This is a genomic window from Streptomyces niveus (genome assembly GCF_001723055.1).
GTDB lineage: Bacteria > Actinomycetota > Actinomycetes > Streptomycetales > Streptomycetaceae > Streptomyces > Streptomyces niveus.
The window spans coordinates 1-56865 of record NZ_MDCR01000036.1 but is presented as its reverse complement, the minus strand read 5'-3'; the positions used below and the strand labels follow the sequence as shown (position 1 = coordinate 56865).

54 protein-coding genes (1 of these 54 only partly in view) are annotated in these 56865 nt (G+C 69.2%); 26 read left to right on the top strand and 28 right to left on the bottom strand.

Going from position 1 to position 56865, the window contains the following annotated elements; translation table 11 throughout:
- The 6 genes from gyrB to dnaA all read right to left on the bottom strand — a co-directional run.
- Positions 1-139: the beginning of a DNA topoisomerase (ATP-hydrolyzing) subunit B gene (gene gyrB / locus BHU15_RS05225; protein WP_023540248.1), read on the bottom strand. 1940 nt of this gene lie to the left of the window's left edge; 139 of the gene's 2079 nt are visible here — the first part of the coding sequence; the start codon lies at positions 137-139; its stop codon lies beyond the left edge, outside the window.
- 613 nt (positions 140-752) lie between these two features.
- Positions 753-1334: a DciA family protein gene (locus BHU15_RS05220; RefSeq protein ID WP_069626074.1), complete on the bottom strand. Its 582-nt coding sequence runs from the start codon at positions 1332-1334 to the stop codon at positions 753-755.
- On the bottom strand, positions 1331-2473 hold the full coding sequence (recF, locus tag BHU15_RS05215; RefSeq protein ID WP_069626073.1) for a DNA replication/repair protein RecF: 1143 nt from the start codon (positions 2471-2473) through the stop codon (positions 1331-1333). The genes BHU15_RS05220 and recF overlap by 4 nt, the downstream gene beginning before the upstream one ends.
- 51 nt (positions 2474-2524) lie before the next feature.
- Positions 2525-3463 (bottom strand): phosphogluconate dehydrogenase (NAD(+)-dependent, decarboxylating), encoded by a 939-nt coding sequence (gene gnd, locus BHU15_RS05210; protein WP_069626072.1) that lies wholly within the window; start codon positions 3461-3463, stop codon positions 2525-2527.
- Positions 3464-3596: 133 nt separating this feature from the next.
- A complete protein-coding gene (gene dnaN / locus BHU15_RS05205) occupies positions 3597-4727 on the bottom strand; it encodes a DNA polymerase III subunit beta (protein WP_031230663.1) in 1131 nt (376 codons plus the stop codon).
- Between the two features lie 931 nt (positions 4728-5658).
- A complete protein-coding gene (gene dnaA / locus BHU15_RS05200) occupies positions 5659-7503 on the bottom strand; it encodes a chromosomal replication initiator protein DnaA (RefSeq protein WP_079127909.1) in 1845 nt (614 codons plus the stop codon).
- Positions 7504-7863: 360 nt separating this feature from the next.
- Between dnaA and rpmH the strand changes: the two genes are divergently transcribed.
- The 9 genes from rpmH to BHU15_RS05155 all read left to right on the top strand — a co-directional run bounded on the left by rpmH (position 7864) and on the right by BHU15_RS05155 (position 14816).
- The gene (gene rpmH, locus BHU15_RS05195) at positions 7864-8001 is read left to right on the top strand and encodes a 50S ribosomal protein L34 (protein WP_014047156.1); all 138 of its coding nucleotides are present in this window, start codon (positions 7864-7866) and stop codon (positions 7999-8001) included.
- Between the two features lie 18 nt (positions 8002-8019).
- Positions 8020-8391, top strand: coding sequence for a ribonuclease P protein component (gene rnpA / locus BHU15_RS38035; protein WP_037783899.1), 372 nt, complete (start codon positions 8020-8022; stop codon positions 8389-8391).
- The gene (gene yidD / locus BHU15_RS05185; RefSeq protein WP_069626069.1) at positions 8388-8753 is read left to right on the top strand and encodes a membrane protein insertion efficiency factor YidD; all 366 of its coding nucleotides are present in this window, start codon (positions 8388-8390) and stop codon (positions 8751-8753) included. The genes rnpA and yidD overlap by 4 nt, the downstream gene beginning before the upstream one ends.
- A 3-nt stretch (positions 8754-8756) precedes the next feature.
- On the top strand, positions 8757-10043 hold the full coding sequence (yidC, locus tag BHU15_RS05180) for a membrane protein insertase YidC (RefSeq protein WP_069626068.1): 1287 nt from the start codon (positions 8757-8759) through the stop codon (positions 10041-10043).
- Positions 10044-10103: 60 nt separating this feature from the next.
- On the top strand, positions 10104-10616 hold the full coding sequence (locus BHU15_RS05175; protein WP_023540257.1) for a Jag family protein: 513 nt from the start codon (positions 10104-10106) through the stop codon (positions 10614-10616).
- Between the two features lie 110 nt (positions 10617-10726).
- Positions 10727-11443 (top strand): 16S rRNA (guanine(527)-N(7))-methyltransferase RsmG, encoded by a 717-nt coding sequence (gene rsmG / locus BHU15_RS05170; protein WP_069626067.1) that lies wholly within the window; start codon positions 10727-10729, stop codon positions 11441-11443.
- Between the two features lie 236 nt (positions 11444-11679).
- Positions 11680-12756, top strand: a complete 1077-nt coding sequence (locus BHU15_RS05165; RefSeq protein ID WP_079127908.1) for a ParA family protein — start codon at positions 11680-11682, stop codon at positions 12754-12756.
- Positions 12753-13895, top strand: a complete 1143-nt coding sequence (locus BHU15_RS05160; RefSeq protein WP_079127907.1) for a ParB/RepB/Spo0J family partition protein — start codon at positions 12753-12755, stop codon at positions 13893-13895. The genes BHU15_RS05165 and BHU15_RS05160 overlap by 4 nt, the downstream gene beginning before the upstream one ends.
- Before the next feature lie 303 nt (positions 13896-14198).
- Positions 14199-14816, top strand: coding sequence for a GNAT family N-acetyltransferase (locus tag BHU15_RS05155; protein ID WP_069626065.1), 618 nt, complete (start codon positions 14199-14201; stop codon positions 14814-14816).
- 48 nt (positions 14817-14864) lie between these two features.
- On the opposite strand, the gene trxA is transcribed toward BHU15_RS05155, so the two are convergent.
- The 7 genes from trxA to BHU15_RS05120 form a co-directional block, all read right to left on the bottom strand.
- Positions 14865-15227 carry a thioredoxin gene (gene trxA, locus BHU15_RS05150; RefSeq protein WP_023540262.1) on the bottom strand — a complete coding sequence of 121 codons (363 nt, stop codon included), beginning with the start codon at positions 15225-15227 and terminating at the stop codon, positions 14865-14867.
- A gap of 42 nt (positions 15228-15269) precedes the next feature.
- Complete coding sequence (trxB, locus tag BHU15_RS05145; protein WP_023540263.1) at positions 15270-16262, bottom strand: thioredoxin-disulfide reductase; 993 nt, start codon at positions 16260-16262, stop codon at positions 15270-15272.
- A 126-nt stretch (positions 16263-16388) separates the two neighbouring features.
- Positions 16389-17318, bottom strand: coding sequence for an anti-sigma factor family protein (locus tag BHU15_RS05140; protein WP_069626064.1), 930 nt, complete (start codon positions 17316-17318; stop codon positions 16389-16391).
- Positions 17315-18064 carry an RNA polymerase sigma factor SigM gene (gene sigM / locus BHU15_RS05135; protein WP_069626063.1) on the bottom strand — a complete coding sequence of 250 codons (750 nt, stop codon included), beginning with the start codon at positions 18062-18064 and terminating at the stop codon, positions 17315-17317. Before sigM ends, BHU15_RS05140 begins: the two co-directional genes overlap by 4 nt.
- Positions 18065-18093: 29 nt before the next feature.
- Positions 18094-19887: a protein kinase family protein gene (locus BHU15_RS05130; protein WP_069626062.1), complete on the bottom strand. Its 1794-nt coding sequence runs from the start codon at positions 19885-19887 to the stop codon at positions 18094-18096.
- 119 nt (positions 19888-20006) lie between these two features.
- The gene (gene murJ / locus BHU15_RS05125) at positions 20007-22325 is read right to left on the bottom strand and encodes a murein biosynthesis integral membrane protein MurJ (RefSeq protein WP_069626061.1); all 2319 of its coding nucleotides are present in this window, start codon (positions 22323-22325) and stop codon (positions 20007-20009) included.
- 45 nt (positions 22326-22370) lie between these two features.
- Entirely contained in the window at positions 22371-24887 is a 2517-nt protein-coding gene (locus BHU15_RS05120) for a DUF6049 family protein (RefSeq protein ID WP_069626060.1), read from the bottom strand.
- Positions 24888-25076: 189 nt separating this feature from the next.
- Between BHU15_RS05120 and BHU15_RS05110 the strand changes: the two genes are divergently transcribed.
- The gene (locus tag BHU15_RS05110) at positions 25077-26546 is read left to right on the top strand and encodes a CCA tRNA nucleotidyltransferase (protein ID WP_079127906.1); all 1470 of its coding nucleotides are present in this window, start codon (positions 25077-25079) and stop codon (positions 26544-26546) included.
- A gap of 122 nt (positions 26547-26668) precedes the next feature.
- Here the strand turns inward: BHU15_RS05110 and BHU15_RS05105 are convergent, their stop codons facing one another.
- The 3 genes from BHU15_RS05105 to BHU15_RS05095 all read right to left on the bottom strand — a co-directional run bounded on the left by BHU15_RS05105 (position 26669) and on the right by BHU15_RS05095 (position 29915).
- On the bottom strand, positions 26669-27934 hold the full coding sequence (locus BHU15_RS05105) for an MFS transporter (RefSeq protein ID WP_069626089.1): 1266 nt from the start codon (positions 27932-27934) through the stop codon (positions 26669-26671).
- Between the two features lie 113 nt (positions 27935-28047).
- Positions 28048-29130, bottom strand: coding sequence for an inositol-3-phosphate synthase (locus tag BHU15_RS05100; protein WP_031230674.1), 1083 nt, complete (start codon positions 29128-29130; stop codon positions 28048-28050).
- Positions 29112-29915: a PadR family transcriptional regulator gene (locus tag BHU15_RS05095; RefSeq protein WP_255293026.1), complete on the bottom strand. Its 804-nt coding sequence runs from the start codon at positions 29913-29915 to the stop codon at positions 29112-29114. The genes BHU15_RS05100 and BHU15_RS05095 overlap by 19 nt, the downstream gene beginning before the upstream one ends.
- A gap of 361 nt (positions 29916-30276) precedes the next feature.
- On the opposite strand from BHU15_RS05095, the gene BHU15_RS05090 reads away from it, so the two are divergent.
- Both BHU15_RS05090 and BHU15_RS05085 read left to right on the top strand, forming a co-directional pair.
- Positions 30277-32955, top strand: a complete 2679-nt coding sequence (locus BHU15_RS05090; RefSeq protein WP_069626057.1) for a transglycosylase domain-containing protein — start codon at positions 30277-30279, stop codon at positions 32953-32955.
- A 168-nt stretch (positions 32956-33123) separates the two neighbouring features.
- Positions 33124-34620 (top strand): glycosyltransferase family 87 protein, encoded by a 1497-nt coding sequence (locus tag BHU15_RS05085; RefSeq protein ID WP_069626056.1) that lies wholly within the window; start codon positions 33124-33126, stop codon positions 34618-34620.
- A gap of 100 nt (positions 34621-34720) precedes the next feature.
- On the opposite strand, the gene BHU15_RS05080 is transcribed toward BHU15_RS05085, so the two are convergent.
- The 3 genes from BHU15_RS05080 to BHU15_RS05070 all read right to left on the bottom strand — a co-directional run bounded on the left by BHU15_RS05080 (position 34721) and on the right by BHU15_RS05070 (position 37508).
- A complete protein-coding gene (locus BHU15_RS05080) occupies positions 34721-35752 on the bottom strand; it encodes an alanine racemase (RefSeq protein WP_069626055.1) in 1032 nt (343 codons plus the stop codon).
- A gap of 177 nt (positions 35753-35929) precedes the next feature.
- Positions 35930-37048, bottom strand: coding sequence for a lipid II:glycine glycyltransferase FemX (locus BHU15_RS05075; protein WP_023540276.1), 1119 nt, complete (start codon positions 37046-37048; stop codon positions 35930-35932).
- A gap of 136 nt (positions 37049-37184) precedes the next feature.
- The gene (locus BHU15_RS05070; protein ID WP_031230680.1) at positions 37185-37508 is read right to left on the bottom strand and encodes a hypothetical protein; all 324 of its coding nucleotides are present in this window, start codon (positions 37506-37508) and stop codon (positions 37185-37187) included.
- A gap of 272 nt (positions 37509-37780) precedes the next feature.
- Between BHU15_RS05070 and rpsF the strand changes: the two genes are divergently transcribed.
- The 4 genes from rpsF (at position 37781) to rplI (ending at position 39500) form a co-directional block, all read left to right on the top strand.
- A complete protein-coding gene (gene rpsF, locus BHU15_RS05065; protein WP_069626054.1) occupies positions 37781-38071 on the top strand; it encodes a 30S ribosomal protein S6 in 291 nt (96 codons plus the stop codon).
- A gap of 73 nt (positions 38072-38144) precedes the next feature.
- The gene (locus BHU15_RS05060) at positions 38145-38756 is read left to right on the top strand and encodes a single-stranded DNA-binding protein (protein WP_069626053.1); all 612 of its coding nucleotides are present in this window, start codon (positions 38145-38147) and stop codon (positions 38754-38756) included.
- A 42-nt stretch (positions 38757-38798) separates the two neighbouring features.
- The gene (gene rpsR, locus BHU15_RS05055; RefSeq protein ID WP_003967857.1) at positions 38799-39035 is read left to right on the top strand and encodes a 30S ribosomal protein S18; all 237 of its coding nucleotides are present in this window, start codon (positions 38799-38801) and stop codon (positions 39033-39035) included.
- Positions 39036-39053: 18 nt separating this feature from the next.
- The gene (rplI, locus tag BHU15_RS05050) at positions 39054-39500 is read left to right on the top strand and encodes a 50S ribosomal protein L9 (RefSeq protein WP_023540280.1); all 447 of its coding nucleotides are present in this window, start codon (positions 39054-39056) and stop codon (positions 39498-39500) included.
- A 100-nt stretch (positions 39501-39600) separates the two neighbouring features.
- On the opposite strand, the gene BHU15_RS05045 is transcribed toward rplI, so the two are convergent.
- Positions 39601-40962 (bottom strand): MATE family efflux transporter, encoded by a 1362-nt coding sequence (locus tag BHU15_RS05045; protein WP_069626052.1) that lies wholly within the window; start codon positions 40960-40962, stop codon positions 39601-39603.
- Between the two features lie 360 nt (positions 40963-41322).
- Here BHU15_RS05045 and dnaB point away from each other — a divergent pair, with 360 nt between their 5' ends.
- Together dnaB and BHU15_RS05035 are read left to right on the top strand one after the other, a co-directional pair.
- Entirely contained in the window at positions 41323-43704 is a 2382-nt protein-coding gene (gene dnaB, locus BHU15_RS05040; RefSeq protein ID WP_368483188.1) for a replicative DNA helicase, read from the top strand.
- Positions 43705-43783: 79 nt separating this feature from the next.
- The gene (locus BHU15_RS05035; protein ID WP_247748424.1) at positions 43784-44416 is read left to right on the top strand and encodes a DUF2461 family protein; all 633 of its coding nucleotides are present in this window, start codon (positions 43784-43786) and stop codon (positions 44414-44416) included.
- Positions 44417-44443: 27 nt separating this feature from the next.
- On the opposite strand, the gene BHU15_RS05030 is transcribed toward BHU15_RS05035, so the two are convergent.
- Positions 44444-45007, bottom strand: coding sequence for a dihydrofolate reductase family protein (locus tag BHU15_RS05030; RefSeq protein ID WP_069626051.1), 564 nt, complete (start codon positions 45005-45007; stop codon positions 44444-44446).
- A 139-nt stretch (positions 45008-45146) separates the two neighbouring features.
- On the opposite strand from BHU15_RS05030, the gene BHU15_RS05025 reads away from it, so the two are divergent.
- The gene (locus tag BHU15_RS05025) at positions 45147-45977 is read left to right on the top strand and encodes a helix-turn-helix transcriptional regulator (RefSeq protein WP_069626050.1); all 831 of its coding nucleotides are present in this window, start codon (positions 45147-45149) and stop codon (positions 45975-45977) included.
- Between the two features lie 143 nt (positions 45978-46120).
- Entirely contained in the window at positions 46121-47497 is a 1377-nt protein-coding gene (locus BHU15_RS05020; RefSeq protein ID WP_069626049.1) for a serine hydrolase domain-containing protein, read from the top strand.
- Between the two features lie 72 nt (positions 47498-47569).
- Here BHU15_RS05020 and BHU15_RS05015 read toward each other — a convergent pair whose 3' ends face one another.
- Together BHU15_RS05015 and BHU15_RS05010 are read right to left on the bottom strand one after the other, a co-directional pair.
- Positions 47570-48034 carry a GNAT family N-acetyltransferase gene (locus tag BHU15_RS05015; protein WP_031230687.1) on the bottom strand — a complete coding sequence of 155 codons (465 nt, stop codon included), beginning with the start codon at positions 48032-48034 and terminating at the stop codon, positions 47570-47572.
- Positions 48035-48044: 10 nt separating this feature from the next.
- Positions 48045-48518, bottom strand: coding sequence for a MarR family winged helix-turn-helix transcriptional regulator (locus tag BHU15_RS05010; RefSeq protein ID WP_069626048.1), 474 nt, complete (start codon positions 48516-48518; stop codon positions 48045-48047).
- A gap of 199 nt (positions 48519-48717) precedes the next feature.
- On the opposite strand from BHU15_RS05010, the gene BHU15_RS05005 reads away from it, so the two are divergent.
- Positions 48718-49932, top strand: a complete 1215-nt coding sequence (locus BHU15_RS05005) for an MFS transporter (RefSeq protein ID WP_069626047.1) — start codon at positions 48718-48720, stop codon at positions 49930-49932.
- 1 nt (position 49933) lies between these two features.
- On the opposite strand, the gene BHU15_RS05000 is transcribed toward BHU15_RS05005, so the two are convergent.
- Positions 49934-50470: a DUF2269 domain-containing protein gene (locus BHU15_RS05000; protein WP_069626046.1), complete on the bottom strand. Its 537-nt coding sequence runs from the start codon at positions 50468-50470 to the stop codon at positions 49934-49936.
- A gap of 76 nt (positions 50471-50546) precedes the next feature.
- On the opposite strand from BHU15_RS05000, the gene BHU15_RS04995 reads away from it, so the two are divergent.
- Positions 50547-51179 (top strand): HAD family hydrolase, encoded by a 633-nt coding sequence (locus BHU15_RS04995; protein WP_069626045.1) that lies wholly within the window; start codon positions 50547-50549, stop codon positions 51177-51179.
- 83 nt (positions 51180-51262) lie between these two features.
- Here the strand turns inward: BHU15_RS04995 and BHU15_RS04990 are convergent, their stop codons facing one another.
- From BHU15_RS04990 to BHU15_RS04975, 4 genes are all read right to left on the bottom strand, one after another.
- On the bottom strand, positions 51263-51742 hold the full coding sequence (locus BHU15_RS04990) for an NUDIX domain-containing protein (protein ID WP_023540292.1): 480 nt from the start codon (positions 51740-51742) through the stop codon (positions 51263-51265).
- Positions 51743-51794: 52 nt separating this feature from the next.
- A complete protein-coding gene (locus BHU15_RS04985; protein ID WP_069626044.1) occupies positions 51795-52688 on the bottom strand; it encodes a LysR family transcriptional regulator in 894 nt (297 codons plus the stop codon).
- A gap of 235 nt (positions 52689-52923) precedes the next feature.
- On the bottom strand, positions 52924-54075 hold the full coding sequence (locus BHU15_RS04980; protein WP_069626043.1) for a cystathionine gamma-lyase: 1152 nt from the start codon (positions 54073-54075) through the stop codon (positions 52924-52926).
- Positions 54076-54081: 6 nt separating this feature from the next.
- On the bottom strand, positions 54082-54462 hold the full coding sequence (locus BHU15_RS04975; protein WP_023540295.1) for a phage holin family protein: 381 nt from the start codon (positions 54460-54462) through the stop codon (positions 54082-54084).
- Positions 54463-54476: 14 nt separating this feature from the next.
- Between BHU15_RS04975 and BHU15_RS04970 the strand changes: the two genes are divergently transcribed.
- From BHU15_RS04970 to BHU15_RS04955, 4 genes are all read left to right on the top strand, one after another.
- Positions 54477-54794 carry a cupin domain-containing protein gene (locus BHU15_RS04970; protein ID WP_031230692.1) on the top strand — a complete coding sequence of 106 codons (318 nt, stop codon included), beginning with the start codon at positions 54477-54479 and terminating at the stop codon, positions 54792-54794.
- Between the two features lie 168 nt (positions 54795-54962).
- The gene (locus BHU15_RS04965; RefSeq protein ID WP_023540297.1) at positions 54963-55181 is read left to right on the top strand and encodes a DUF5326 family protein; all 219 of its coding nucleotides are present in this window, start codon (positions 54963-54965) and stop codon (positions 55179-55181) included.
- 281 nt (positions 55182-55462) lie between these two features.
- Entirely contained in the window at positions 55463-56239 is a 777-nt protein-coding gene (locus BHU15_RS04960) for an IclR family transcriptional regulator (RefSeq protein WP_079127903.1), read from the top strand.
- A gap of 153 nt (positions 56240-56392) precedes the next feature.
- Positions 56393-56827 carry an SsgA family sporulation/cell division regulator gene (locus tag BHU15_RS04955; protein WP_031230696.1) on the top strand — a complete coding sequence of 145 codons (435 nt, stop codon included), beginning with the start codon at positions 56393-56395 and terminating at the stop codon, positions 56825-56827.
- The last annotated feature ends 38 nt before the right edge of the window (positions 56828-56865 follow it).

Below are 56865 nucleotides of genomic sequence, written 5' to 3'. Positions count from 1 at the left end.
CGTCCAGGCCTTCCAGCACCGTGATGGCACTGGCGTTGTACGAGCCCGTTACCTCGCCGTTCTCACCGGTGGCTACGGACGGAGTGTTCTCGTTGGGGTTGCCGGAATCGGCCACGAAGCGCCCTTTCTGGCACAGCACAGACCGATCTCCGGGCAGGCGGGAGCGGCTGCGTCGTTCGGCTTGCGACAGTGTTTGACAGTCTTGGAAGGCGAGTCCCGCCGACGAGGCGGGATTCTTCATCAGTCTACCGGTAGCGGCGACCCGAATGGGGGTTTGCCGGTACCTGAGTCCGCATGTGCCGCCCTGAACCGGCGGCTGCCGACTCCCCATATTCGGGCAGGGGCTCCAAGAGGCTCACACGGGCTTTGAGCGCTTCGTGCTGTCAACCTCCGGCTACCGTGCGGGACACCTCACTCTCCGCAGCCGTACGGCGAGGTCACAGGGGTCCCCGGAAAGGCTCGCGGGGGCGCCGGGAGACGCGTGTGAAGTGGGTCTCGCAGAGGGGCTGTTGGGGCCTGCGCGGCGCTCCGCGGGGCCCGTCGGTGCGGCTGAACGCGGCTCGGCGCGGCTCGTGGCGGCGCGGAAGTCAACGCCGAGGCAGGGCGGTCAGCCGTACGGGAAGACCCGGGGAAAGCGCTTCGGGAACCCGGCGGACGCTGACGGAGGCGCGGAGGCTGTCGTGCCCCGGCGTACGCGTCCGGGAGCCGTACGTGACAACGAGCCCCGCGCGCGCGGGGCCGTACCGCCGGCCTCAGCCGTACGTGTCCCCCGGGCCCTTGCTGCCGGGGGCCCGCAGCCCGCCGAAGCGCCGCGGCGGCCCGGCCGGGCCACGTACCTTGATCACCTTCACCGTGCCGTGCCCCAGGTCCTCGTTCAGCCGGGCCACCAGCCGGGGGGCCAGCAGCCGCAGCTGCGTCGCCCAGGCCGTCGAGTCGCAGATCACCGTCAGGATCCGCTCGTCCTCCTCGTACCGCTCGGGCACACAGTGCCTGGCCAGGTCGTCCCCCACGATCTGCGGCCAGCGGCCCATCACACCGCCGACGGCGGCAGGCGTCTCCCAGCCCCGCTCGGTGATCAGCCGGTTGATCGCGGCGCCCAGCGCCAGCGGATCACGGCCGTCGGCCCCCGAGCCCGACCGGAGGCTTCCACCCCGTCTGACCTGCTTCTTCTGCTGGGCGGCTGCGCCACGGGCCCGTGCCTGCTCCTTCGCGGCCCGCAGCGCGACCCGCGCCAGGTCGACGCCCGAGGACTCGGCGGGCGCCGGCGCTCCCGACTGCGGCGCGGACGCTCCGGCGGGTTCGGTCCGCTCGGCCGGGCGCTCGGGGCCGCTCATGCCCGCTCCACCGTGCCGTCGGCCACGGTGAACCGCACCCCGGCCAGAATGTCCGGCACGTCGTCGTCCACCGCCGCCGTGACCAGCACCTGCTCGCCCGGCGCCACCAGCTCCGCCAGCCGCTCCCGGCGCCGCGCGTCCAGCTCGGCGAAGACGTCGTCGAGGACCAGCACCGGCTCGTTGCCCTCGGCGCGCAGAAGTTCGTACGAGGCCAGCCGCAGCGCCAGCGCGTACGACCAGGACTCGCCGTGGCTCGCGTACCCCTTGGCCGGCAACTGGCCGAGCTTCAGCAGCAGTTCGTCCCGGTGCGGACCCACCAGCGTGACTCCCCGCTCGATCTCCTGCTTGCGTGTCCCCGCCAGCGCGGCCATCAGCCGCGCGTACAGCTCATCGCGCGAGCGCGCCGCCTGCGGGCCCGCCCCTTCCGGGTCGGCGGAGGAGGAACGGTACTCCAGCGCCACCGGGCCGCCACCGGGCGCCAGTTGCTCGTACGCCTTGTCCGTCAGCGGCTGGAGCGTCTCGATCAGATCCAGGCGCCGCATCAGCAACTCCGCGCCCACCTGTGCCAGATGCTGGTCCCATACGTCGAGCGTGGAGAGATCCATCCCGCGCCCGCCGTGCCGCCGCGCCATCGCCGCCGACTTCAGCAGGGTGTTGCGCTGCTTGAGCACCCGGTCGTAGTCCGAGCGCACGCCCGCCATGCGCGGGGAGCGGGCCGTGATCAGCTCGTCGAGGAAGCGCCGGCGCTCACCGGGATCGCCCTTCACCAGCGCCAGATCCTCCGGCGCGAACAGCACCGTCCGCACTATCCCCAGCACATCACGCGGCCTGACCTGCGAAGACCGGTTGATCCTGGCCCTGTTCGCACGGCCCGGATTGAGTTCGAGCTCGACCAGTTGTGAGCGCTCGCCCTGGGTGACGGCGGCCCGGATCACCGCCCGCTCGGCGCCCATCCGCACCAGCGGCGTGTCCGAGGAGACCCGGTGGCTGCCGAGCGAGGCGAGATAGCCGACCGCCTCGACCAGATTGGTCTTCCCCTGCCCGTTGGCCCCCACGAACGCGGTGACGCCCGGATCGAGCGGCACCTCGATCCGGGCGTACGAACGGAAGTCGGCCAGCGAGAGATGCGTGACGTGCATGGACCTGCCCCGACCTCCCCTGATCCCGCGCCCCTCCGCGACTGCGAAGGGCTACTTCTTGTTCTTGGGCCCGCCCGGCTTGACGGGCTTACCGGGCTTGCCCGGCGTGCTCTCGTCCGCCTGCTCGACCGCGTGGCCACCGAACTGGTTGCGCAGCGCGGCGACCATCTTCATCTGCGGCGAGTCGTCCTGCCGGGACGCGAACCGGGCGAACAGCGACGCGGTGATCGCGGGCAGCGGCACCGCGTGGTCGATGGCCGCCTCGACCGTCCACCGGCCCTCGCCGGAGTCCTCGGCGTAACCACGCAGGCCGGCCAGGTGCTCGTCACCGTCCAGCGCGTTGACCGCCAGGTCCAGCAGCCAGGAACGGATGACCGTGCCGTCCTGCCAGGAGCGGAACACCTCGCGGACGTCGGTGACCGAGTCGACCTTCTCCAGCAGCTCCCAGCCCTCGGCGTAGGCCTGCATCATGGCGTACTCGATGCCGTTGTGGACCATCTTCGCGAAGTGGCCGGCGCCGACCTTGCCCGCGTGGACCGAGCCCTTGTCGCCCTCCGGCTTGAGCGCGTCGAAGATCGGCTGGACCTTCGCGACATGGTCGGCGTCGCCGCCGTACATCAGCGCGTAGCCGTTCTTCAGGCCCCAGACGCCGCCGGAGACACCGCAGTCGACGAAGCCGACGCCCTTGATGCCGAGCTGCACCGCGTGCTTCTCGTCGTCCGTCCAGCGGGAGTTGCCGCCGTCCACGACCACGTCACCGGGGGACAGCAGCCCCGCCAGCTCGTCGATCGTCGACTGCGTCGCCGCACCCGAGGGGACCATCACCCAGACGACCCGGGGGCCCTTGAGCTTGCCCACCAGCTCTTCGAGGCTGTGGACGTCAGCGACGTCCGCGTTCCGGTCGTATCCGATGACGGTGTGGCCTGCGCGGCGGATGCGCTCGCGCATGTTGCCGCCCATCTTGCCGAGGCCGACGAGACCGAGCTCCATCAGTGGTTCCTTAAGCGTTGAGCCGACAGTCGTTCAGGCACGGGGCGGGCGGCGACAGTGCCGCGCGGCCCCGCCCGAGCCTACGCCGGGCCCGATGGGACGGTCGGAACGACCCAGCCCGGCGGGGACGCGATCAGCCCGACAGCCGCACGGGCATGATCAGGTACTTGTACGCGTCGTCGGCCTCGGCATCCAGCGCCGGCTTCCCACTGAGGAGCGCGGGCTTGGTGGAGGTCGTGAAGGAGAGCTGCGCGACGGGCGAGTCGATGGCGCTCAGACCGTCGAGCAGGAACGTCGGGTTGAAGGCGATCGAGATGTCGTCGCCGTCGAGCTTCGCGTCGACCCGCTCCACAGCCTGTGCGTCGTCACTGGAACCGGCTTCGAGGATGAGCACGCCCTGCTCGAAGCTGAGCCGCACCGGGGTGTTGCGCTCGGCGACCAGCGCCACGCGCTTGACGGCCTCGACGAACGGCGCGGTCTCGATCACCGCGACCGAGTTGAACTCCGTCGGGAACAGCGTCCGGTACTTCGGGAGGTCGCCCTCCAGGAGCCGCGTGGTCGTCCGGCGCCCGGCGCCCTCGAAACCGATCAGCCCCTCGCCCGCACCGGAGCCCGAGAGCGCCAGGGTGACCGTGTCACCGCTCGTGAGGGCCTTGGCGGTGTCCAGCAGCGTCTTGGCGGGCACCAGGGCGACCGCGGAGATGTCCGAGACCTCCGGCTTCCACAGGAAGTCACGGACGGCGAAGCGGTAGCGGTCGGTCGAGGCCAGGGTGACCGTGTCGCCCTCGATCTCGATCCGTACGCCGGTGAGCACCGGGAGCGTGTCGTCACGGCCCGCGGCGATGGCCACCTGGGCGGCGGCGGAGGCGAAGACCTCACCGGGCACCGTGCCGGTGGCGGTCGGCATCTGCGGCAGTGCCGGGTACTCGTCCACAGGCAGTGTGTGCAGCGTGAACCGCGAGGAGCCGCAGACCACCGTCGCCCGTACACCGTCTGTGGAAATCTCCACCGGCCGGTTGGGGAGGGCGCGGCAGATGTCGGCGAGGAGCCGGCCGGAGACGAGGACGGTGCCGTCCTCCTCGACCTCGGCGTCCACCGAGACCTTGGCCGAGACCTCGTAGTCGAAGCTGGAGAAGCTGAGCGCGCCTTCCTCGGCCTTCAGCAGAAGGCCCGCAAGAACGGGCGCCGGCGGACGGGCCGGGAGGCTACGGGCCACCCAGGCCACCGCCTCCGCCAGTACATCGCGCTCCACCCGGATCTTCACCGGAACCGCCTCCTGCTGTTGCTGACTCGCCCTGCCGGCCTTCTTCGTCGTCGGCATGAGCTCACTCCGCCATGGGCAGGGTGAGGTTGCCGGGGACCAGTCTGACGTACGGCACCGACACTCGGTGCTGCTCGGGGTCAAGTCGCGACAAGCGGCCGGGGCCGGTCCGGCGCCGAGTTGTGCACAGCACCCACTTCGAAGCAGATTCCCAGGTAACTCCAGGTGTTAGTAGTAGTAGGGCCTGTGGATTCCGTGGATAACGTTGTTTTCGCAGGTCAAGCCCACTTTTTTGTCCACCGGCCCTGTGGGCGCCGACAGTGGACAACCCCGTCGCTCTGTGGACAGCCGAAAGTTCTGCACAGGCGGTGCACAGGGCACCCCTACTTCTCCCCAGGCTCGTCCCCAGCTTTTCCGCTGTTCCCCACAGGGTCCTGGGCAACCTCGATGTGACGCCTTTCACTCGACACGGTGAACAGCCGTGTTTCGTTGCCGAACAGTGGACAGCGATGTGGAGAAGCGGACCGAAGCTGTGGGCAACGGGCCGTCTCCTGTGGGCCGCCGGTGGACAACCCGAGCGCGTGCCTGTGGGCAAGAAAACTGTCCACAGGCTGTGGAGGAAAGTTGGCCACAAATCCCCAGGGGTCTGACCTGGCATGATCCACATCCGGTCGGCCCGCCTGTGGACGCAGTCTGGACAACTTATCGATCCCCAGGGTGTGGACGGGAGATCGGACCGCTTTCTGTGGAGAAGCGGCCCTCGACACCCCGTATTCGAACAGCGGTTGAGGGTGCGTCACGCGCCGCGCCATGCCCGATGACCCGCCCGACGTGAGCCGGACATGAGCCGGGCATGACGAAGGGCGCCCCGGGACGGTGTCCCGAAGCGCCCTGAGGCGTCCTGAAGCCGGTCGCGGACGGGTCCGCGAACCGGTCAGCCGTTCTTGATGCGGTTGGTGAGTTCGGTGACCTGGTTGTAGATCGAGCGCCGCTCGGCCATCAGCGCGCGGATCTTCCGGTCCGCGTGCATCACCGTCGTATGGTCCCGGTTGCCGAACTGGGCACCGATCTTGGGCAGCGACAGATCCGTCAGCTCACGGCAGAGGTACATCGCGATCTGGCGCGCCGTCACCAGCACCCGGCTGCGCGACGAACCGCACAGATCCTCCACGGTCAGCCCGAAGTAGTCCGCCGTCGCCGCCATGATGGCGCCGGCGGTGATCTCGGGGGCCGAGTCCTCGCCGCCGGGGATGAGGTCCTTGAGCACGATCTCGGTCAGCCCGAGGTCCACCGGCTGCCGGTTGAGCGAGGCGAACGCCGTGACCCGGATCAGCGCGCCCTCCAGCTCACGGATGTTGCGCGAGATCCGCGAGGCGATGAACTCCAGCACCTCGGGCGGCGCGTTCAGCTGCTCCTGCACGGCCTTCTTACGGAGGATCGCGATTCGCGTCTCCAGCTCCGGCGGCTGTACGTCGGTGGTCAGGCCCCACTCGAAGCGGTTGCGCAGCCGGTCCTCCAGGGTGATCAGCTGCTTGGGCGGCCGGTCCGAGGACAGCACGATCTGCTTGTTCGCGTTGTGCAGCGTGTTGAAGGTGTGGAAGAACTCCTCCTGCGTCGACTCCTTGCTCGCCAGGAACTGGATGTCGTCGACCAGCAGGATGTCGACGTCCCGGTAGCGCTTGCGGAAGGTGTCGCCCTTGCCGTCGCGGATCGAGTTGATGAACTCGTTCGTGAACTCCTCCGAGCTCACGTACCGCACCCGGGTGCCGGGATAGAGGCTGCGCGCGTAATGGCCGATGGCGTGCAGCAGGTGCGTCTTGCCGAGCCCGGACTCGCCGTAGATGAAGAGCGGGTTGTACGCCTTGGCCGGCGCCTCCGCGACGGCGACGGCCGCCGCGTGCGCGAACCGGTTGGACGCCCCGATGACGAAGGTGTCGAAGAGGTACTTGGGGTTGAGCCGCGCGTGGTGCTCACCGGGTCCCGGCGGCGGCGATGCCTGCGCGCCGAGCGGTCCGGTCGCCCCGCCCCGGCCGCCGTGCCGCGACTGCTGCGGGTCCAGGTCGTGCCGCTCGGGGCGCTGCTGCTGATCGTAGGGCCGGCTCTCCTGCGGCTGCGGCGGCCGGTAGTCGTGCTGCGGCTGCTGCGGTCGCGCGGTCGCGTACGGGTCACGGTCCTGGAAGCCGCCGAGCCGCTGCTGCTGCCAGGACAGGTCCTCCTGCGTCCGGGGCCAGGCGCCCGGGTCGGGGCGCTGCTGCTGGTAGTCCGGGTAGGCGGGGCGGGCCGTCGGCATGGAGTCGTCGTCGGAGGGGCGGCGGCCGTAGGGGTGGTAGCCGCCGTCGGGGCGCATGTCGTCGTGCCGGGAGTCGTCCGGCCGCGGGTCGTCGTGACGGGAATCACGGCTGTCACGGAGATCACGTGAGTCGCGTCCGTCACGACCGTCACGTCCGTCGTCGTGCTGGGAGTTCTGGTAGCGGCTCTGCTGGGGCAGCGGCGGTACGGGTTCACCGGCCGAGTCGTCGACCGTGATGGCGATACGGATCGGGCGCCCGCACTCGTGGCTCAGGGTCTCGCTGATGAGCGGGGCGAGGCGGCCCTCGAGCACCCGCTTGCCCCACTCGTTGGGCACGGCCAGCAGCGCGGTGTCAGCCACCAGCGCGAGTGGCTGGCAGCGCTCGATCCACTGTTTGTCCTTGGGCTCGACGCCCTGCTGGCCCTCCCTGAGGAGCTGCTCCAGCACTCGCGGCCACACTGCGGCAAGATCGGCAGGTACGTCAGCCACAGGGCACGCTCTCTCGCTGGTCCCACGAATATGTGGTTCTCGGGACGGGGTGGGAAGACCGGCGGAAAAGAATCCGGAGTTCGGCCACGGTAGTCAGGGCACCCACGTGGTTCAAGTTGTTGTCCACAGGCTGTGCATAATGGAACGTGGCAGCCAGCTGGTTTGACCGTATGGCGTAGCCGCGCGTACCGTGACCAGGTCGAGTTGTCGATGGCTGCTGCCGCCTGCCTCCGATGGGCAAGGATCACGATCTGTGGTCGTGAAGCGGTGCACTCGGGCGTAATCGCGAGCTTCTCGTGGGCGCACGGTGACAGCCAGGCGATGTCCCGCCTTCCCAATCATCATCTCTGGAGCCCCCGAGTGAGCAAGCGCACCTTCCAGCCGAACAACCGTCGTCGTGCCAAGACCCACGGCTTCCGGCTCCGTATGCGCACCCGCGCCGGCCGCGCGATTCTCGCGAACCGCCGTGGCAAGGGTCGCGCCAACCTGTCCGCCTGATCGCCAACAGGTTATGACGTGCTGCCTACCGAGAATCGGCTGAGGCGGCGCGAGGATTTCGCGACCGCGGTACGCCGGGGACGCAGGGCCGGACGCCCGCTTCTTGTCGTACATCTACGTAGCGGTACTACGGGCCCGCACGCGTCAGGGGAGAGCGAACCCCCGACGCGGGCGGGTTTCGTCGTAAGCAAAGCCGTGGGCGGGGCCGTCGTACGGACCCGCGTGAAGCGGAAACTCCGCCACCTCATACGCGATCGGCTGTCCCGGCTGGCCCCCGGTAGCCTGGTTGTCGTACGAGCGCTGCCCGGTGCGGGCGACGCCGACCATGCACAGCTGGCCCGAGACCTGGACGCCGCCCTTGAGCGGCTGCTGGGAGGGGGCGCGCGATGAAGTACCCGCTGCTGGCTCTGATCAAGCTGTACCAGTGGACGATCAGCCCGTTGCTCGGGCCCGTCTGCCGGTACTACCCGTCGTGTTCCCACTACGGCTACACGGCCATCGACCGGCATGGCGCGATCAAGGGCACCGGTCTGACGGCCTGGCGCATCCTGCGGTGCAATCCGTGGTCGCCGGGTGGGGTGGACCATGTCCCACCGCGCAAGCGCCCGCGGTGGCATGAACTGCTGCGCAACGCGTGGCGCGGCACGAAGGGCGGGCAATCCGCCGCCGGCGTGCCTTCCGGGGGTTCGGCATCGGCCGCCGAAACCTCGAGTCCGGCCGCAGAGACCTCGTCCCATGCTCAAGGAGCCTGATTAGTGGACACGATTGCCAGTTTCTTCAGTTTCATCACCACCCCAGTCTCGTGGGTCATCGTCCAGTTCCACACGGTGTACGGGGCGATCTTCGGCCCGGACACGGGCTGGGCCTGGGGACTGTCCATCGTGTCCCTGGTGGTGCTCATCCGGATCTGTCTGATCCCGCTGTTCGTCAAGCAGATCAAGTCGACCCGGAACATGCAGGTCCTTCAGCCCAAGATGAAGGCCATCCAGGAGCGCTACAAGAACGACAAACAGCGCCAGTCCGAAGAGATGATGAAGCTGTACAAGGAGACGGGTACCAACCCGCTCTCCTCGTGCCTTCCCATCCTGGCGCAGTCACCGTTCTTCTTCGCCCTGTACCACGTGCTCTCCAGCATCGCCTCGGGCAAGACGATCGGCGTCATCAACCAGTCGCTGCTCGACAGCGCGCGCCAGGCGCACATCTTCGGCGCTCCGCTGGCCGCCAAGTTCACCGACAGCGCGGACAAGGTCGCGTCCCTGGACGCCACGCAGATCTCAGTCCGTGTTGTCACCGCGATCATGATCGTCCTGATGTCGGCGTCGCAGTTCTACACGCAGCGCCAGCTGATGACGAAGAACGTCGACCTGACGGTCAAGACGCCGTACATGCAGCAGCAGAAGATGCTCATGTACATCTTCCCCGTGATCTTCATGGTCATGGGCATCAACTTCCCCGTCGGTGTCCTCGTCTACTGGCTGACCACCAACGTGTGGACCATGGGCCAGCAGATGTACGTGATCAACCAGAACCCGACTCCGGGCAGCAAGGCCCAGGACCAGTACCTCCAGCGGCTGCTCAAGGGCATCACCACGCACAACGAGGTCCGCTCGAAGCGCAGGCGCAACATCGTCTCGGCGATCGTGGCCAAGGGCCCCGACCGCAACGACAATGAGCGCAAGTTCATCAACAGCCTCTCGAAGAGTGGTCTTGTCGCGCAGGCCGACGGCACCGTGATCAAGGGCGAGGCGCTCCCCGAGGGCGAGTCGCACGCGACGAAGCGCCAGCAGCCCAAGCGCCAGCCCAAGTCGAAGCGGCACACGGGCGGCGGCCAGCAGCCCGCGTCGAAGACCTCGGGAACGAAGCCTTCGACCGACGCCGACGATGCCGCGGATGCCGCGCCCAAGACGTCGCTGCAGAAGAACGACGAGCCGAAGGACAGCCAGCCCAAGCAGCCGCCGCGCAAGAACGGCAGCGGTGGCGCACGGGCCAAGGCCGGGGCGCGCAAGGGTCAGCAGCGGCCCAAGCACCCGACCAAGAAGTAAGCGCAGCTTCCCGTAGCCCGTAGGGCCCGTAGCCAGCCCGTAGTAAGAAGGAGTCCATCCGTGTCGGAAGGCACCATCTCCGCCGCCGCCGAGGGTAGCGACACCCTCACCCGCCTTGAGCAGGAAGGTGAGATCGCGGCCGACTATCTCGAAGGTCTGCTCGACATCGCCGACCTCGACGGTGACATCGACATGGACGTCGAGGCCGACCGGGCCGCGGTTTCGATCATCAGCGATGTGAGCGGCCGTGACCTGCAGAAGCTCGTCGGGCGGGACGGCGAGGTGCTCGAAGCGCTCCAGGAGCTGACCCGCCTCGCGGTGCACCGGGAGACCGGTGACCGCAGCCGGCTGATGCTGGACATCGGGGGCTTCCGGGCCAAGAAGCGTACGGAGCTCGCCGAGCTGGGTGCCAAGACGGCCGACGAGGTGAAGAGCACCGGTGAGCCGGTGAAGCTGAACCCCATGACGCCCTTCGAGCGCAAGGTCGTGCACGACGCCGTCGCGGCGGCCGGACTGCGCAGCGAGTCCGAGGGCGAGGAGCCGCAGCGCTTCGTCGTCGTGCTCCCCGCCTGAGCGATCCCCCGGTTCTCGGCCCCGTCTGTCCACCAGGCGGGGCCGTCGTTTGTCAGCCAACAGTGACTGTGAGCCACACTCGGGTGGTTCTGTACGGAAGGACGGTTCCCGTGACGGAGGCAGCAGAGCTTCCCCCTGCGCCGGACGAGGCGAGGACGGTGTTCGGAGACTCCTTCCCGGCCGCTGTGCGGTACGCGGGGCTCCTCGCTGACGCGGGAGTCACTCGCGGTCTCATCGGGCCGCGTGAGGTGCCCCGGCTCTGGGAGCGGCACCTGATGAACTGCGCGGTGCTCTCCGAGGTCGTGCCCGAGGGCGTGAGTGTCTGTGACGTCGGCTCGGGGGCGGGGCTGCCGGGGATCCCGCTGGCGCTGGTGCGCCCGGATCTGAAGATCACGCTGCTGGAGCCGCTGCTGCGGCGGACGAACTTCCTCCAGGAAGTGGTCGAGCTGCTGGGTCTGGACCATGTGACGGTGGTACGGGGACGCGCCGAGGAAGTGCTCGGGACGCTCCAGCCCGTCCATGTGGTGACGGCGCGCGCCGTGGCCCCGCTGGACCGGCTGGCCGGTTGGGGCGTACCGCTGCTCCGCCCGTACGGAGAGATGCTGGCGCTCAAGGGGGACACGGCCGAGGAGGAGCTGAAGGGCGCCCGGTCGGCGCTGAGCAAGCTCGGTGTGATCGATGCCTCGGTGCTGCGCGTCGGTGAGGGAGTGGTGGATCCGCCGGCCACGGTGGTGCGCGCGGAGGTCGGGGAGAGCCCCGGCGGGGTGCGGTTCGCCACGAAGCGCGCGAAGGCCGCCCGTGCGGACCGGGCGCGACGCCGTCGCTGATGCTCCATAGAAGGAGCCCTGGCCGTCGACTGCGGAGTGTCGTAACGGTCTAGCCCTGCGGCAAGTGCATCGTGTTTCACGTGAAACGTCGCTCACTGCTGCAGGGCATTATCGATCGAGGTCGCGCTGCTTCCGCACCACGGGGCATGAAACCCCTCGTAAGAGGTACCGGGTTGGCCACAGATCGGGATTCATCCACAGAACCACGGGCCTCGCTGGTTCCCGACCCCGAAAGCATGGCAGGCTCTCCTCATTGCGAGCCTGAAGTCGAGGAGAGTGAATCCTTGCGGTCCGACGCCAACATCGCGGGACCGATGACCGATCCGGTCCCCGGCCCCCGTTCCGAGTCGTCGGGCGGCGATGTTTCACGTGAAACATCGCCGCCCCCGATGGACGACACCCCCATCGGCCGTGCTGCCCAGCTGGCCGTGGAGGCCCTGGGCCGTGCCGGTGAGGGCCTGCCACGCCCCGAGCAGACACGGGTCATGGTCGTCGCCAACCAGAAGGGTGGCGTCGGCAAGACCACGACCACGGTCAACCTCGCCGCCTCGCTCGCGCTGCACGGCGCGCGCGTCCTCGTGGTCGACCTCGATCCCCAGGGCAACGCCTCCACGGCGCTCGGGATCGATCACCACGCCGAAGTCCCCTCGATCTACGACGTCCTGGTGGAGAGCAAGCCGCTCTCCGAGGTGGTCCAGCCCGTGGTGGACGTCGAAGGTCTCTTCTGCGCGCCCGCCACCATCGACCTCGCCGGTGCGGAGATCGAGCTGGTGTCGCTGGTCGCGCGGGAGAGCCGGCTTCAGCGGGCGATCGAGGCGTACGAGCAGCCGCTGGACTACATCCTGATCGACTGCCCGCCCTCGCTCGGTCTGCTGACCGTCAATGCGCTGGTCGCCGGCGCCGAGGTGCTGATCCCCATCCAGTGCGAGTACTACGCGCTCGAAGGGCTGGGGCAGTTGATCCGGAACGTGGACCTGGTGCGGGCGCATCTGAACCCCACGCTGCATGTCTCCACGATTCTGCTCACCATGTACGACGGCAGGACCCGGCTCGCCTCGCAGGTGGCCGACGAGGTCCGCAGCCATTTCGGTGAGGAGGTGCTGAGAACGAGCATCCCTCGCTCGGTCCGCATCTCGGAGGCGCCGAGCTACGGGCAGACGGTCCTGACCTATGATCCGGGTTCCAGCGGCTCCCTGTCGTACCTCGAAGCGGCTCGTGAAATCGCCCTGCGTGGGGTCGGCATGAGCTACGACGTCAAGCACGCCCACGCGATCGGCAACAGTCAGCAGAGCATTTCGGAGGGGACGCAGTGAGCGACCGACGTAGAGGTTTGGGGCGTGGGCTCAATGCGCTGATCCCCGCGGCTCCGCAGGAGAAGCAGACAACCTCTGCCGGGGAGACCGACTCCCCCGGCCAGGGACCGGTCCTGACGGCTGAGCGAGGGGTCGCGGCGGCCAAGGTGACGACGCTGCCGCAGACGGCCGCACCGGCGACGGCGGAGATTCCCGCCCAGGACACACCGGTCTCGGCCGAGGTGACCGCTCCGGAGGGTGTGTACTTCGCCGAAGTGCCGATGGACTACATCACGCCCAACCCGCGGCAGCCCCGTGAGGTGTTCGACGAGGACGCTCTCGCCGAGCTGGTCACCTCCATCAAGGAGGTGGGACTGCTCCAGCCCATCGTCGTACGGCAGTTGGGGCCGGAGCGCTTCGAGCTCATCATGGGCGAGCGTCGCTGGCGAGCCTGCCGGGAGGCCGGCCTGGAGCGCATCCCGGCGATCGTCCGTGCCACCGAGGACGAGAAGCTGCTGCTGGACGCGCTGCTGGAGAACCTGCACCGGTCACAGCTGAACCCGCTGGAAGAGGCCGCGGCCTACGACCAGTTGCTCAAGGACTTCAACTGCACGCACGATCAGCTGGCCGATCGGATCGGGCGCTCGCGTCCGCAGGTCACCAACACGCTGCGGCTGCTGCGGCTCTCCCTTCCCGTGCAGCGCAGGGTCGCCGCCGGTGTGCTGTCGGCCGGGCACGCCAGGGCGTTGCTCCGGGTGGACGACTCGGACGAGCAGGACCGGCTGGCCCATCGCATCGTGGCCGAGGGGCTGTCGGTGCGTTCCGTCGAGGAAATCGTGAACCTGATGAGTTCACAGCCCAAGAGCGCGCCCCGCTCGAAGGGCCTGCGGGCCGGCGCCCTTCCCTCGCCCGCGCTGACCGATCTGGCGACCCGGCTGTCCGACCGCTTCGAGACCCGGGTGAAGGTCGATCTGGGGCAGAAGAAGGGGAAGATCACCGTCGAGTTCGCCTCGCTGGTCGATCTGGAGCGCATCCTCGGCACCCTCGCCCCCGGTGAGGGGCGTGTCCTCGACAGGGGACCGGCCGACGAGGACGGGGACGACACGGACGCCGTGGACGGGCCGGACCGGGCCAACGGCCTGGAGTCCGACAAGGGCTGACGCTCCACGTACCGCCATCAGGGCGGGCCGTGTCCGGTGGGTACCGGACACGGCCCGCCCTTTGCCGTCTCCCGGTGTGCGGCGCACCTCTGGGTGGATACGATGCGTTCTGGTATGGCGCATCCACCTTGATCCATCTCAGAGGAAGGGCGGGGCCATGCAATCGGTGAGCCGCAGCCAACTGATGTCAGCTGGACTGGGCCTGGGGGTCGTCGGCGGCTTCGTCGGCAGCCTGCTTCGGGAGCGCAGCGCGCTGACCGCGGCTCGTGGCGCGGCAGGCGCAGGAAGTGAGGAACTGCCTCGATGGGGCGTCGGCTCGTACCGCTCACGCTGGACAACCTTCCCGACCTCCCCCGGCGATGCGGGGAGTGCGTCTTCTGGGAGCTTGATCCGGTCAGAGGGAAAGCGGCGGTAGGAGCCGGCAGGGCGCGGGAGGAGAAGGAGGCATGGATCTCGGCCGTCCTCCTGGAGTGGGGGTCGTGCGGCCGGCTGGTCTATGTGGACGACGTGCCCGTGGGCTTCGTTCTGTACGCGCCTCCGGCGTATGTGCCCCGCGCCACGGCGTTCTCGACGAGCCCGGTCTCTCCCGACGCCGTACAGCTGATGACCGGCTGGATCATGCCGGGCTACCGGGGGCAGGGGCTCGGGCGGGTGATGGTGCAGACCGTCGCGAAGGACCTGCTGCGGCGTGAGTTCAAGGCGATCGAGGCCTTCGGGGACGCGCGGTGGAAGGAGCCGGCCTGTGTGCTGCCCGCGGACCATCTGCTGGCGGTGGGGTTCAAGACCGTACGGACGCATCCCACGTATCCGCGGCTGAGGCTTGATCTGCGGACGACGCTGTCCTGGAAGGAAGACGTCGAGCACGCGCTGGACCGACTGCTGGGCGCGGTGAAGAAGGACCCGGCGCTCAGACCGCTCTGATCGCGGCCCTCATGTGTCGTGGGAGATACGTGAAACATCGCGTGGTGCTTAGTTGCTTGCTTCCTTGCTCACCGGAGCACTGTCACCGATGAAGCTCTCCAGGTCGCGCACGATGGCGGCCTTGGGCTTGGCGCCGACGATGGTCTTGGCGACCTCGCCGTTCTGGTAGACGTTCAGCGTCGGGATGGACATGACGCCGTACTTGGCTGCGGTGGCCGGGTTCTCGTCGATGTTGAGCTTGACAACCTCGATCTTGTCGCCGTGCTCGGCCGCGATGGCTTCGAGCGACGGAGCGATCTGGCGGCACGGTCCGCACCAGGCGGCCCAGAAGTCCACCAGTACGGGCTTGTCGCTCTTCAGGACGTCCTCGTCGAACGAGTCGTCGGTCACATGCTTCAGGTCGCCGGCCACGGCGGCCTCCTAACTTCGTGGGGTGTCGGTCGGAACTGCTGGTCAGACGGAGGCGGTCTGCTCCGGCTCGGTGCTCTTCTCCGGCTCGGCGGCGTTCTCGCCGTCGGCCAGCGCGGAGAGGAAGCGCTCGGCGTCGAGGGCCGCGGAACAGCCGGTGCCCGCGGCGGTGATCGCCTGTCGGTAGGTGTGGTCGACGACGTCGCCGGCGGCGAAGACACCCGTGAGGTTCGTGCGAGTGGAGGGCGCGTCCACCGTGAGGTAACCCTCGTCGTCGAGGTCGAGCTGGCCCTTGAAGAGTTCGGTACGCGGGTCGTGGCCCACGGCGATGAACAGCCCGGTCACCGGCAGCTCGGACGTCTCACCGGTCTTGGTGTTGCGCAGCGTCAGACCGGAGAGCTTCTGGTCGCCGTGGATCTCCTCGACCGCGCTGTCCCAGGCGAACCGGATCTTCGGGTCGGCGAAGGCACGGTCCTGCATGGCCTTGGAGGCCCGCAGGCTGTCGCGGCGGTGGACGATCGTGACCGACTTGGCGAAACGCGAGAGGAAGGTCGCCTCCTCCATCGCCGTGTCGCCGCCGCCGACCACCGCGATGTCCTGGTCCTTGAAGAAGAACCCGTCACACGTGGCACACCAGGAGACGCCGCGTCCGGAGAGGGCGTCCTCGCGCGGGAGTCCGAGCTTGCGGTGCTGCGAGCCGGTCGTGACGATCACGGCCTTCGCCCGGTGCACCGTGCCCACCGTGTCGGTGACCGTCTTGATCTCCCCGCTGAGGTCGACCGAGATGACGTCGTCCGGGACGAGCTCGGCGCCGAACCGCTCCGCCTGCGCCCGCATGTTGTCCATCAGGTCGGGGCCCATGATGCCGTCGCGGAAACCGGGGAAGTTCTCCACATCGGTGGTGTTCATCAGCGCGCCACCCGCGGTGACGGCACCCTCGAACACGAGGGGATGCAGCGACGCGCGTGCGGTGTAGAGCGCAGCCGTGTACCCGGCCGGCCCGGAGCCGATGATGATCACATTACGGACGTCGCTCACGGGTTTCTTCCTCGTCTCTGCAGACTGCCTGCTACTGCCAACGGGGCGGTTCAGGACTCTCACCCCACCCAACGGATCCTACGGGCCTCGCATTCCCGCGAGGTCCCGGCGGCGCCGGGCAGTCTGTCAGCGGCGGGGATAGCTCTGCGAGAGCAGGAGTTCACCCTTGACGGGCGGGATGTTGTCGACGCAGGCGGCGTCGATGACGTACGCCTCCACCAGATTGCCGTCGGTGGGGTCGGACAGGACCAGGAGGAAGGCGTCGACGCCCTTGTACGTGCCCCGCTCGGCGGCGAGCGGCGAGTCCTTACGGCCCGTTCCCTGCTGGATGCAGGGCGGCACCTGCTGGGTCAGTTTGGGGGACGCCGATGTGCTGGGTCCCTCCTTGGTGGAATTCTGGCCCTCGGCCACGCGTGGCTCGCCGGTGGCCGGGGCGGGCTTGAGCAGCGAGTGGACCTTCTCCTGGATCCCGGTGCCGGAGAACGCGGCACCGTCGCTGTCGGCCGCGCTCGCTCCCGCGTCGCTCTTGTAGGAGGACGCGTCGTCGCCACCGAAGCCCGACACCGTCTGGAACAGCAGCACACTCACGCCGATCGCCGCAGTGCCGAAGACGGCGCCGAGGATCGCACCGCGACGGCGGCGCTGCTGCCGGGAGCGGCCGGGGCCCGTGGCCGCCCGTGGGCGGCCTGCGGGGCGGTCGGCCCGGTCCGTCCGAGGGGTGTCGGCGATGGACGCGGGGGCGGGCGATGTTTCACGTGAAACATCGGCCGTCGCGTCCGCCGTGAGCGGGTCCGGTGCGGACGCGCTCAGCAGTGCCTCGGCGGCCAGGGCGGCGTCGATCCGGGCGGACACGTCGGCGGGCATACGCGGCGGGCCGGGCAGCGAGCCCAGCAGTCCGCGGATCTCCTCCAGCGACTCGTACACATCGGCGCACAGTGAGCAGCCGTCGAGATGTTCGCGCAGCTCGACGCTCCGCGCGGGGGAGAGCAGGCCCTCCGTGAGGTCGGAGATCTCCGAGACGTCGGGGTGCTCGGTCGTGCCGGTCGTGGTCGTCACGCGCGCCCACCTCCTCCCTTCACGGCGGCAGGACCTTGTGGTCCCGCGTCTGGTCCGGTGTCTGGCCCTGTGTCCGGTCCTCTGTTCGGTGGTCCCGGCTCCGATGGGACGGATGCCCCCGGCGTCCGGTTCCTTTGTGCTCCCAGACCGCCTCTCTCGCCGGTGCCGCCGGTGCTCTCCCGCAGATGGGTGAGCATCGGCAGAAGTCTGGCCCGGCCGCGCGCGCAGCGGCTCTTTATGGTCCCGACGGGTACGTCGAGTACCTGAGCGGCCTCCGCCACGGGGTACCCCTGCATGTCGACCAGGACCAGCGCGGCCCGCTGGTCGGCGGGCAGCTTGGCGAGGGCGACGAGGAGCTGGCGGTGGAGGTCCTGGCGCTGGGCGGGGGCCTCGGCCGACTCGTGCGGTTCGAGAAGCTGCTCCAGACGCTCCGTGTCGTCCACGGGGGAGGTCTTGCGGGAGGCGGCCTTCCTCGCACGGTCGAGACAGGCGTTGACGGTGATGCGGTGCAGCCAGGTCGTGACGGCGGACTGACCGCGGAAGGTGTGGGCGGCGCGGAAGGCGGACACGAGCGCGTCCTGGACGGCGTCTGCGGCTTCCTCGCGGTCTCCCAGCGTGCGCAGCGCCACGGCCCAGAGCCGGTCGCGGTGGCGTCGTACGAGCTCACCGAAGGCGTCAGGATCCCCTTCGACGTGCCGCGCCAGGAGATCCTGGTCGTTCACGTCGCCGAGTGCGGCGTCTTCCAACGGTGAGCCCCCTCCCCTGGTCCGCAGGGTCAGCCTATGACCTTGATCTCCGAGATTCCGCCCCGGAACTCGTTCGCGGACTCCGGAGCGAGTTCCGTGATGTGGATCAGTACGTACCTGGTTCTGACGGGCTTGTCCAGGGTCGTCTTCACATTGCTGCCGGTCTGCCCCAGTTCGGTGAGGCGCTGGGAGAAGTCCGACAGGCCCGACGGGGACGAGGCGCCCTCGCCGGCGGCGAGGACCTGGACCTTCTGGCCGCCGCGGTACATGGCGACGTCGATGCCGTACACATCCTGCACGCTGCCGAGATCCACGACTATCCCGCTGCCGCCCTTGCGGTTGGGGAGATTGCCGTAGTTCGCGTACCCGTTGTACTTCGGGGTGATCCAGGCGGTGCCGGCATTGCCGTCCGTGGCCAGGTGGACGTCCTCGGCCTTCACGCCGTCACCGTCGGGCGCGAAGACCGACGCGTCGGCGATCTTCAGATCTTTCGGGGTCCGCGGCGGAGGCTTCTGCTGCTCGCCGTCCGTCGACTGGGACTGCGTCGTCTCGTCGCCGTCCGACCGGTTGAGCAGATGGTCGGCCACCTGCCAGCTGGCGAGCCCCAGCACCGCGATGAGGAGCGCGGAGACGGTCCACTTCAGTGCCTTGCCGGTACGGCTCTGGAGAGGCGGCGGCGGGACGGGCACGGGCTGGGTGGCGGGCGCGCCGATGGGCCGGGTGGCGGGACGCGCGTACGAGCCCTGCTGGTAGGTGGTGCGCTGGTACTCGGGCGGCGCGGCGAACGTGGGCTCCGGGGGCCGGACACGGGGCATCTCGGCGACGGCCTTGGCGAGTTCGTCCGGCGTGGTGCAGGGCGGGTCCTGCCGTGAGGCGGTGGCGCCCTCGTTGACCAGGGCGCGCATGGCGAGCTCGGACAGACCTCGGTGGACCCCTGCCCGCACCTGGTCCGGGGCGATCAGGCCGACGCCCTTCGGCAGCCCCGCGAGTCCGTACGCGTCGGTCTCGTACGGCCAGCGGTGGGTCAGCGCCGCGTACAGCAGCGCGCCGATCGCCTCGGTGTCGGTGCGCTGCGGGCGTTCCGCGCTGATGCCGCGCAGGGCGGCGTTCACGGCGAGACCGCGGATCCGGTACTGGCCGGTGGAGCTGCGCAGGACGGCGCCGGGCGTGAGCTTCAGATGGGCCAGGCCCTCGCGGTGCGCGGCGGCCATGGCCTGGGAGAGCTGGCTGACGAGTTGGTAGGCGTCGTGGGCCTCCATGGGACCCGCCGCGAGGATCGCGGTGAGTTCCGTCGCGTCGGGCAGCCACTCGTGGACGACGTAGACGAGGTCGTTCTCCTCGACGGCGTCGAGGACCTGGACGAAGCGGGGGTCGCCGAGGAGGGCGGAGGAGCGGGCCGCGGCCAGTACGGAGCGGGCTCGCGGGTGGTCGGCGGGCAGCAGGTGCACGCCGACGGCGCGGCGCAGTTTCTCGTCGACCGCGCGCCAGCTGCTGAACCCGTCCAGTCGGGTGATGCACTCTTCGAGGCGGTAGCGTCTGGCGAGTTTGTGGCCGCTGTGGAGTTCGGGCGCGGCCACGGTCGGCCGGGACTCCCTGCGCTTTCCGTCGCCCGGTCCCGCGGCGTCGCCGTCCTCGGACTTCGCCGGCTTCCCGGGGTCGGACTCCGCCGGTTCGGGCGGTCCGGACTCCTCGGTCCGCTCGTCCTCTGTCGCGTCCTGGGCTTTCGCCACCCCGTCGGTGGTGGCCTTCTCCGCCTGGGCGGCCGGCGGTTCGTCACCGCTGTTGTCGGCCACCTCGACGGCAGCCGTGCTCCGTTCCGCCACCGTCGCTCCTGCCTCCCCATCCGTTGCGCACTGTCCAACAGCCACGCCAATTGTGCCCACAGTTGGACGCTATGCACGACACACGGCGGCCGACGATGGTTGTGCTCGGGCGCCGCGCGCTAGCGTCCGAGGCGGCCTCTGACCATTCCGACCAAGGCGTTCATCTCTTCGATACGCAGTTTTCGGGCGACGACGAAGAAGCCGCCCAGCAGGACGATCCCGCCGACCGCCAGCGCGGTGAACGACCCCAGCACCTCGCTGCCGAGCTTCTCCAGCACGAAGTAGGCGGCGGCGCCGGCGGCGATCGTGCCGGGCACGGACGCCAGGCAGAGCCTCGCGTACGTACGCAGGACGTGAGAGCCGTCCAGATCGCCTCCCAGCACCTTCTTGAGCCTGCGCCAGGCGATGCCCACGCCGACGGCGTAGGCGAGGCCGTACGAGGCGGCCATGCCCACGACAGCCCAGCGCGAGGGCAGGACGACGAAGCAGACGGCGGAGGCGGCGGCGTTCACGGCGGCCACGATGACCGTGTTGTAGAAGGGAGTTCGGGTGTCCTCGTACGCGTAGAAGGCACGCAGCACCACGTACTGCACGGAGAAGGGGATCAGCCCGAGCCCGAAGGCCATCAGCATGTAGCCCATGGAGCGCGCCGACTCGATGCCGGACGAGCCGAAGATCAGGGTGCACATCGGGATGCCGAGCGCGACGAAGCTGAAGGCGACGGGGACGATCGCGACGGCCGAGTTGCGCAGGCCCTGCGAGATGTCGTCGCGTACGGCTCCGGTGTCGCCGTCGTGCGCCGAGCGGGAGAGCCGGGGCAGCAGGGCCGCCATGACCGAGACGGTGATGATGGCCTGCGGCATGCCCCAGATCAGCTGGGCGTTGGAGTAGGCGATGTAACCGGCGCCCTGGGTGCCCGAGTCGACGCCCGCCGCCGTGGAGAGCTGCGAGACGACCAGCACACCGGCCTGGTTGGCGAGGACGAACAGCACGGTCCACTTGGCGAGCTTGGCGGCCTTGCCGAGGCCGTGGCCGCGCCAGTCGAAGCGCAGCCGGATGCGGAAGCCCGTCTCGCGGAGGTAGGGGATCATCGCGAGGGCCTGGACGGTCAGACCGAGCACCACACCGACACCGAGCAGGCGCTCCGCCTGCGGCGGGATGGAAGCGACCGTCATCCCGGAGTCCTCGGCGGCGCCGTACACCCAGATGAACATGACGAGCGTGGCGATGATGATGATGTTGTTGAGGACCGGCGTCCACATCATCGCGCCGAACCTGCCACGGGCGTTGAGGATCTGCCCCATCACCACGTGCACGCCCATGAAGAAGATGGTGATCAGGCAGTAGCGCACGAAGGTGACGGCGACGTCGTTGGCGGCCGGGTTGTCGGCGATGCTCACCGACATCAGGCGCACCAGCAGCGGGGCGGCGAGCACCGAAAGCGCGGTCAGTGTGCCGAGGATGACGATGACGAGCGTGAGCAGGCGGTTCGCGTACGCCTCGCCGCCGTCCTCGTCGTCCTTCATCGCGCGGATGAGCTGCGGGACGAAGACCGAGTTGAGACCGCCGCCGATGGTCAGGATGTAGATCATCGTCGGCAGGGTGATGGCGAGCTGGAAGGTGTCGCCGAGGGTGGCGGCGCCGAGCGCGGCCACGATCAGGGCGGAGCGTACGAAGCCGGTGAGCCGCGAGACGAGCGTGCCCGCCGCCATCACGGCGCTGGACTTCAGCAGGCCCGAGGCCCGTCCGCCGGCCTTCTTCGCGGGCGCCGGCGCGGGGGCCACCTCGGGGGCGGCGGCCTGCGGTCGGCCCGTCCCCTGCTGATCGCGGAACAGATGCGCGAAGGCGTCGGGGCCCTCTTCGTCGGTACGGGCCCGGGTGACGAGCTCGTCGACGCCCATGAACTGTGTGGTCCGCGCGTCGTCCCCGAACGGAAGATGGCGGGAGGGGCCGTCGGGCTCCGGCGGCGGGGGCTGCGCCCAGACACGCGGATCGGGCGCGTACTGCTGCACCGGCGGCTGCTGGTAGAGCGGCGTCGTCTCCGGATAGGTGCCGGGAGGCGGCGGCGGGTGCGCGGCGCGGTCGTACAGCGCCTCGGACACCGGGTCCTGCGCCGAGAGGTCCTGCGCGCGGTAGGGATCGGGGTGGTACGCGTCCTGGACGTACGGATCCTGGGCGTAGGCGTCCTGCGCGTACTGCTCGGGGCTGTACGGGGCCTGGGCGTACGGCGGTTGGGTGTACGGACCCTGGGCGTGCGGGCCTTGAGGGTACGGACCCTGGGGGCCCGGGGCGTACGGGCCGCCCTGGCGGTACGGATCCCGCGCTGCGGGGTCAGGCACGGTGGCGTTGGGGTCGGCGGCGGGAGGCTGCGGCGGAACATGCCCTGCCGGATCGCCGCCAGGACCTTGCCCGCGGTCACCGTCGTACGGCGCGTTCATGGTTTACCCCACCTCATCGTCCCCGGCCGGCCGGCCACGACATCCTCAACGGTCCACTTTCTCACCCTTGCCCGACGGGTCCCCGCTTTCCGGACGGGTGTCCGGGGTCGGGTCACTCGGCTGCCCGGGTTCGGCGCCGTTGATGTCTGCGGGAATCTTCTCCGCCGAGGGGGCAGCGGCGGGTGCCGGGGTGGGCTCCGTGCCGTCGTCGGCGGGGTCCTCGGAGTCGTCGCCGCGGGCGTCGCCGTCGGCGGTGTCCCCGTCGGAGTCGTCGGCGTCGCCGGCCTCGGCCTCGGCGGCGTCCGCGGCTGCCTTGTCCTCGGCCGCCTTCGCCGCCACCGCCCGCTTGCGCTGGCTGTACATCTTGACCCCGGCCAGGACGAGCAGCAGCACACCGCCGGCGATGACGAGCATCACCGTGGGAGTCAGCTCGGAGACCCGGACCTGGAACGACATGGGATTGCCGTACGGCCGTCCGTCGGCGGTGTAGAGCTGCGCGGTGAGGCCCACGGGCCCGTTGGCGTTGGCATCGCCGGTGAACTTCACGACCTGGGTGTGTCCGCCGTCGATCTTGATCGTCTGCTGGGCGACCGCACTGCCGTCGTCCAGCTTCAGACGGGTCTTGTTCGTGGACTTGAGACGCAGGACGAGGTGGTCGACACCTTGCAGCAGCTGGTTCTGGACCGTCACCGGGATGGTCGCGCTGCGTCCGGACAGGGTCAGTTCCGACTTCTGGATGAGCTGGACCTCACCGGTGAGGCTCACCAGATAGCGGTTCACCGAGCCGCGGTACTCCCTGGCGCCTGTCGCGTCGCCCCGCCAGGACGTCGAGAGCGCCCGGTTGACGGCGTTGGCGAAGGGCGTCGCGACCCGGTCGGGCAGGGTCAGGATCGCCTTGAACTTCCCGAGGCGTTCGTCGATCCCCTTGATCTCCTCGAACGCCGACGGGGGGAGTTCCTGGTCACGGAGCTTGTCCGGATACCGCGAGGCGCCGGGCACCTTCGTCGTGGCGTTCGTGTCGGGCTTGGCTGCGGCGGCGGCGACCAGGTCGGACGACTGCGTCCAGCGCTGCCCGTCCAGCCCCTGGAGGGCACGGGCCATGGACTGCGCCTGGCTGGCCGACGGCGTCCGCTGCGGGGCGACGACGATGTTGCGCTGCTTCGAGGAGTCCTGGAGGGTCACGGCCAGCGACTGGGCGAGGAACTTCTGGACCGCCAGCGTGGAACTGCCCGCCGTGGTCACGTCGCCCTCGAAGGCCGTGGACAGCCGGGTGTCGCTGACGACGGCCGTCGTACCGCCGCCGATGGGCCGTGCCGCGCTCGCCGTGTACGGCAGGTTGTCCTGGATGCTGTCGCTGCGCGAGATCACCTTGTCGGCGCCCGCGGAGGTCGCCACATCGACGATCGACGGATCGACGGCGCCGTTCACGGGCCACGCGAAGTCGGTGGCGGGCTGCGCATGGAGGATGGACTCCACGGTCACCGCCGCGACCTCGCTGGAGCCCTGGAGGTGGCCGAGGGTGCCGGACACGGTCTCGCCGCCGTGGGCCAGGGACGCCAGATCCGGGTCACCGAAGGGCAGGGCGACGATGTGGGGGTTGTCCTGGACGGCCTTCTCCAGGGAGTTGAGCCAGGTCCTGGCCACGAGCTGGTTCTTGCCCGCGACCGTGGAGTTGCCGTCCCTGACGCGGTACGGCTCGGTCATCGCCGAGACGGTGGCGAGGAGGTCCGGGTCGACGACCCAGGTGACGGGGAGCTGGCTGCCGAGGGAGACGAGCTGCTCCAGCCGGCCGCCGGGGGCCAGCTCCTCGGCCAGGTCGTCGTTCTCGAAGAGGGGGGTCTGCTGGTCGTCCGAACCCGTCTCCGCCGAGACGTGCGAGGTGGAGATCAGCGGCCAGAGATAGGTGAACTTGGTCCTGGTGTCCACCGACTCCGGCTGCCACGGCAGGAACGTCCGCCGGACGCCGAGGGTGTGGTCGTAGGGTTCGGCCGCCGTCCGGCCCGTGAGCGTCACGCCGAGCTGGTAGACACCGTCCGCCCCCAGGCCGAGCTTGCTCACCGGCACCGACAGGGCGAAGTCGTAGCTGATGCCCGAGGCGAGCTTCTTGAACTCCACCTTGTACTTGCCGCCCACCGGCAGCGGGTCGTACGTGGTGTCGTTGGAACGCTCGACCGCGTCGTCGATGGCGGTCCGGCCGGTCAGCTGCGGGCCCACCCGGAGATCGACCTGGGCGTCGGTGACCGGCTTCTTGCTCTTGTTGGTCACCGTCCCGGAGATCGTGAGGGTGTCGCCCTTCGTCGGCGCGCTGGGCGCCAGGGTGTCGAGAGCGATGGAGACGGTGCTCGACCCGGAGGGCTCGGCCGTGGTGCTCGCCGGGGACGCCGTGACAGGGCCTGAGGCGGCCGTCGAGGGGGTCGAGACGGCAGCGGTCGCCTGCGGAGCCGCGAGGCCCCCCAGTAGCCCGGCCAGGAGCGGCACCCCTGCGGCCACGGCGCCGGTGCGCCCCAGCCATCGGCGGGCAGGAGAGTGCTTCATCCCCTGGATGTCTGCCGCCTCGGCCACGCGCCCGCCCGTCCCTCATCGTCGTCAATGGTCGTCGTCGATTGTGCGTCCACGCATGGTAACGATGTGCGCTGTGACGAAGTGCCGGGGACCGACCCTCATGATCGGAAGAATCTCATGGGCCGGGGCAAACCGGTGCACCGGAAACCCGGACGCCGCGGCCGACCGGGGCACGTACCCTTTTCTGTTGTGCCGAACGCCAACGAAGAGACTCCCCTTGCACTGAGCCAGGTGCAGCGCCGCGCGGTCAGCGAACTGCTGCGGGTGTCCCCTGTCGCCGACGACCTCGCCCACCGATTCCAGGAGGCGGGGTTCACACTCGCCCTGGTGGGGGGCTCGGTGAGGGACGCCCTCCTCGGTCGCCTCGGCAACGACCTCGACTTCACGACCGACGCCAGGCCCGACGACGTACTGAAGATCGTCCGGCCCTGGGCGGACTCGGTGTGGGAGGTCGGGATCGCGTTCGGCACGGTCGGTGTCCAGAAGGAGGGCCGGGTCGGCGACGAGCGGCAGGACTTCCAGATCGAGGTCACCACCTACCGCTCCGAGGCGTACGACCGCACCTCGCGCAAGCCCGAGGTGTCGTACGGGGACTCCATCGAGGACGACCTCGTACGCCGGGACTTCACCGTCAACGCGATGGCCGTCGCGCTGCCGCGGAAGGAGTTCATCGATCCGCACGGGGGCCTCCAGGACCTCGCGGCCGGTGTACTGCGTACGCCTGGTACCCCCGAGGCGTCCTTCTCCGACGACCCGCTGCGCATGCTCAGGGCCGCGCGCTTCGCCGCGCAGCTTGACTTCGAGGTCGCCCCGGACGTCGTCGCCGCCATGAAGGCCATGGCGGAGCGGATCGAGATCGTCTCCGCGGAGCGCGTACGGGAGGAGCTGAACAAGCTGATCCTCTCCGGCCACCCGCGCAAGGGCCTGGCGCTCCTGGTCGACACCGGCCTCGCCGGGCGCGTGCTTCCAGAGCTGCCCGAGCTGCGGCTGGAGAGCGACGAGCATCACCGGCACAAGGACGTGTACGAGCACTCGCTGACCGTTCTTGAGCAGGCCATCGACCTGGAGGAGAACGGGCCGGACCTGGTGCTGCGGCTGGCCGCGCTGCTCCATGACATCGGCAAGCCCCGGACGCGGCGCTTCGAGAAGGACGGCGGGGTCTCCTTCCATCACCACGAGGTGGTGGGGGCGAAGCTGACCAAGAAACGGATGACCGCGCTCAAGTACTCGAACGAGCTGGTGCGGGACGTCTCACGGCTGGTGGAGCTGCATCTGCGCTTCCACGGTTACGGGACGGGTGAGTGGACCGACTCGGCGGTGCGGCGGTACGTACGCGACGCCGGCCCGCTGCTGGACCGGCTGCACAAGCTGACCCGCTCGGACTGCACCACCCGCAACAAGCGGAAGGCCGCCGCGCTCTCGCGGGCCTACGACGGCCTTGAGGAGCGGATCGCGCAGTTGCAGGAGCAGGAGGAGCTCGACTCCATCCGGCCCGACCTGGACGGCAACCAGATCATGGAGACGCTGGGCGTCGGTCCGGGGCCGGTGATCGGGGCCGCGTACAAGTTCCTGCTGGAGCTGCGGCTGGAGAACGGGCCCATGGAGCGGGACGACGCGGTGAGCGCGCTGAAGGAATGGTGGGCCGCCCAGCAGAGCTGAGCGCGGGTCGGACCGTGGCTCCGGTCGATGTTTCACGTGAAACATCGACCGGCGGTGGCGGAGTGGGGGTGATGTTTCACGTGAAACATCACCCCCTTCCCTGTGCCTCGTGACCTCTTCCGCTACTTCTTCGCGAGCTTCTTCCAGCGGAACAGCCCGGCCGCGACCACCGCGTAGAGCACCGCCACGCCCAGCACGAGGGGCGCCGAGCGGCCGTCCGGCGGCAGCATCAGTGCGGCGACCCCCGCCGCGCCGACGAAGGCGACGTTGAACAGCACGTCGTAGAGGGAGAAGATCCGCCCCCGGTAGGCGTCGTCCACCGAGGTCTGTACGACCGTGTCCGTCGAGATCTTCGCGCCCTGCGTGATCAGACCGAGGACGAACGCGGCGACGAGCATCGGGGCGGGCGAGAACGGCAGTCCCAGCGCCGGCTCCAGCACGGCCGCCGACGCGGCGCATGTCACCATCCAGCCGAACGCGCCGAGGCGCCCGACCGCCGACGGCGTGACGACGGCGGCGACGAAGAAGCCGGCTCCCGAGACGGCGAGTGCCACACCCAGCAGGGCGAGCCCGTCCTCCTCGGAATGCGACCAGGCGTAGCGGCAGAGCATCAGCACCATCACGGTCAGCGCCCCGTAGCAGAAGCGCATCAGCGTCATCGCGGCCAGCGCGACCGCCGCGTCACGCCGCTCGGCCAAATGGCGCAGCCCGGCGCCGAGACCGCGCGCGGTGGACGCGAGGGCGACCCGCAGCCGTGGCTGGATCAGCCCGGGATCGGGGCCGAGGAGATCGCGCGCCATGGTGACGGAGGCCAGCGCCGAGCACAGATACAGCGCGGCGCCCAGCAGCACCACGGCGGCGTCCGAGTTGGAGAGGACCAGCCGCACCAGGAAGGCGAGACCGCCGCCCGCGGTCGCGGCGAGCGTACCGGCGGTCGGGGAGAGGGAGTTGGCGACGACCAGCCGCTCGTCCTCGACGACGCGGGGCAGCGCGGCCGAGAGCCCCGCGAGTACGAACCGGTTGACGGCGGTCACGGCCAGCGCGGAGGCGTAGAAGAGCCAGTCCGGCAGGGAGCTGAGGATCAGTACGGCGGTGCAGGCGGCCAGCAGGGCGCGCAGCAGATTCCCGTACAGGATGATCTGACGCCGGCGCCAGCGGTCGAGCAGCACCCCGGCGAACGGGCCGATGAGCGAGTAGGGGAGCAGCAGCACCGCCATGGCCGACGCGATGGCGCCGGGAGTGGTCTGCTTCTCGGGGGAGAACACGACGTGCGCGGCCAGCGCGACCTGGAAGACCCCGTCGGCCGCCTGCGAGAGCAGACGCACGGTCAGCAGACGGCGGAAGTCGGGCAGACGCAGGAGCCCGCGCAGATCGCGTACGACAGACATGTGGATCAGAGTCACACACGTCACGGGCGTCACACGCGAAGGGCCCCCGGACGACTGCCCGGAGACCCTTCGACGGTGCGTGTACGAGGAAGAACCGCGCTCCCCCGAGAGGTCTAGCGCTCGACCTCGCCCTTGATGAACTTCTCGACGTTCTCGCGGGCCTCGTCGTCGAAGTACTGCACCGGCGGGGACTTCATGAAGTACGAGGAGGCCGAGAGGATCGGGCCGCCGATGCCGCGGTCCTTGGCGATCTTCGCGGCGCGCACGGCGTCGATGATGACACCGGCGGAGTTCGGGGAGTCCCAGACCTCCAGCTTGTACTCCAGGTTCAGCGGGACGTCGCCGAACGCGCGGCCCTCGAGGCGGACGTACGCCCACTTGCGGTCGTCCAGCCACGCCACGTAGTCCGAGGGGCCGATGTGGACGTTGTCGGCGCCCAGGTCGCGGTCCGGGATCTGTGAGGTGACGGCCTGCGTCTTGGAGATCTTCTTCGACTCCAGGCGCTCGCGCTCCAGCATGTTCTTGAAGTCCATGTTGCCGCCGACGTTCAGCTGCATCGTGCGGTCCAGGACGACACCGCGGTCCTCGAACAGCTTCGCCATCACGCGGTGCGTGATCGTGGCGCCGACCTGCGACTTGATGTCGTCACCGACGATCGGGACGCCGGCCTCGGTGAACTTGTCCGCCCACTCCTTCGTACCGGCGATGAAGACCGGGAGGGCGTTGACGAAGGCGACCTTGGCGTCGATGGCGCACTGCGCGTAGAACTTCGCGGCGGCCTCGGAACCGACGGGCAGGTAGCAGACCAGGACGTCGACCTGCTTGTCCTTGAGGGTCTGGACGATGTCGACCGGGGTCTCGTCCGACTCCTCGATCGTCTCGCGGTAGTACTTGCCCAGACCGTCGTAGGTGTGGCCGCGCTGGACGGTCACGCCCGAGTTCGGGACGTCGCAGATCTTGATGGTGTTGTTCTCGCTGGCACCGATGGCGTCCGCGAGGTCGAGACCGACCTTCTTGGCGTCGACGTCGAACGCGGCGACGAACTCCACGTCCCGCACGTGGTAGTCGCCGAACTGAACGTGCATCAGGCCGGGCACCTTGCCGGCCGGATCGGCGTCCTTGTAGAACTCGACGCCCTGCACCAGCGAGGCGGCACAGTTGCCCACGCCGACAATGGCTACGCGAACGGAACCCATCCTGGTTGCTCCCTGTGTGTGATCTCAATGTTGCGATGAAGCCCCGCGCTGATGCGGAACCTCATGGGGTGGTCTCCCCGGACGGATCCGGCTGGCCGGGGCAGGCCGTCCGAGTCTCCCGTTGTGTTGCTGTTGGTCGTGCTGCCCGTCGCGCCGCCCGCCGGGCTCCGCGAAGGGCCGTTCCGCTCAGGAGCGAGGCTGTCAGGGCCGGGTCGTCGCTGATCCCGTCCCGCCCGCTCGCTCTCGATCAGCTCGTTGAGCCAGCGCACTTCGCGCTCCACGGACTCCATGCCGTGCCGCTGAAGTTCGAGCGTGTAGTCGTCGAGGCGTTCCCGGGTACGGGCCAGAGAGGCGCTCATCTTCTCCAGGCGCTCCTCCAGCCGGCTGCGACGGCCCTCCAGCACGCGCATCCGTACCTCGCGCTCCGTCTGCCCGAAGAAGGCGAAGCGAGCGGCGAAGTGCTCGTCCTCCCAGGCGTCGGGGCCCGCCTGCGACAGCAGCTCCTCGAAGTGCTCCTTGCCCTCCGCCGTGAGCCGGTAGACGATCTTGGCCCTGCGGCCCGCGAGTGACGCGGCGAGCGCCTCCTCGGGGGCACTGCCCGGCTCCTCGATCAACCAGCCGCTCGCGACCAGCGTCTTGAGGCAGGGATACAGCGTCCCGTAGCTGAAGGCCCGGAAGATCCCCAGCGACGTGTTGAGCCGCTTGCGCAGCTCGTAGCCGTGCATCGGAGACTCGCGCAGCAGGCCCAGGACGGCGAACTCAAGGATGCCCGAGCGTCTGCTCACTGCTCGCCTCCTCCGTCGTCCCGGCCACTTATGCCGTCCCGATGTATCGACTCGATACATCGGGACGATAGAACACCGATGCTCATGGGACAAGAGGGACCATCGTGAACGGCGTCACATCACCGATTCACAGCGAGTAACTTGCCTGGTTTGGGATGAAGTTCGGGTCTGGGAGGGGTTTGACCCTGCGTAGTCTGTGCGGCATGCAGACCACCGGGAACCGCGTGACGTGTGAGAGCGTCATCGTTCTGGATGCATGCCGGATGAGCCCTACGGCGGGTACATCCGTATTCATTTCGGGGGGACCGGAACTCAACTGCCGCTTCCAGGCGTACGCGCCTGCCCGAGGAGTAGTCGTTCGATGAGCGAGCACCGTCGCAAACAGCCACCGCCGCAGGGTGGTCAGGGGGGCGGACGAGCCGCGGCCAGGCGTGCCGCCCAGCGGCCGGCCGGCCGCCGCGCGGATCCCTCCCGTGGCGTCCCCACGGCCTCCCACGCCGAATCCGGCGATCCGGAGCCTTCTTACGGAGGCCGGGCCGAAGCACGCAGGGCCGCGCAGCGTGGCCGTGGCGGGGGCCGCCGTGGCGGGGGTGGCCCCGGTCCCGGCTCCGGCCGCGCGCGCGGAGGGCCGCCGCGTAAGAAGCGGATCATCGACTACCCGCGTCACGACAAGGACGGCTGGCAGCGCTGGACGCCCTCCTGGAAGCTCGTGACCGGTCTGTTCATCGGCTTCATGGGCAGCTTGCTGGCCGCGGCGACCATCGCGTACTCCTTGGTCGAAGAGCCCAAGATGAGCCTGGCCGCCACGGCGCAGAACAACGTCTACCTCTGGGACGACGGGTCTCAGATGGTCGCCACCGGTGGCGAGACCAACCGGCAGATCGTCGGGATCGAGCAGATCCCCGCAGCGATGCAGAACGCCGTGATCTCGGCGGAGAACAAGACGTTCAGGGAGGACAGCGGCGTCGACCCCATGGGTATCGGCCGGGCCGTCTTCAACATGGCCAGGGGCGGTCAGACGCAGGGTGGCTCGACCATCACCCAGCAGTTCGTCAAGAACGCCATGCTCAACCAGGAGCAGACCTACACCCGTAAGGTCAAAGAGCTCTTCATCTCCATCAAGGTCGGCGCCGACATGGAGAAGCCCGAGATCATGGAGGGGTATCTCAACACCTCTTACTACGGACGTGGCGCCTACGGCATCCAGGCGGCGGCCCGTACGTACTACGGCAAGGACTCCAAGGAGCTCAACCCGAGCGAGTGCGCCTTCCTGGCGACGCTGCTCAAGGGCGCGACGTACTACGACCCGAACGGCAACCCGTCGATCGACGCGAACGCCACCGAGAAGAACAACACCGAGCGCGCCACGAAGCGCTGGAGTTGGATTCTCGACGAGATGGTGAAGGACAAGCACCTTCCCGAGGCGGAGCGGGCGAAGTACAAGGAATTCCCGATGCCCGACAAGCCGAAGAAGGACGCCCAGCTCGGCGGCCAGATCGGCTACCTCGTGGACCTCGCCAAGGCCTACTTCATCAACAACAACGACCGGGGCATCACGGCCGACGACCTGGCCAAGGGCGGCTACGAGATCAAGACGACCTTCAACGAGAAGAAGGTCAACGCGCTCAACAAGGCCGTCACCGACGTCTACAAGAAGAACATCGACCCCGAAAAGCGCCCGAAGACCGACACCCACGTGCAGTTCGGCGGCGCCTCGGTGGAGCCCGAGTCCGGCAAGATCGTCGCGATCTACGGCGGTCAGGACGCCACCAAGCACTTCACCAACAACGCCGACCAGACGGGTGCCCAGGTCGGATCGACCTTCAAGCCGTACGTGCTGGCGGCGGCGATGCGTGACGGTGTACGCGACCCCAAGCTCGGTCCGAACCAGAGCCTCGAGCAGCGCACGCCGGTCTCGCCGGACAAGAGCCGGTACAGCAGCAAGAACAAGCTGAAGATCAAGGAATACAACGGCGAGATCTGGACCAACGAGGAAGGGAAGGAGTGGCTCCAGCGCAACGACGGTGACGAGTCCTACGGCGACATCGATCTGCGTGAAGCCATGAAGGTCTCGGCCAACTCCCCCTTCGTCCAGCTCGGCATGGACGTCGGCATTCCGCAGGTCAGGGAAGCAGCTGTCGACGCGGGACTGCTGGAGGACAGCCTTCCGAGCGGTGACAACCCCTCGTTCTCCATCGGTATCTCCGACCCCAGCGCCATCCGCATGGCGGCCTCGTACGCCACCTTCGCCGACAACGGCACCCAGCGTGAGCCCTACTCCGTCGAGGAGGTCAAGGAGCGGGGCGTCACCGTCTTCAAGCACAAGGAGAAGGCGGAGAACAAGTTCGACGCCGACATCGCGCACAACGTGACGGACGTGCTGAAGTCCGTGGTCATGGAGAAGGGCGGCACGGGCACCTCGGCCCAGCTGCCGGACGGCCGTGAGGTGGCCGGCAAGACCGGTACCACCGACGGAAACAAGTCGGCCTGGTTCGTGGGCTACACCCCGCAGCTGTCGACCGCCATCGACATGTACCGGCTGGACGACAACGCGGAGAACAAGAACCGCGAGTTCTTGGAGATGTTCGGCACCGGTGGCCAGGACAAGATCCATGGTGCGTCGTTCCCGGCCGACATCTGGCAGGACTACATGACGGTGGCGATGAAGGGGAAGGATCTCCTGAAGTTCCCCGAGCCCGAGCCGATCGGCGAGGCTGTCTACGGCGGCGGTTCGAAGAGCGAGGAGCCGTCCCCGTCCGAGTCGGTGACCGAGTCCCCCTCGGAGTCGGCGTCCGAGTCGGCGCCCGAGTCCCCCTCGACGACGCCGTCCGAGACGGCGTCCGAAACCTGTGACCAGTGGAACGGCTGTGAGGACGGAGGCGCCGGTGATCCGGGTGGTCCTGGCGGCGAGGATCCCGGCGGCGTGATCGGAGGCCCGGGCACTTCGTCCAGTCCGCCACCCTCAACCGGAGACGCCGAGGGTGGCAACAACGGAGGCGGCAACAACGGAGGCGGCATCTTCGGCGGCGGGCGAGGCTGAGGACACCCGGGACCGGCCAGGAGACCAGAGGCCGGACAGGGGTCCGTAACGGGCCGGAAGCCCTGTGACGACACCGAGGCCGCCGCGCCAGGGCCGTACACACAGCGTGTACGGGCCGGTGCGGCGGCCTTTGCCGTGCCCGGGGCGGCGTACGGCAGGATGGGCGGCATGCCGAGCACAGAAGACACCAGGGTGCCCAAGGACCGGCCGGTCGTACCGCCCACCAGGCGGGACAGGATCGCCGCGTCCGGCAGCGAGCTGATCGGCGGCCCCATCGGCCGCTGGGCCTGGTACGGCACCAGCCGGCTCACCCCGGTACGCGTGGTCGCGCTGGTGGCGATCGGGATGTTCGCGCTCGGCATGGTGCAGAAGATGCCCTGCTACGAGTGGGCGTGGTTCCGGGGCGCCAGCTCCCAGTACACGCACGCCTGTTACTCCGACATCCCGCACCTCTTCCTCGGGCGCGGTTTCGCCGAGAATCTCGTGCCGTACTTCGACCAGCTCAGCGGCGACATGCAGTACCTGGAGTACCCCGTCCTGACCGGTCTGTTCATGGAGGTCGCCTCCTGGCTCACGCCGGGCGGCGGCGACATCCAGCACCGCGAACAGATCTACTGGATGGTCAACGCGGGCATGCTGATGATCTGCGCGGTGGTCATCGCCGTCTGCGTCGCCCGCACCCACCGGCACCGCCCCTGGGACGCCCTGCTGCTCGCCCTGGCGCCCGCCTTCGCCCTCACCGCGACCATCAACTGGGATCTGCTGGCCGTCGCCCTCCTGGCGGCCGGAATGCTGATGTGGTCGCGCGGCAGGCCGCTGGCCTTCGGCATCCTCATCGGTCTCGCGACGGCGGCCAAGCTCTATCCCGTACTGCTGCTGGGGCCGCTGCTGGTGCTGTGCTGGCGCGCCGGGCGGCTGCGGGAGTTCGGGGTCGCGCTGGGCGGTACGGCGACCTCGTGGCTGCTGGTGAACCTGCCGGTGATGCTGCTCGCGCCGGAGGGGTGGAAGAAGTTCTACACCTTCAGTCAGGAGCGGCAGGTCGACTTCGGGTCCTTCTGGCTGATCATCACGCAGCGCACGGGGCGGTCCCTGGAGGTCGAGACCGTCAACACGTGGTCGATGGTGCTGATGGTCCTGGCGTGCGCGGGCATCGCGGGACTCGCGCTGACGGCGCCGAGACGGCCCCGGTTCGCGCAGCTCGCCTTCCTGGTCGTGGCCGCCTTCATCCTGACCAACAAGGTCTACTCGCCGCAGTACGTGCTGTGGCTGATCCCGCTCGCCGCGCTGGCCCGGCCGAGGTGGCGCGATTTCCTGATCTGGCAGGCCTGCGAGGTCATGTACTTCCTGGGCATCTGGATGTATCTCGCGTACACGACGAGCGGGGACGCCCACAAGGGACTGCCGACCGAGGGCTACCAACTGGCCATCGCGCTGCACCTGCTGGGGACGCTGTACCTGTGCGCCGTCGTCGTACGGGACATCCTGCTGCCGGAGCGCGACGGCGTACGGCGCGACGGGTCGGACGATCCGTCGGGCGGGGTGCTGGACGGGGCGCCGGACGTGTTCGTGCTGGGGCAGACCGCCCGGCCGAAGGAGTACGCGGCGCACACGGTGGAGGCGTCGCAGCGCGTGTCGTGGGGAGTGAGGCCGCCCGGGGCCGCGTGAGGCGGTTCACGGGCGCCGGGAACGAGTCAGGGGCCGTACGGGCTGTCGGCCCGTACGGCCCCTGAGCGGTTCTCCGGCGGTGTGGCTGCCCTTGCGGCGGTCAGCGGTCCACGAGACGGTCGAACTGCGTCGTCGTGTGGCGCAGGTGCGCCACCAGCTCGTCGCCGACCTTGGGCTCCTGGGCGTCGGCCGGCACGAACAGGATCGACACCTGCATGTGCGGCGGCTCGGCGAACCAGCGCTGCTTGCCCGACCACACGAAGGGCGAGAGATTGCGGTTGACCGTCGCCAGGCCCGCGCGCGCCACGCCCTTGGCGCGCGGCATCACGCCGTGCAGCGCCTTGGGTGCCTCGAGTCCGACGCCGTGCGACGTGCCGCCGGCGACGACCACCAGCCAGCCGTCGGAGGCGGTCTTCTGCTGGCGGTAGCCGAACCGGTCGCCCTTGACGACGCGCGTCACGTCCAGCACGGCGCCCCGGTACTGGGTGGCGTCGTGGTCGCCGAGCCACAGCCGGGTGCCGATGCGGGCGCGGAACCGGGTCTGGGGGAACTGCCGCTGGAGGCTGGCCAGTTCCTCGGCGCGCAGGTGGCTGACGAACATGGTGTGCAGCGGGAGCCGGGCCGCGCGCAGCCGGTCCATCCAGCCGATGACCTCCTCGACCGCGTCGGACCCGTCCGTACGGTCGAGCGGCAGGTGCAGGGCGAAGCCTTCGAGGCGTACGTCCTCGATGGCCGCGTGCAGCTGGCCGAGCTCCTCCTCGCGGACGCCGTGGCGCTTCATGGTGCTCATGCACTCGATGACGACGCGGGCGCCGACCAGGGCGAAGACGCCGTCGACCGAGGAGACGGAGCGGATGACGCGGTCGGGCAGCGGTACGGGCTCCTCGCCGCGGCGGAAGGGGGTCAGGACCAGCAGGTCGCCGCTGAACCAGTCCTTGATGCGGGCGGCCTCGTAGATGGTGCCGACGGCGAGGATGTCCGACTCGAAGCGGGTGGTCTCCTCGGAGAGCCGCTCGTGGCCGAAGCCGTAGCCATTGCCCTTGCAGACCGGGACGAGGCCCGGGAACTGGTCAATGACCGACTTCTGGTGCGCCCGCCAGCGCGCGGTGTCGACGTAGAGGGAGAGCGCCATGCCGGTCCGGAACCTTTCTCGTGGCTGCGGTGTATGAAGGATATGAACGTTCTTGGGGGCCTTGGGAGCCTTACGCAATTATTGGTTCTGCTGGGCGCGTCGGCGGGGTTGTCCGGTGTCTGGCACCGCAGTCTGCTGACCACCGGCACTCCGCTGTCCACAGGGTCGGGGGCGCGGTCAGCGGCGGGACATGTACATGTCGAGAGCCTTGTGGAGCAGCTTGTTGAGCGGGAAGTCCCACTCACCCACGTACTCGACGGCCTCGCCGCCCGTGCCGACCTTGAACTGGATGAGACCGAACAGGTGGTCCGTCTCGTCGAGGGAGTCGGAGATGCCCCGCAGGTCGTAGACGGTCGCACCCATCGCATAGGCGTCACGGAGCATCCGCCACTGCATCGCGTTCGACGGCCGGACCTCCCGCTTGTGGTTGGCCGACGCCCCGTAGGAGTACCAGACGTGGCCGCCCACGATGAGCATCGTCGCGGCGGCGACGTTCTCTCCCTCGTGCCGGGCGAAGTACAGCCGCATGCGGTTGGGGTCCTCGGAGTTGAGGACGGTCCACATCCGCTGGAAGTACGAGAGCGGGCGGGGCCGGAAGTGGTCGCGCTCGGCCGTGATCTCGTACAGCCGCTGCCACTCCTCCAGGTCGTTGTAGCCGGCCTGGACGACTTCGACGCCCGCCTTCTCCGCCTTCTTGATGTTGCGCCGCCACAGCTGGTTGAAGCCCTTGAGGACATCGTCCAGGGACCGGTTGGCCAGCGGGACCTGGAAGACGTAGCGAGGCTGTACGTCTCCGAAGCCGGCCCCGCCGTCCTCGCCCTGCTGCCAGCCCATCTTCCGCAGCCGGTCGGCCACTTCGAAGGCGCGCGGCTCGATGTGGGTGGCCTCCACGTCGCGCAGCCGCTTCACGTCCTGGTCCTGGATCCCGGACTTGATGGCCGCCGAGTCCCAGCGGCGGATCACCACGGGCGGGCCCATCTTCACGGAGAACGCGCCCTGGTTCTTCAGATGCGCGAGCATCGGCTGGAGCCAGTCGGCCAGGTTCGGGGCGTACCAGTTGATGACCGGGCCCTCGGGGAGATACGCCAGATACCGCTTGATCTTGGGCAGTTGGCGGTAGAGCACCAGCCCGGCGCCGACCAACTGGCCGTCCCTGTCGAACCAGCCCAGGCTCTCCGAGCGCCACTCCGTCTTCACGTCCGCCCACGCGGGGACCTGGCAGTGGCTGGCCGCGGGCAGGCTCTGGATGTACGCCAGATGCTGCTCGCGACTGATGGTGCTCAGCGTCAGGGTCATGCGGGGCGCTCCTCGCAGATGTGTCCCCATGGAGTAGGGGGGCTCCGGCTCTCGCGCCGAAGCCTACTTGCCGTGGGAGCGCCCCGACCGGCCACGGGGCGGAGCGTGCCTCGGGACCTCTCTTTCGGGCCGGGCCTCAGCCCAGCACGCCGCCGAAGAGGCCGCCGTGTGCCATCCCGAGGTAGAAGCCGACCGCCGCGGAGCCCAGGCCCATGAGAGTGGCGAACCGCTCGTGGGTCGTCACCGAGACGAACTGGCTGTACAGGCCCGTGAGGATGCCGATGAGCCCCGTCCAGGAGCTGAGCAGATGCAGGTTGTAGAACATCGAGGAGATGAACGCGGTGACGCCCAGGACCGCCGTCACCCAGATCAGGATGTCCTGGAGGGGATGGGGCCGGTGATCGGTGGCGAAGAGAGAACCGGTCGTCTTCGGAACCTTCGGTTGCATTGCCTGTGCCATGGGGCACCTCCTGGCGCCTTGCCGGAAGGCGGCGCACCGTAGCGCCGCCCACACCCGATGTGTCCAGGGTGCGGCCGTACCCGGCCGGATTTCAACCGGAAGGCGGTCAAGAGGTAGTCTGTACGGTCTGCACCGGTGTCTGCCCAGGCCAGAACGCGATCATCGCTCGTCGAGCGGGATTGTCAGTGGCGGCCGATACCGTTGCTCACGCATCACGACCCTCCTGCCACGGAACGACCGTGGCCGCTGAGTCCAAAGGAGGTGGGTTCCACATGCGTCACTACGAGGTGATGGTCATCCTCGACCCCGATCTCGAGGAGCGAGCAGTCTCCCCGCTGATCGAGAACTTCCTCTCCGTCGTCCGTGAGGGCGAAGGAAAGGTGGAGAAGGTCGACACCTGGGGCCGTCGTCGTCTCTCTTACGAGATCAAGAAGAAGCCCGAGGGCATCTACTCGGTCATCGATCTGCAGGCTGAGCCCGCGATCGTCAAGGAGCTCGACCGACAGATGAACCTGAACGAGTCGGTCCTCCGGACCAAGGTCCTCCGCCCCGAGACGCACTGAGCTTCCAGCTCAGCGTCATCGGGTCCGAGTAGCAGCCAGCAGCAGAAGCAATCCCCGCCGAGAGGTTCACCCAATGGCAGGCGAGACCGTCATCACGGTCGTCGGCAATCTCGTCGACGACCCCGAGCTGCGCTTCACCCCGTCCGGTGCGGCGGTCGCGAAGTTCCGTGTCGCGTCCACTCCCCGCATCTTCGACAAGCAGACCAATGAGTGGAAGGACGGCGATGGCCTGTTCCTCACCTGCTCGGTCTGGCGTCAGGCGGCGGAGAATGTCGCCGAGTCGCTTCAGCGGGGTATGCGCGTCGTCGTGCAGGGCCGTCTGAAGCAGCGGTCGTACGAGGACCGCGAGGGCGTCAAGCGCACGGTCTACGAGCTGGACGTCGAGGAAGTCGGCCCCAGCCTGAAGACCGCCACGGCCAAGGTCACCAAGACCACGGGTCGCGGTGGCCAGGGCGGTTACGGCGGCGGTGGCGGCGGTCAGCAGCAGGGCGGCGGCAACTGGGGCGGCGGTCCCGGTGGTGGCCAGCAGGGCGGCGGCGGAGCATCCGCCGACGACCCCTGGGCGACCAGCGCGCCGGCCGGCGGCGGTACCCCGCAGCAGCAGGGTGGCGGAGGCAACGGAGGCGGCTGGGGCGGAAGCTCCGGCGGTTCCGGCGGCGGCTACTCGGACGAGCCGCCCTTCTAGGGCAGCTCGCTCCCACTTTCTTGATCACACAGGAGAAACACCATGGCGAAGCCGCCTGTGCGCAAGCCTAAGAAGAAGGTCTGCGCATTCTGCAAGGACAAGACCCAGTACGTGGACTACAAGGACACGAACATGCTGCGGAAGTTCATTTCCGACCGCGGCAAGATCCGTGCCCGCCGCGTCACCGGCAACTGCACGCAGCACCAGCGTGATGTCGCCACGGCAGTCAAGAACAGCCGTGAGATGGCGCTGCTGCCCTACACGTCCACCGCGCGATAAGGGGAGGGTGACTTAATCATGAAGATCATCCTCACTCACGAGGTCACCGGCCTCGGCACCGCCGGCGACGTCGTCGACGTCAAGGACGGATACGCCCGCAACTACCTGGTCCCGCGTGGTTTCGCGATCCGCTGGACCAAGGGTGGCGAGAAGGACGTCGAGCAGATTCGTCGCGCTCGCAAGATCCACGAGATCGCCACCATCGAGCAGGCCAACGAGATCAAGGCCCGCCTCGAAGGTGTGAAGGTGCGTCTGGCCGTTCGCTCCGGCGACGCCGGCCGTCTCTTCGGCTCCGTCACCCCGGCCGACCTCGCTTCGGCGATCAAGTCCGCCGGTGGTCCGGAGGTCGACAAGCGCCGCATCGAGCTCGGTTCGCCGATCAAGACCCTGGGCTCGCACCAGGTGTCCGTGCGTCTGCACCCCGAGGTCGCCGCGAAGTTCGGCGTCGAGGTCGTGCCCGCCTAGGGCCTGACCGCCAAGCAATGAACAGAGGGCCGCACCCCAGCCGGGGGTGCGGCCCTCTGTCCGTTTCACGTGAAACGTTCGCGAGCGCGGCCGGCACCGGTCAGCGGGTGGCGCCCGTGACCAGCCAGTGGCCGGACCGGGTGCGCAGCCACAGCGTCACCAGGCGGACCGCCATCATCAGCGTCATCGCCCACCACAGAGCGGTCAGTCCGCCCCCGAACACCGGCACCAGCAGAGCCACCGGCGCGAAGACGGCCAGCGTGACCACCATCGCCTTTGCCAGATAGGGACCGTCGCCCGCGCCCATCAGCACACCGTCCAGGACGAAGACGATGCCCGCGATCGGCTGCGTGAGCGCCACCACCAGAAGCGCCGGCAGCAAGGTGTCCTGGACCAGCTGGTCGCCGGTGAAGAGCGGGGTGAACAAGGGGCGCGTCAGCATGATGAGCACCCCGAGCCCCACGCCGGAGACCACTCCCCACTGCACCATGCGACGGCAGACCTCCCTCGCGCCCCGGGGGTCGTTCGCCCCCAGATACCGGCCGATGATCGCCTGTCCTGCGATGGCGATGGCATCGAGCGCGAAGGCCATCAGGCTCCACAGCGACAGGATGATCTGGTGCGCGGCGACATCGGCGTCGCCGAGGCGGGCGGCGACGGCGGTGGCGATCATCAGGACCGCGCGCAGGGAGAGCGTACGGACCAGAAGGGGGACGCCCGCGTGGGCGCTCGCCCGTATCCCGGCGGCGTCGGGCCGCAGCGAGGCGCCGTGGCGGCGGGCGCCCCGTACGACCACCACCAGATAGGCGGCGGCCATGGCGAACTGGGCGATGACGGTGCCCCAGGCGGAACCGGCGATGCCGAGGCCGGCGCCGTAGACGAGCACGACGTTGAGGACAGCGTTGGCGGCGAAGCCGCCGATGGCGACGTACAGCGGGGTGCGGGTGTCCTGGAGACCGCGCAGGACACCCGTCGCGGCCAGGACGACCAGCATGGCGGGTATGCCGAGGCTGGAGATCCGCAGATAGGTGATCGCGTACGGGGCGGCGGTGTCCGAGGCGCCGAAGATGTCGACGAGCCAGGGGGCCAGGGGGAGGGTGACGGCGATGACGACGGCGCCCAGCAGCAGGGCGAGCCAGATCCCGTCCATGCCCTGCCGGATGGCCGCCTGAAGATCACCCGCGCCGACGCGACGCGCGACGGCCGCCGTGGTGGCGTAGGCGAGGAAGACGAAGACACTCACGGCGGTCGTCAGCAGCGCCGCCGCGATCGCGAGACCGGCGAGCTGCGGAGTGCCGAGATGGCCGACGATCGCGCTGTCGACCATCAGGAAGAGGGGCTCGGCGACGAGCGCGCCGAAGGCCGGAACGGCGAGTGCGACGATCTCGCGATCGTGCCGTCGGCGGCCGGCCTTGGACCGGCTGTCGGGTCCGGGCCCGGGTGCCGTGGGGACCTGTGTCATGCGCTCAATCTAATCTTCCACAGGTAAGAGATGCAATGCGTAAGTGATCCTTACTGTCGGGCAGGATTCGGGCACGGCTGTGCGCCGTTTGCTCGGATCTTGGACCAGCTTGAAAAGTTTTTCTCCCCCACAGCCGGTGGATGGAGAAATCCCAGGTCAGGGGTGGTGTGGCGAGCGGGGCGCGAGGTTGTCCACAGTGCTGTCCCCCGGTCCGTGCACAGGATCGACGGAGTTCTCCACAGCATATGGTCTTTCGTCCACATGGCCTGTGGATAACCAGATTGGCGGACGGTCCCCGCGGGCCTACCGTGGACCGACGTCCGACGCGCCGCAACCGGAGTCAGGCCACTCGATTTGTCAGTGTCGTGCCGTAGAAAAGAGTGGCACGGCGAGGTCCGCCTGGCGGACGGGAGGAGGTGGCCGGTGAGCATTCCCGAGCCGTTGGACGACCCCTGGACCGAGGCCGGTCCGAGCGATCGTCTGCCCGTCTCCCGCCAGCGCCGCGGTGAGGGAAGAGGCCGCGAGGAGCAGCACGAGCGCGGCAGGGACAACGCCGCGTGGGACGGCGGATCAACCGGCTTCGAGCGAGTGCCGCCCCAGGATCTGGACGCCGAACAGTCCGTGCTCGGCGGCATGCTGCTCTCCAAGGACGCCATCGCCGACGTCGTGGAGATCATCAAGGGCCACGACTTCTACCGGCCCGCGCACGAGACGGTCTTCCAGGCGATCCTCGACCTGTACGCGAAGGGCGAGCCGGCCGACCCCATCACGGTGGCCGCGGAGCTGACCAAGCGCGGTGAGATCACCCGCGTCGGCGGAGCGTCGTATCTGCACACGCTGGTCCAGTCCGTGCCGACGGCGGCGAACGCGTCGTACTACGCGGAGATCGTGCACGAGCGCGCGGTGCTCCGCCGTCTCGTCGAGGCCGGCACGAAGATCACGCAGATGGGATACGCGGCGGACGGTGACGTCGACGAGATCGTCAACTCCGCCCAGGCCGAGATCTACGCGGTCACCGAGCAGCGCACCAGCGAGGACTATCTGCCGCTGGGCGACATCATGGAGGGCGCGCTCGACGAGATCGAGGCGATCGGTTCACGCAGCGGCGAGATGACGGGTGTGCCGACGGGGTTCACGGACTTCGACTCGCTCACGAACGGGCTGCACCCCGGCCAGATGATCGTCATCGCGGCCCGTCCCGCCATGGGCAAGGCGCTTGCCCTGGACACCCCGCTGCCCACTCCCACCGGCTGGACCACCATGGGGGAGGTACGACCGGGCGACCTGCTCCTCGACGCGACCGGGCGGCCGACGCGGGTGGTTGCCGCGACCGACATCATGCGTGACCGCCCCTGCTACGAGATCACTTTCGACGACGGGTCGAGCGTCGTCGCCGACGCCGAGCACCAGTGGCTCACGGACACCCGCGACTCCCCGGCCTCGGTCAAGACCACCAAGGAGATCGCCGAAACGGTCCGCTGCGTCACGGACGACGGGCGCGCGAACCACTCCGTGACGACAACCGCACCGCTCGATCTGCCCGAGCGCGATCTGCCCGTCCCGCCGTACACGCTGGGCGCCCGGCTCGGCGAGGCGGCCGGCGACGCGGACGGCGAAATCCCCCGGGAGTATCTGCGGGCTTCCCTCGCGCAGCGCAGGGCGCTCCTCGCCGGGCTGCTCGACACGCACGGCACGGTGACCGGCACGGGGGCGGTGCGGTTCACCGTCACCAACCGAGCCCTGGCCGAGGGCGTCCGCGAGTTGGTACTGAGCCTCGGGTACCGGTGCGGGATGTCGACCGAGCGCGTCGAAGGACGGTCGCAGGAGTCGTCCACGTCCTACGGGATCAGTTTCACGACCGCCGACGAGGCGTTCCGGCTGGACCGCAAGCAGCAGACGCTGCGGGAGCGGTGCGGTCCGGCGACACCGGAGCCGACGCGGCGTTTCATCACGGAGGTCCGGGAGGTCGAGAGCGTCCCGGTCCGCTGCGTCCAGGTGGACAACTCCGCGCACCTGTATCTGGCGACCCGTTCCATGATCCCCACTCACAACAGCACGCTCGCACTGGACTTCGCGCGCGCGGCCTCCATCAAGAACAACCTGCCGAGCGTCATCTTCTCGCTGGAGATGGGGCGCAACGAGATCGCGATGCGCCTGCTCTCGGCCGAGGCACGGGTGGCGCTGCACCACATGCGTTCGGGCACGATGACGGACGAGGACTGGACGCGGCTGGCCCGCCGGATGCCGGACGTCTCGCAGGCGCCGCTGTACATCGACGACTCGCCGAACCTGTCGATGATGGAGATCCGCGCGAAGTGCCGCCGGCTCAAGCAGCGCAACGGGCTGAAGCTGGTGGTCATCGACTATCTCCAGCTGATGCAGTCCGGCGGTTCCAAGCGCGCGGAGAGCCGCCAGCAAGAGGTCTCGGACATGTCGCGAAACCTCAAGCTGCTGGCCAAGGAGCTGGAGCTGCCGGTCATCGCGCTCTCCCAGCTGAACCGTGGCCCCGAGCAGCGCACGGACAAGAAGCCGATGGTCTCCGACCTGCGTGAGTCGGGCTCCATCGAGCAGGACGCGGACATGGTCGTGCTGCTGCACCGGGAGGACGCGTACGAGAAGGAGTCCCCACGCGCGGGCGAGGCGGACCTGATCGTGGCGAAGCACCGTAACGGCCCGACGGCGACGATCACGGTGGCGTTCCAGGGCCACTACTCACGCTTCGTGGACATGGCGCAGACGTGATCCGAGGCGGTGGGATCCCCACGCCTTCCCGGCCGTCCCACTCTCCGCGCGCGGAGAGTGGGTGAGCTACCATCCGCGCATGTCCGGACAGTTCACCGGCTGGCCGGAGCAGGCCATGGATGTGTTGTGGCAGCTCCAGGGCGAACCGGATCACGCGACCCGTGAGCGCTGCCGCGCGGACCGCGAGCGTCTGGTCCGGCAGCCGATGATCGGCCTTCTCAACGCGGTCGCGGACACCGATTCCCGGTACGAGGACTTCTCCGTCTGGCACTACCGCACCGACTCCTGGTGGTGGCAGCACCAGAGCGCGGTGATCCGGCTCGGCCGCAAGATCGAGATCGGACTCCGGTTCTCCCTGGACGGTCTGCGGATCCAGGGCGCCTGGTGGTATCCCGATCCCGGTCAGGTGGACATGTTCCGCCGAGCCGTGGCCTCCGAGGGGAGCGGTCGCGAACTGGCCGCCATCGTCGAGGACGTGCGGAAGAAGGGCTACGACATCTCCGGGGACGTGATGAAACGCCCCCCGCGCGGCTATCCGGCGGACCACTCCCGTACGGACCTCCTGCGCCACCGCTCACTGATCGCCGCGCGTCCCCTCGGCTGCGAGGAGTGGCTGCACACCCCGGAGGCGGTCGACCGGGTCCTCTCGGCCGCCGCCGACCTGGACGCACTGCTGATGTGGCTGGTCCGCCACGTGAAGCGCGCCGCCTGACATCGCGAGGGCGGCGCGCTTCCGTGTTCAGCGTCTCGTCTCGTACCTGGTCAGGGTCACGCCGCCGGGAAACGTCCGCGTCTCCACCAGGTTCAGGTTCACCCAGCTGTCCAGCGCGCTGAAGAACGGCTTGCCGCCGCCCACCAGGACCGGAGAGGTGGCCAGCACGTACTCGTCGATCAGTCCTGCGCGCATGGCCGCCCCGGCGAGCGTCGGGCCGCCGATGTCCATCGGGCCGCCGTCCTCCGCCTTGAGCCGGGTGATCTCGGCGACCGCGTCGCCGGTGACCAGGCGGGTGTTCCAGTCGACCTTGTCGATCGTCGAGGAGAACACCACCTTCGACATGTCCCGCCAGCGGCGCGCGAACTCGATCTCCGCCGGGGTGGCGCCCGGCCGCTGATCGCCGGTCGGCCAGTGGGAGCTCATCGTCTGCCACAGCTTGCGCCCGTACAGCGTCAGGTCGGTCGCCCGCAACTGGTCGGACCAGAACTGGAACAGCTCGTCGCTCGGCACGCCCCAGCTGATGTCCTCGCCGGGCGCGGCGATGTAGCCGTCCAAGGACACGTTCATGCCGTAGATCAGTTTTCGCATGGCGCCAGCTTTCCGTGAGTCGGTCTCTCGCGTACAGACCGGCGCGGCGCGGGAAACTCATCGGTGCGCGATCTGCTCCGTGCTGCCTGGGTGTGCCACACCCAGGCAGCACGGAGGTGTGCGGTCTAGCCTGGGACGCATGGCCGGCAACGACTTGGGAGAGTTCCTGCGCGCACGCCGTGCGGGTGTGCAGCCGCAGGACGTCGGGATGCCGAGTCACGGTGTCCGCCGTGTGAGCGGGCTGCGGCGTGAGGAGGTCGCCGTCCTGGCGGGCGTGAACGGGGACTACTACACCCGCCTGGAACAGGGCCGTGAGCGGCACCCCTCGGCCCAGGTGCTCGACGCCCTCAGCCAGGCCCTGTGCCTGGACGCGGACTCCCGTGCCCATCTGTTCCGGCTCACCGGGACCGTTCCCGGCGACCGGTTCACGCACACCGAGGACACGGTCAGCACGACGCTGCGCCAGCTGATGGACGGTTACGCGTACGCGCCGGCGTTCGTGCTCAACCGGACGCTGGACCTCCTCGCGACCAACGCGCTGGCCGATGCCCTGTTCTCACCGTTCGAGGCGGCGGACAACCTGGCGCGCATGACGTTCCTCGACCCGGCGGGGCGTCTCTTCAACTCGCGGTGGAACTGGGCCGCACAGGCGACGGTGGCCAACCTGCGCGAGGCGGCCGGCCATGAACCCGACAGCCGCCGCCTGCGTGAGCTGGTCGCCTCTCTGACCGGGCGCAGCGAGGACTTCACACGCCTGTGGAACGCCCATACGGTCCGTGGCAAGACCCGGGGCGCCAAACACCTCCTGCACCCGGACGTCGGCCCGCTGACCCTCACCTACCAGTGCCTCGACGTCCGTGACGCCCCCGGACAGCAGCTCGTCGTCTACCAGGCCGAACCGGACAGCCCCAGCGCCCATGCGCTCAGCCTTCTGGGATCGATGCACGCCGACCGGATCTCCCGGCACTGAACGAACACGGCGCCAGGCGCCCAGGCCCCGTGTTCGGCCAAGTCGGTGAGTGCTTCGGCGAACCGGCCGAACAGGGAGGCCACGTACCGGGGCAGGCGGAAATGCGGTCGACTCGGCGGGGCTCTGCGGATAGATGTGGTCCCATGACCTCACCTTTCGAAGATCTTCTTCCCGGCACCCGACGAGCCCTGCTGCATCGCATCGCCACCGCGCAGTCCGAGGGCCGCGCCCCCTCCGTCGTCGGCGCCGTCGCGCGCGACGGGCGTACCGTCTGGTCGGCCGGGCGCAGTTGTGTGGACGGGCATGAGCCGGACGCGGACACCCAGTACCGGATCGGCTCGATCACCAAGTGCTTCACCGCGGTTCTGGTGCTGCGGCTGCGTGACGAGGGCCTGCTCGATCTGGCGGACCCGCTGGAGCGGCATCTGCCCGGCACCGGGGTCGGCGAGGTCACCATCGCGCAGCTCCTCGGCCACGGGGCCGGTCTGGCGGCCGAGGCGCCGGCGCCCTGGTGGGAGCGCACACCGGGGACGACGCGCCCCGAGCTGGCCGATGTGCTCGGCGAGCAGCCCGTGCTGCATCCGGCCGGCCGGCTGCACCACTACTCCAACCCCGGCTACACGCTGCTCGGTTCGCTGATCGAGGCGGTGCGTGGCGCGTCCTGGGAGGAGGTGCTGCGGCGGGAGGTGCTGGAGCCGCTGTCGATGCACCGTACGACCGTGCGGCCCGTCGCCCCGGCGGCCGGCGGATTCGCCGTACACCCCTGGGCCGACGCGATCCTGCCCGAACCGGCCGAGGATCTGGGCCTGATGGCCCCGGCGGGCCAGCTCTGGTCGACGGCCGAGGATCTGTGCCGCTTCGGGGCGTTCCTCGCCGCCGGCGACGACCTCGTCCTGGGCGCCGCGTCCCTGCGGGAGGCCCTGGCACCCGCCACGCCCCCCGAGAGCGGTGACTGGGGCGGTGGTTACGGGCTCGGCTTCCAGCTCGTCCACGGTGGCGGCCGTACGCTCGTCGGGCACACCGGCTCGCTGCCGGGCTTCATCGCCGCGCTCTGGGTGAGCGCCGAGGACGGACTGGTCGCGGTCACGCTCGCCAACGCCACCTCAGGCCCCTTCGTCGGAGTCGTCGCCGCCGAGCTGATCGGCATCGTGGCGGACGCGGAGCCCCGTATCCCCCAGCCATGGCGGCCACTGCCCGAGATCGACCAGGAGCTGCTGGCGCTGACCGGTCCCTGGTACTGGGGCGCGACCCCGTTCGCCCTGCGGCTGACGGCTGACGGCGGGCTGGACTTCCAGCCGCTGCGCGCGGGGGGCCGCCGCTCCCGGTTCGAGGCGCGGCCCGACGGCACCTGGAAGGGGCTCGACGGCTACTACACGGGGGAGACGCTGAAGGTCGTCCGCCGCCCGGACGGCGAGGTGAGCCATCTCGATCTGGGCTCCTTCGTCTACACCCGTGCGCCGTACGCGCCGGCGGACGCGGTCCCGGGCGGGGTGGACGAGCAGGGCTGGCGCGGTCTGTGACGCGTCACGGGCCGGTGATGTTTCACGTGAAACCGGACGCCGCGCCGAACCCGGCCCCATCCCCCTCGGCGACTAGGGCGTGTCCGGCAGGTTCAGCTTGAATCCGACGTGGGACGCGGTGAAGCCGAGCCGCTCGTAGAAGCGCCGGGCGTCGGTACGCGACGCGTCGGACGTCAGCTGGACCAACTGGCAGCCCTGGCGCCCGGATTCGTCGATGGCCCACTGGATCAGTCGCGTGCCGAGGCCGGAGCCGCGCTCGTCGGCGTGCACCCGTACGCCTTCGATGACCGAACGCGTCGCGCCCCGGCGGGAGATGCCCGCGATGATCGTCAGTTGCAGCGTGCCGACGACCCGGCCGTCGCGCTCGGCGACGACCTGGTACTGATTCGGGTCGTCGGCGAGCCGCTCGAAGGCCTTGAGGTACGGGGTGAGGTCGTCCGGCGACTCGCGCGCCGCGCCCAGCGGGTCGTCGGCGAGCATCGCCACGATCTCCGGGAGGTCACCGGCGTCGGCCGGCCGTATGTGCAGATCGTTCATGGTCCGCAGATTACGCCGGGGCCGGCCGGGCGGGCACACGGAGTTCCTCCACGGCCCTGACCAGCGGGGCGAGCTCGGGATTCGTGGCCGCCGCGTCCAGTGCCTCGCGCAGCGCCGTGTCGTTCGTCGGCCGCGCCTCGGCCAGCAGCCGCAGGCCCGACTCGCTGACGTCGGTGTAGATCCCGCGCCGGTCCGTCGGGCACAGATAGCGGGTGAGCAGTCCGCGGTCCTCAAGGCGGGTGACCAGGCGGGTGGTGGCGCTCTGGCTGAGCACCACGGCGTCGGCGACCTGCTTCATCTGGAGGTGCCCGCCCTCGCCGTCGTGCTGGCGGCTGAGGACGTCGAGCAGTGAGTACTCGCGAACGCTGAGATCGTGCCCGCTCTGCAGAGCCCGCTCGATGTGCGACTCGATCCTGCTGTGCAGGAGGGAGAGGGCCACCCAGCCCTGGGCGAGGGCGGTGAGTGCGGGGTCCGTGGCAGGCATGGCGTCTTCCTCCGTCGTCTCCGACGTCTTCAGCGACCGTCTCCGTCGACGGGAGCTTCCTGCGACCAGGATAGGGCACGTGTGCAATATAGCGCGCTTGCAATTAAACCGCGTCTGCAAGTATTGTCCACGCTCGTAAAGCGCACGCGCAAACAGTGTGCCGACGTACTTCCTTCTTCCTTGGGAAAGGCCACCACCCATGCCTCTCGCACTCCTCGCCCTGGCCATCGGGGCGTTCGGGATCGGGACCACCGAATTCGTGATCATGGGGCTGCTCCCCGAGGTCGCCACCGAGTACGGGGTCACCATCCCCACCGCGGGTCATCTGGTCAGCGGCTACGCCCTCGGAGTCGTACTCGGCGCCCCGATCATGACGATCCTGGGCACCCGCGTCAGCCGTAAGCGCATGCTGATGCTGCTGATGGGCCTGTTCATCGCGGGCAACGTCCTGTCCGCCCTCGCCCCCACCTTCGGCCTCATGCTCACCGGCCGGGTCGTCGCCTCGCTCGCCCACGGCGCGTTCTTCGGCATCGGCTCGGTCGTCGCCGCCGGGCTCGTCGCCCCGCACAAACGGGCCGGCGCCATCGCGATGATGTTCACCGGCCTCACCCTCGCCAACGTCGTGGGCGTCCCCCTCGGGACATACGTCGGCCAGACCACCGGCTGGCGCGCGACGTTCCTCCTCGTCGCGGGCCTGGGCGTCGTCGGTCTCGCCGGTGTCGCCAAGCTCGTACCGGAGCAGCCGCGTCCCGAGGGCGTACGGCTGCGCCACGAGGCGGCCGCGTTCCGCAACGTCCAGGTTCTGCTCGCCATGGGGATGACGGTCCTCGGCTTCGGCGGTGTCTTCGCCGCGATCACCTACATCACCCCGATGATGACGAAGACCGCCGGCTTCGCCGACTCCTCCGTCACCTGGCTCCTGGTACTCCTCGGTCTCGGCATGGTCGGCGGCAACCTCATCGGCGGCAGGTACGCCGACCGCCATCTCATGCCCATGCTGTACGTGTCGCTCGGGGCCCTGGCCGTGGTCCTGGCGCTGTTCACGCTCACCGCGCACGACAAGATCGCCGCGGCCGTCACCATCACCCTGATCGGCGGACTCGGATTCGCCACCGTGCCGCCGCTCCAGAAGCGCGTACTCGACCAGGCGTCCGGTGCCCCGACACTCGCGTCCGCCGTCAACATCGGCGCGTTCAACCTCGGCAACGCCCTCGCCGCCTGGCTCGGCGGTCTGGTCATCGGCGCCGGATTCGGCTACACCGCGCCCAACTGGGTCGGTGCCGCGCTGGCCGCCTCCGCGCTGCTCCTCGCCGTCGTCTCGCACACCCTGGAGCGCCGTGGCGGGGTCCGGGACAGCGAGGCCGCCGCCACGGACACCACCGGCACCGCCCCGTCCCTCGTCCGGCCGGTATGACTCAGGCGATCGGGCTGAGGGGCTTCTCCGCCGCCGTACGACCGCCACGGACGACCCGTCCGGCCCGCAGCCGCCGCCCCCGGCGGGTCAGGCCCCACGGCTTCAGTACCGAGACGACGGTCATGAAGAGGTACGCGGCGGTCGCCACCGACGGAGCGGCGACCAGGCTGCTGTCGGGCACACCTCCGCTGCCTGCGGCCTGCACGATCCCCGGCCGCAGCGCGAAGACCGTCGCGGCGCCCGTCACCAGGGTGATCCAGAACTTGATCCAGACCCAGTGGTGGCGGGCCAGCCCCCAGGGCGTCCCCAGGGAGAGCACCAGTCCGCTGACGAACGTGACCACGACGACGGGCGCGAGCAGCCAGTCGGAGAAGACCTTCATCGCGCGGTAGGAGGCGTCGGTGAGGGTGGGATCGCCGGTGGTGTACGCGGTGATCCCCAGCGTGAGCAGGCCCAGGGTCAGGCCCAGCCAGCTCACGGAGACGGCGACATGGACGACGAGGAGTGCCCGGCGGACGGGCCGCTTGAGTGGTTTCACGTGAAACACGGTGTCGTGATTCGCCTCGCGGGGCGTCTGACGGCGGGAGTAACCGCCCGTACTAACCTCGGCGTACATGGACAGCCCGGGGAAGCACATCGGCGAAGGAACGCGCGACGGTGACCGCGCCCGCACCCTCTATCTCTTCGACCTCGACGGCACGCTGATCCGCGGATCGGCCGCCGCCATGGAGATCTCCCGTCAGCTCGGGGTGAGTGCCGAGATCGCCGCGCTGGAGCGCGAGTTCCAGGCCGCCGGACTGGCCCCGCACGAGTTCGCCGTACGGGCCAGGGAGCTGTGGGCGGAGCTGACGGCCGCACAGGTCGAGGCGGCCTTCGAGGGCGCGCCGTGGCTGGCCGGGATCCGGGACGTCTGGGACGGCATCCGCGCGCGGGGCGACTACTGCGCCGTCATCTCGCTCTCGCCGGACTTCTTCGTGAGACTTCTGCTGCCGTGGGGAGCGCACGCGACGCACGGCTCACGCTGGCCGGCCCTGCCGTTCACCCAGCCCGTGGACCGGGCGGGGATTCTCGACACGGCGGCCAAGGTACGGATCGCGCGCGAGCTGTGCGCGCGCTTCGAGGTCCGGCTCGACGACTGCGTCGCCTTCGGGGACTCCCTGTCCGACGCGGCGATCTTCGCGTCAGTGCCCCGCGCGGTGGCGGTGAACGCGGACCACCATCTGGCCGGGCTCGCCAGCCATACGTAGGGAGGCGATCTGCGCGAGGCGTTCGCACTGGTCGGGCGGGAACGCACCTAGCGGGATCTGCGGGATCCGGTCGGTCTTGTGGATCAGCCCAGGTCGGGCGCGTGCATCGCCCGTACGCCCTCGATGTTGCCGTCCAGGTAGTGCCGCAGCGACAGCGGTACGAGATGGACGGCGGCGATCCCGACCCGGCTGAACGGCACCCGTACGATCTCGTACTCCCCGCTCGGCTCGTCGATCTCCGGTCCGTGCCGCAGCGACGGGTCCATCGATTCGAGACGGCAGACGAAGAAGTGCTGCACCTTCACGCCGGTGACGCCGCGGTCCGCGATGTGTTCGACGGTGTCCACGAAGCACGGCACCACATCGGTGATCTTGGCGCCCAGCTCCTCGTCCACCTCGCGGTGGAGCGCGTCGACGACGGTGGCGTCGTCGGGCTCGACGCCGCCGCCGGGGGTCAGCCAGTACGGATCCACACCAGGCTTCGTGCGCTTGATGAGGACGAGATGGTCGCCGTCGAGCAGGATGGCGCGTGCGGTGCGCTTGACCACGGGCCGTTCGGTCATGGGAAGAGCGTGGCCCGATAAGGCCCGGTCGAAACTCTCCGGGCCCCGGCGGTCACCAGTCCACCGAAGCGCGCAGCAGCCACTCGTGCGCCCGCGCGATGTGCGGCAGGGCGAGTGTGCCGGTGCGCACGACGAGGAAGTACGTGCGCAGCGGGGGCACCGGCGGGTCGTAGAGAGCGACGATCTCGCCGCGTTCCAGGGCGGCCTCGCACAGATAGCGGGGCAGTACGGCGAGTCCGGCGCCCGCCGCCGCGCTCTCCAGGACGGCGCGCAGGTCCGGCGCGATGACGGCCCCCGCGGCGGCCGGCCGGGAGTCGAAGACCGACGCCCAGTAGCGGGAGACGAGCGGCAGGGATTCGTGGACCTCCACCACCGGGAGCTGTTCCAGGACGACGTGGCCCTTGCGCAGTACGTCGTGGCCCAGCCGGGCCGCCCAGCGCGGCGAGGCGACCAGGACGTGTTCCTCGTCGCACAGCGGGGTCGCGGTGAGCAGGCCGCCGCGTGGCCGGGCGGTGGCGATGGCGAGGTCGTGGTGTCCGGCGGCCAGGCCGTCCAGGGTCTCCTCGGCGTTGGTGAAGAAGGACGCGCGGAGCGCGAGGCCCTGGCTGATCAGCGGGGTGAGCGCGGGCAGGGCGCGTACGGAGGTGAACTCCGGCGGCCCCGCGAGATGCAGCGTGCGGACCCCGGACTCGTCGTCGAGCCCGGTCTCGGTGATCTCGACCAGTGCGTCGAGGTGGGGCGCGGCGCGGTGGGCGAGTTCGTCGCCGATGGTGGTGGGGGTGACGCCACGGGCCTGGCGCAGGAACAGCGGGCGGCCCAACTGGCGTTCCAGCGTGCGTATCTGGCCGGTGACCGCGGGCTGCGAGAGCCCGAGGAGGGCGGCGGCGCGGGTGAAGGAGCCGGCTCGGTGGACGGTGACGAAGGTGCGCAGCAGGGCCAGGTCCATGGCAGCCCTCCTCAACTTCCGGCCCCACGCGAACCCGTCCCGGGATCCGTCGCCGGAGCGTCCAACTATAAATAAGTCGATAGGCGGCTGTCGCTACTGTGATTGGACACTGACGCACAGTCAACTAGCCTTGTGAGCGTGGTTCTTCACGCGTGGAACCCGTGGGCGGTCCGAGCCACGAGGGGGGAGGCTCGGACCGCCCGATCCGCGGCGGAGCCCGCTGCGGGACCTTCGGTCAGCGCGCGGCTTCGGCAAGCGCGCGCAGCACGTCCGCGATGAGATCGTCGGGGTCCTCGGCGCCCACGGAGAGGCGGACGAAACCTTCCGGCACGGCGTCGCCGCCCCACCGCCCGCGCCGCTCGGCGGTCGACCGCACCCCGCCGAAGCTCGTCGCGTCGTCCACCAGCCGCAGCCCGTCCAGGAAGCGGTCGGCGTGCTCCTTGTCGGGCAGGACGAACGACACGACGCACCCATAGCGCCGCATCTGCGTGGACGCGACGGCGTGCGAGGGGTCGTCGGGCAGTCCGGGGTAGCGCAGTCCGCTCACGTCCGCGTGCCCGTCGAGCGCCCGCGCGACCAGCAGCGCACTCGCGCACTGCCGGTCGACGCGCAGCTGGAGGGTGGCCAGTGAGCGGTGGGCGAGCCAGGCCTCCATCGGTCCGGGGATGGCGCCGGCGATCTTGCGCCAGCGTCGTACACCCGCCGCCAGTTCGGCGTTCTCGCAGGTCACATGGCCGAGGAGGATGTCTCCGTGGCCGGTCGTGCCCTTGGTGTCGCTGGCCACGCTGAAGTCCGCGCCCAGCTCCAGGGGGCGCTGGCCGAGGGGAGTGGCCAGCGTGTTGTCCACGGCGACGAGGGCGCCCTCGTCGTGCGCCGCCCGCACCAGACGGCGGATGTCGCAGACGTCGAGCCCGGGGTTGGACGGGCTCTCGATCCACAGCAGCCGGGCACCGGCCAGCACGCCGAGCTGCGCGTCGCCGCCGGTGGGCGCGGTCCGTACCTCGATCCCGTACGCCGTGAGCTGCTCCCGCAGCAGCGGCAGCGCCTGATAGCCGTCGTCCGGCAGGACGACCGTGTCGTCGGCGCGCAGCTGGGAGAAGAGCACCGCGGAGATCGCGGCCATCCCGGACGCGAAGGTGACCGTCTCGACGGCCCGGCCCGGGGCCTCCAGCTCACCGATGGCCCGTTCCAGATGGGTCCAGGTCGGATTGGTGTCCCGGCCGTAGGTGTACGGGCCCGTCGGCTCGCCCGGCAGATGGAAGTGCGCGGCGAACACCGGGCCCGGCAGCGTCGGTTCGTACTTCACCGGGTCGGGCAGCCCGGCCCGTACGGCCCGGGTGCCGTCCCCCACCTCCGGGCCCCGCGCCGCGCCGGTCTCGCTCTCCACGGGCGATCAGTCCTTGTCGTCGGGGAGCACGACGTTCAGCGCCCACGACACGATCGAGATGATGAGTCCGCCGAGCACGGCCGTCCAGAAGCCGTCGACATGGAAGCTCAGGTCGAGCTTGTCGGCGAGCCAGGAGGTCAGCAGCAGCATCAGCGCGTTCACGACCAGGGTGAACAGACCCAGGGTGACGATGAACAGCGGCAGTGTCAGCAATTGGACGATCGGCTTGACGACGAAATTCACCACGCCGAAGATCAGCGCCACGACTACCAGCGCCAGAGCCTTCTTGCCGGTGCTGTCACCGGTCAGGGTGATGTCATTGATCAACCAGATCGCCACGGCCAGCGCACCCGCGTTGGCCAGCGTCTTGACTACGAAATTCTTCATGGTGAGATCGTGGCATGAAGGCATTTCGACTTGACGAGCTGGAGGCGGAACGTGCCGCCAACGACGGGGCATATCTGCAATTTGTACGGGAACGGAACATGTCCGTCGGCCTGTACGCGCTGGACGCCGGCACCACCGACCCGCAGCAGCCGCACAGCCAGGACGAGGTCTACTTCGTCGTGAGCGGGCGGGCGGCGATCACCGTGGGCATGGAGACGACGCAGGTGGGGCGCGGCAGCGTCGTCTACGTCCCGGCCGGCACGGCGCACAAGTTCCACCACATCAGCGAGGACCTGCGGGTGATGGTCGTCTTCTCCCCTCCTGAGGGCTGAGACGCCCCCCGGCTCGGGGAGGAGAGGAACGACCGCGGACCCTCATCCCACGCGTCAGGGTCGGGTCAGGGGAGTTCCAGGGCTCCGGGACCTCCGTTCCGGCGCGCGCCGCTCTAGCATCGAAGGCAGCGGAACGAACGTCGGGACTCACGGAACGAGGTAGGGACGATGGCGGTACGGGAGATTGTCGCGGGAATGCCCTGGTGGGTGAAGTGGATCGCGTTGCCCGTGGTCGTTCTCGTCGTGTTCGGCGGGCTGATCGCGAGCGTGGTCGGATTTGTGATCGCACTGGTCTTCAAGGTGCTGATCCTGGTGGCGCTGGTCGGCGGGCTCGTCTTCGCGGTACGGAAGTTCACGTCGTCCTCGTCCTCGCGCGGCGACTGGTAGGCCGGGACGCCGTCCCCGAGGGGACGGCGCCGTGCCCCCGCCGTTAGCCCGCGCGGGGGAAAGGCACAGACGAAACCACTCCCTCCTCAGAAGCTGCCATTAGAGTGGCAAGCCTCAGCCACATCCTGCGAAAACAGCGTCGACGGTCGTTTTGACCAACGCATTGTGCGAGTTCTCGGCGTCGGACCTCAGACTCTGTCCGAGGTCCCCGAGGGTGTGGCAGGCGCGGGGGCGGCCCCCGCGAGCGGGCGCACGCCCGTCAGTAAGCCTGGGGGTGACCTTTGGCCACAGCGACCACGTCAGCTGCCCCAACCCTGATCGGTTCGGTGCGACGTGCGCTGCGCCTGCTGGAGTCGGCCGGCGCCCATCCGAACGGCGCCCCGGCGAAACAGCTGGCGCGTGAGGCCGGTCTGCCCCTCCCCACCGCCTATCACCTGTTACGCACCCTGACCCACGAGGGCTATCTCCGCCGGGAGAAGGGTGTCTTCTTCCTCGGGGACGCGGTGGAGCGCCTGGTGAGCGGCGCGGGCCCGCGGCTGGGCCGGGCCCGGCGCACCATGGCCGAGTCGATGGAGCACTGCCGCGACGTGATCGGTGCGCCGGTGTACTTCGCGATCTACCGCGAGGGCGAGATCGAGGTCGTCGCGATCGCCGACAGCCCCGCCGCGCCCGCCGTCGCCGAATGGGCCGACTTCCGCGAGACCGCGCACGCGCACGCGATCGGCCAGTGTCTGCTCAGCCAGCTCGACGAGGACGCCCGCCGGGACCATCTGGACCGGCATCCCGTCGCTCCGATCACTCCCTTTTCCGTCGCCGACCGGCGCACACTGCTGTCACGTCTGGGCGCCATGGGACGTACGGGGCCCGTGTTCGAGCGCCAGGAATACGCGCTCGGGCAGGTCTGCGCCGCCGTACCGATCAGGGCCGGGGCGACGGTCGCGGCGCTCGCGACCTCGGTCCCGGTGCATCAGGAGGAAAAGCTGCTTCCCGCTGTCGAACGGCTATGCAAAGAGATCGGAAACATGATCGGCTCGCTGGAATTCTCTATCAGTATCTGAAATATCACTCCTTGTGATCCGTTACTGCGTACTGGACGATTAAGAAGAGGATCAAGGGGCACCAATATCGGACGTTTCACCCCTCAAACCCCCCAAAATCCCTCCGAATTTCTTACTCTCCGTAACTTTCTGTCATCCACTGCGGGGTACATGATGAGCGAGTTGGTTCAGGCCGAAGTCCTGATGAGTTTCCTCGTCTCCGAGGAGCTCTCCTTCCGAATTCCCGTGGAACTCCGTTACGAGACGGCGGATCCCTACGCGGTGCGAATGACGTTCCATCTGCCCGGCGACGCGCCGGTCACCTGGGCCTTCGGCCGCGAGCTGCTGGTCGACGGCATCAACGAGCCGAGCGGCGACGGCGACGTGTACATCTCCCCGACCCAGCCCGAAGAACTCTCCGACGTCCACATCCGGCTCCAGGTCGGCGCCGAGCACGCCCTGTTCCGGGTCAGCGCGCCACCGCTGGTGGCCTTCCTCGACCGCACGGACCGGCTGGTCCCGCTCGGCCAGGAGATGGCGCTCGGCGACTTCGAGAACAACCTGGAGGAGACGCTCGGCCGCATCCTCGCGGAGGAGAACGCGGGCTGAGCCCCCGCCCCCTCCAGGGGGTGGCGGGCTCTACGCCT

Excerpts from the sequence above, each read along its gene's own strand:
- BHU15_RS04955 (WP_031230696.1), top strand. The coding sequence starts at position 56,393 with ATGAGCGAGTTGGTTCAGGCCGAAGTCCTGATGAGTTTCCTCGTCTCC.
- BHU15_RS05100 (WP_031230674.1), bottom strand. The coding sequence starts at position 29,130 with ATGGGTTCCGTTCGCGTAGCCATTGTCGGCGTGGGCAACTGTGCCGCC.
- BHU15_RS05105 (WP_069626089.1), bottom strand. The coding sequence starts at position 27,934 with ATGTCTGTCGTACGCGATCTGCGCGGGCTCCTGCGTCTGCCCGACTTC.
- BHU15_RS05060 (WP_069626053.1), top strand. The coding sequence starts at position 38,145 with ATGGCAGGCGAGACCGTCATCACGGTCGTCGGCAATCTCGTCGACGAC.
- rplI (WP_023540280.1), top strand. The coding sequence starts at position 39,054 with ATGAAGATCATCCTCACTCACGAGGTCACCGGCCTCGGCACCGCCGGC.
- BHU15_RS05090 (WP_069626057.1), top strand. The coding sequence starts at position 30,277 with ATGAGCGAGCACCGTCGCAAACAGCCACCGCCGCAGGGTGGTCAGGGG.
- BHU15_RS05020 (WP_069626049.1), top strand. The coding sequence starts at position 46,121 with ATGACCTCACCTTTCGAAGATCTTCTTCCCGGCACCCGACGAGCCCTG.
- rpsR (WP_003967857.1), top strand. The coding sequence starts at position 38,799 with ATGGCGAAGCCGCCTGTGCGCAAGCCTAAGAAGAAGGTCTGCGCATTC.
- BHU15_RS05005 (WP_069626047.1), top strand. The coding sequence starts at position 48,718 with ATGCCTCTCGCACTCCTCGCCCTGGCCATCGGGGCGTTCGGGATCGGG.
- gnd (WP_069626072.1), bottom strand. The coding sequence starts at position 3,463 with ATGGAGCTCGGTCTCGTCGGCCTCGGCAAGATGGGCGGCAACATGCGC.
- BHU15_RS05025 (WP_069626050.1), top strand. The coding sequence starts at position 45,147 with ATGGCCGGCAACGACTTGGGAGAGTTCCTGCGCGCACGCCGTGCGGGT.
- BHU15_RS05035 (WP_247748424.1), top strand. The coding sequence starts at position 43,784 with ATGTCCGGACAGTTCACCGGCTGGCCGGAGCAGGCCATGGATGTGTTG.
- yidD (WP_069626069.1), top strand. The coding sequence starts at position 8,388 with ATGAAGTACCCGCTGCTGGCTCTGATCAAGCTGTACCAGTGGACGATC.
- rpsF (WP_069626054.1), top strand. The coding sequence starts at position 37,781 with ATGCGTCACTACGAGGTGATGGTCATCCTCGACCCCGATCTCGAGGAG.
- BHU15_RS04975 (WP_023540295.1), bottom strand. The coding sequence starts at position 54,462 with ATGAAGAATTTCGTAGTCAAGACGCTGGCCAACGCGGGTGCGCTGGCC.
- BHU15_RS04985 (WP_069626044.1), bottom strand. The coding sequence starts at position 52,688 with ATGGACCTGGCCCTGCTGCGCACCTTCGTCACCGTCCACCGAGCCGGC.
- BHU15_RS05085 (WP_069626056.1), top strand. The coding sequence starts at position 33,124 with ATGCCGAGCACAGAAGACACCAGGGTGCCCAAGGACCGGCCGGTCGTA.
- BHU15_RS04995 (WP_069626045.1), top strand. The coding sequence starts at position 50,547 with ATGGACAGCCCGGGGAAGCACATCGGCGAAGGAACGCGCGACGGTGAC.
- BHU15_RS04965 (WP_023540297.1), top strand. The coding sequence starts at position 54,963 with ATGGCGGTACGGGAGATTGTCGCGGGAATGCCCTGGTGGGTGAAGTGG.
- BHU15_RS05080 (WP_069626055.1), bottom strand. The coding sequence starts at position 35,752 with ATGGCGCTCTCCCTCTACGTCGACACCGCGCGCTGGCGGGCGCACCAG.
- BHU15_RS04990 (WP_023540292.1), bottom strand. The coding sequence starts at position 51,742 with ATGACCGAACGGCCCGTGGTCAAGCGCACCGCACGCGCCATCCTGCTC.
- murJ (WP_069626061.1), bottom strand. The coding sequence starts at position 22,325 with ATGAACGCGCCGTACGACGGTGACCGCGGGCAAGGTCCTGGCGGCGAT.
- BHU15_RS05155 (WP_069626065.1), top strand. The coding sequence starts at position 14,199 with ATGGGGCGTCGGCTCGTACCGCTCACGCTGGACAACCTTCCCGACCTC.
- BHU15_RS05030 (WP_069626051.1), bottom strand. The coding sequence starts at position 45,007 with ATGCGAAAACTGATCTACGGCATGAACGTGTCCTTGGACGGCTACATC.
- recF (WP_069626073.1), bottom strand. The coding sequence starts at position 2,473 with ATGCACGTCACGCATCTCTCGCTGGCCGACTTCCGTTCGTACGCCCGG.
- BHU15_RS05075 (WP_023540276.1), bottom strand. The coding sequence starts at position 37,048 with ATGACCCTGACGCTGAGCACCATCAGTCGCGAGCAGCATCTGGCGTAC.
- BHU15_RS04970 (WP_031230692.1), top strand. The coding sequence starts at position 54,477 with ATGAAGGCATTTCGACTTGACGAGCTGGAGGCGGAACGTGCCGCCAAC.
- BHU15_RS05070 (WP_031230680.1), bottom strand. The coding sequence starts at position 37,508 with ATGGCACAGGCAATGCAACCGAAGGTTCCGAAGACGACCGGTTCTCTC.
- BHU15_RS05220 (WP_069626074.1), bottom strand. The coding sequence starts at position 1,334 with ATGAGCGGCCCCGAGCGCCCGGCCGAGCGGACCGAACCCGCCGGAGCG.
- BHU15_RS05015 (WP_031230687.1), bottom strand. The coding sequence starts at position 48,034 with ATGAACGATCTGCACATACGGCCGGCCGACGCCGGTGACCTCCCGGAG.
- BHU15_RS05045 (WP_069626052.1), bottom strand. The coding sequence starts at position 40,962 with ATGACACAGGTCCCCACGGCACCCGGGCCCGGACCCGACAGCCGGTCC.
- BHU15_RS05010 (WP_069626048.1), bottom strand. The coding sequence starts at position 48,518 with ATGCCTGCCACGGACCCCGCACTCACCGCCCTCGCCCAGGGCTGGGTG.
- BHU15_RS05165 (WP_079127908.1), top strand. The coding sequence starts at position 11,680 with ATGGCAGGCTCTCCTCATTGCGAGCCTGAAGTCGAGGAGAGTGAATCC.